This is a genomic window from Nonomuraea sp. NPDC050643, from assembly GCF_040654715.1.
GTDB lineage: Bacteria > Actinomycetota > Actinomycetes > Streptosporangiales > Streptosporangiaceae > Nonomuraea.
The window spans coordinates 1-53,455 of sequence record NZ_JBFAIM010000022.1 but is presented as its reverse complement, the minus strand read 5'-3'; the positions used below and the strand labels follow the sequence as shown (position 1 = coordinate 53,455).

63 protein-coding genes and 1 tRNA gene (1 of these 64 cut by a window edge) are annotated in these 53,455 nt (G+C 71.6%); 20 read left to right on the top strand and 44 right to left on the bottom strand.

What is annotated here, in order from left to right; genetic code table 11:
* The 10 genes from hypD to AB0I15_RS28730 all read right to left on the bottom strand — a co-directional run.
* Positions 1–516, bottom strand: the 5' portion of a protein-coding gene (hypD, locus tag AB0I15_RS28775; protein WP_358101928.1) for a hydrogenase formation protein HypD. Its footprint begins 612 nt before the window's first position; only the first 516 of its 1,128 coding nucleotides appear in the window; the start codon lies at positions 514–516; its stop codon lies beyond the left edge, outside the window.
* Positions 517–526: 10 nt separating this feature from the next.
* On the bottom strand, positions 527–799 hold the full coding sequence (locus AB0I15_RS28770) for a HypC/HybG/HupF family hydrogenase formation chaperone (RefSeq protein ID WP_358101926.1): 273 nt from the start codon (positions 797–799) through the stop codon (positions 527–529).
* 1 nt (position 800) lies between these two features.
* Positions 801–1,274, bottom strand: coding sequence for a hydrogenase maturation protease (locus AB0I15_RS28765; RefSeq protein WP_358101924.1), 474 nt, complete (start codon positions 1,272–1,274; stop codon positions 801–803).
* Positions 1,271–2,560, bottom strand: a complete 1,290-nt coding sequence (locus AB0I15_RS28760; protein WP_358101922.1) for a hypothetical protein — start codon at positions 2,558–2,560, stop codon at positions 1,271–1,273. Before AB0I15_RS28760 ends, AB0I15_RS28765 begins: the two co-directional genes overlap by 4 nt.
* Complete coding sequence (locus AB0I15_RS28755; RefSeq protein ID WP_358101920.1) at positions 2,557–3,180, bottom strand: SIS domain-containing protein; 624 nt, start codon at positions 3,178–3,180, stop codon at positions 2,557–2,559. Before AB0I15_RS28755 ends, AB0I15_RS28760 begins: the two co-directional genes overlap by 4 nt.
* Positions 3,180–3,389 carry a HypC/HybG/HupF family hydrogenase formation chaperone gene (locus tag AB0I15_RS28750; protein ID WP_358101918.1) on the bottom strand — a complete coding sequence of 70 codons (210 nt, stop codon included), beginning with the start codon at positions 3,387–3,389 and terminating at the stop codon, positions 3,180–3,182. The genes AB0I15_RS28755 and AB0I15_RS28750 overlap by 1 nt, the downstream gene beginning before the upstream one ends.
* On the bottom strand, positions 3,386–3,958 hold the full coding sequence (locus tag AB0I15_RS28745; protein ID WP_358101916.1) for an SIS domain-containing protein: 573 nt from the start codon (positions 3,956–3,958) through the stop codon (positions 3,386–3,388). The genes AB0I15_RS28750 and AB0I15_RS28745 overlap by 4 nt, the downstream gene beginning before the upstream one ends.
* 19 nt (positions 3,959–3,977) lie before the next feature.
* Positions 3,978–4,283 carry a helix-turn-helix transcriptional regulator gene (locus tag AB0I15_RS28740; RefSeq protein ID WP_358101914.1) on the bottom strand — a complete coding sequence of 102 codons (306 nt, stop codon included), beginning with the start codon at positions 4,281–4,283 and terminating at the stop codon, positions 3,978–3,980.
* Positions 4,284–4,370: 87 nt separating this feature from the next.
* The gene (locus AB0I15_RS28735; protein WP_358101912.1) at positions 4,371–4,880 is read right to left on the bottom strand and encodes a YceI family protein; all 510 of its coding nucleotides are present in this window, start codon (positions 4,878–4,880) and stop codon (positions 4,371–4,373) included.
* Between the two features lie 37 nt (positions 4,881–4,917).
* Entirely contained in the window at positions 4,918–5,397 is a 480-nt protein-coding gene (locus AB0I15_RS28730; RefSeq protein ID WP_358101909.1) for a helix-turn-helix transcriptional regulator, read from the bottom strand.
* Between the two features lie 138 nt (positions 5,398–5,535).
* Here AB0I15_RS28730 and AB0I15_RS28725 point away from each other — a divergent pair, with 138 nt between their 5' ends.
* The 7 genes from AB0I15_RS28725 (at position 5,536) to AB0I15_RS28695 (ending at position 12,558) form a co-directional block, all read left to right on the top strand.
* Positions 5,536–6,579, top strand: a complete 1,044-nt coding sequence (locus tag AB0I15_RS28725) for a hydrogenase expression protein HypE (RefSeq protein WP_358101906.1) — start codon at positions 5,536–5,538, stop codon at positions 6,577–6,579.
* A 3-nt stretch (positions 6,580–6,582) separates the two neighbouring features.
* Positions 6,583–8,337, top strand: a complete 1,755-nt coding sequence (locus tag AB0I15_RS28720; protein WP_358101904.1) for a nickel-dependent hydrogenase large subunit — start codon at positions 6,583–6,585, stop codon at positions 8,335–8,337.
* Positions 8,337–9,161, top strand: a complete 825-nt coding sequence (locus tag AB0I15_RS28715; protein WP_358101902.1) for a NifU family protein — start codon at positions 8,337–8,339, stop codon at positions 9,159–9,161. Before AB0I15_RS28720 ends, AB0I15_RS28715 begins: the two co-directional genes overlap by 1 nt.
* Positions 9,158–9,826 (top strand): DUF5947 family protein, encoded by a 669-nt coding sequence (locus tag AB0I15_RS28710; RefSeq protein WP_358101900.1) that lies wholly within the window; start codon positions 9,158–9,160, stop codon positions 9,824–9,826. The genes AB0I15_RS28715 and AB0I15_RS28710 overlap by 4 nt, the downstream gene beginning before the upstream one ends.
* 1 nt (position 9,827) lies before the next feature.
* Entirely contained in the window at positions 9,828–10,466 is a 639-nt protein-coding gene (locus AB0I15_RS28705) for a DUF6084 family protein (RefSeq protein WP_358101898.1), read from the top strand.
* Between the two features lie 170 nt (positions 10,467–10,636).
* Positions 10,637–11,746 (top strand): nucleotide pyrophosphatase/phosphodiesterase family protein, encoded by a 1,110-nt coding sequence (locus AB0I15_RS28700; RefSeq protein WP_358101897.1) that lies wholly within the window; start codon positions 10,637–10,639, stop codon positions 11,744–11,746.
* The gene (locus tag AB0I15_RS28695) at positions 11,743–12,558 is read left to right on the top strand and encodes a sulfurtransferase (RefSeq protein ID WP_358101895.1); all 816 of its coding nucleotides are present in this window, start codon (positions 11,743–11,745) and stop codon (positions 12,556–12,558) included. Before AB0I15_RS28700 ends, AB0I15_RS28695 begins: the two co-directional genes overlap by 4 nt.
* Positions 12,559–12,602: 44 nt before the next feature.
* Here AB0I15_RS28695 and AB0I15_RS28690 read toward each other — a convergent pair whose 3' ends face one another.
* The 4 genes from AB0I15_RS28690 to AB0I15_RS28675 all read right to left on the bottom strand — a co-directional run bounded on the left by AB0I15_RS28690 (position 12,603) and on the right by AB0I15_RS28675 (position 17,265).
* Positions 12,603–15,125 (bottom strand): CHAT domain-containing tetratricopeptide repeat protein, encoded by a 2,523-nt coding sequence (locus AB0I15_RS28690; RefSeq protein ID WP_358101893.1) that lies wholly within the window; start codon positions 15,123–15,125, stop codon positions 12,603–12,605.
* A gap of 73 nt (positions 15,126–15,198) precedes the next feature.
* Positions 15,199–15,645, bottom strand: a complete 447-nt coding sequence (locus tag AB0I15_RS28685) for a hypothetical protein (protein WP_358101891.1) — start codon at positions 15,643–15,645, stop codon at positions 15,199–15,201.
* Positions 15,642–16,178, bottom strand: coding sequence for a sigma-70 family RNA polymerase sigma factor (locus tag AB0I15_RS28680; RefSeq protein ID WP_358101889.1), 537 nt, complete (start codon positions 16,176–16,178; stop codon positions 15,642–15,644). The genes AB0I15_RS28685 and AB0I15_RS28680 overlap by 4 nt, the downstream gene beginning before the upstream one ends.
* 73 nt (positions 16,179–16,251) lie before the next feature.
* Positions 16,252–17,265, bottom strand: a complete 1,014-nt coding sequence (locus AB0I15_RS28675; protein ID WP_358101888.1) for a S8/S53 family peptidase — start codon at positions 17,263–17,265, stop codon at positions 16,252–16,254.
* A 175-nt stretch (positions 17,266–17,440) separates the two neighbouring features.
* Here AB0I15_RS28675 and AB0I15_RS28670 point away from each other — a divergent pair, with 175 nt between their 5' ends.
* Positions 17,441–17,935: a DUF3145 domain-containing protein gene (locus AB0I15_RS28670; protein ID WP_358101887.1), complete on the top strand. Its 495-nt coding sequence runs from the start codon at positions 17,441–17,443 to the stop codon at positions 17,933–17,935.
* An 88-nt stretch (positions 17,936–18,023) separates the two neighbouring features.
* On the opposite strand, the gene AB0I15_RS28665 is transcribed toward AB0I15_RS28670, so the two are convergent.
* The 9 genes from AB0I15_RS28665 to AB0I15_RS28625 all read right to left on the bottom strand — a co-directional run bounded on the left by AB0I15_RS28665 (position 18,024) and on the right by AB0I15_RS28625 (position 26,261).
* Positions 18,024–19,448 (bottom strand): carboxyl transferase domain-containing protein, encoded by a 1,425-nt coding sequence (locus tag AB0I15_RS28665; RefSeq protein WP_358101886.1) that lies wholly within the window; start codon positions 19,446–19,448, stop codon positions 18,024–18,026.
* Positions 19,449–20,681 carry a beta-ketoacyl-ACP synthase II gene (gene fabF / locus AB0I15_RS28660; RefSeq protein WP_358101885.1) on the bottom strand — a complete coding sequence of 411 codons (1,233 nt, stop codon included), beginning with the start codon at positions 20,679–20,681 and terminating at the stop codon, positions 19,449–19,451. It abuts the gene before it with no gap.
* A gap of 35 nt (positions 20,682–20,716) precedes the next feature.
* Entirely contained in the window at positions 20,717–20,956 is a 240-nt protein-coding gene (locus AB0I15_RS28655; RefSeq protein ID WP_103955538.1) for an acyl carrier protein, read from the bottom strand.
* A 76-nt stretch (positions 20,957–21,032) separates the two neighbouring features.
* Complete coding sequence (locus AB0I15_RS28650) at positions 21,033–21,989, bottom strand: beta-ketoacyl-ACP synthase III (protein ID WP_358101883.1); 957 nt, start codon at positions 21,987–21,989, stop codon at positions 21,033–21,035.
* Complete coding sequence (locus tag AB0I15_RS28645; RefSeq protein ID WP_358101881.1) at positions 21,986–22,882, bottom strand: ACP S-malonyltransferase; 897 nt, start codon at positions 22,880–22,882, stop codon at positions 21,986–21,988. Before AB0I15_RS28645 ends, AB0I15_RS28650 begins: the two co-directional genes overlap by 4 nt.
* A 103-nt stretch (positions 22,883–22,985) precedes the next feature.
* Positions 22,986–24,104 (bottom strand): helix-turn-helix domain-containing protein, encoded by a 1,119-nt coding sequence (locus AB0I15_RS28640; protein ID WP_358102118.1) that lies wholly within the window; start codon positions 24,102–24,104, stop codon positions 22,986–22,988.
* 163 nt (positions 24,105–24,267) lie between these two features.
* Entirely contained in the window at positions 24,268–24,699 is a 432-nt protein-coding gene (locus tag AB0I15_RS28635; RefSeq protein ID WP_358101879.1) for a DUF350 domain-containing protein, read from the bottom strand.
* 28 nt (positions 24,700–24,727) lie between these two features.
* Complete coding sequence (locus tag AB0I15_RS28630; protein ID WP_358101877.1) at positions 24,728–25,873, bottom strand: glutathionylspermidine synthase family protein; 1,146 nt, start codon at positions 25,871–25,873, stop codon at positions 24,728–24,730.
* 4 nt (positions 25,874–25,877) lie between these two features.
* Positions 25,878–26,261, bottom strand: a complete 384-nt coding sequence (locus tag AB0I15_RS28625) for a hypothetical protein (RefSeq protein ID WP_358101875.1) — start codon at positions 26,259–26,261, stop codon at positions 25,878–25,880.
* A gap of 102 nt (positions 26,262–26,363) precedes the next feature.
* Between AB0I15_RS28625 and AB0I15_RS28620 the strand changes: the two genes are divergently transcribed.
* Positions 26,364–27,386: a PHP domain-containing protein gene (locus AB0I15_RS28620; protein WP_358101873.1), complete on the top strand. Its 1,023-nt coding sequence runs from the start codon at positions 26,364–26,366 to the stop codon at positions 27,384–27,386.
* On the opposite strand, the gene AB0I15_RS28615 is transcribed toward AB0I15_RS28620, so the two are convergent.
* Genes AB0I15_RS28615 through AB0I15_RS28605 form a run of 3 tightly spaced genes read right to left on the bottom strand, consistent with a single transcriptional unit; the run spans position 27,290 to position 28,406 of the window.
* A complete protein-coding gene (locus AB0I15_RS28615; RefSeq protein ID WP_358101871.1) occupies positions 27,290–27,724 on the bottom strand; it encodes a hypothetical protein in 435 nt (144 codons plus the stop codon). The two genes, AB0I15_RS28620 and AB0I15_RS28615, sit on opposite strands and share 97 nt — an antisense overlap.
* On the bottom strand, positions 27,708–28,118 hold the full coding sequence (locus AB0I15_RS28610; RefSeq protein ID WP_358101869.1) for a hypothetical protein: 411 nt from the start codon (positions 28,116–28,118) through the stop codon (positions 27,708–27,710). Before AB0I15_RS28610 ends, AB0I15_RS28615 begins: the two co-directional genes overlap by 17 nt.
* A gap of 9 nt (positions 28,119–28,127) precedes the next feature.
* Positions 28,128–28,406 carry a hypothetical protein gene (locus AB0I15_RS28605; protein WP_358101867.1) on the bottom strand — a complete coding sequence of 93 codons (279 nt, stop codon included), beginning with the start codon at positions 28,404–28,406 and terminating at the stop codon, positions 28,128–28,130.
* A gap of 196 nt (positions 28,407–28,602) precedes the next feature.
* Here AB0I15_RS28605 and AB0I15_RS28600 point away from each other — a divergent pair, with 196 nt between their 5' ends.
* Both AB0I15_RS28600 and AB0I15_RS28595 read left to right on the top strand, forming a co-directional pair.
* Positions 28,603–29,331: a YafY family protein gene (locus AB0I15_RS28600; RefSeq protein ID WP_358101865.1), complete on the top strand. Its 729-nt coding sequence runs from the start codon at positions 28,603–28,605 to the stop codon at positions 29,329–29,331.
* Positions 29,332–29,405: 74 nt separating this feature from the next.
* Positions 29,406–29,765, top strand: coding sequence for a VOC family protein (locus AB0I15_RS28595; protein ID WP_358101863.1), 360 nt, complete (start codon positions 29,406–29,408; stop codon positions 29,763–29,765).
* 160 nt (positions 29,766–29,925) lie between these two features.
* Here the strand turns inward: AB0I15_RS28595 and AB0I15_RS28590 are convergent, their stop codons facing one another.
* The 5 genes from AB0I15_RS28590 to AB0I15_RS28570 form a co-directional block, all read right to left on the bottom strand.
* Complete coding sequence (locus tag AB0I15_RS28590; RefSeq protein WP_358101861.1) at positions 29,926–30,663, bottom strand: maleylpyruvate isomerase family mycothiol-dependent enzyme; 738 nt, start codon at positions 30,661–30,663, stop codon at positions 29,926–29,928.
* Between the two features lie 10 nt (positions 30,664–30,673).
* Positions 30,674–32,170, bottom strand: coding sequence for an alpha/beta hydrolase (locus AB0I15_RS28585; protein WP_358101859.1), 1,497 nt, complete (start codon positions 32,168–32,170; stop codon positions 30,674–30,676).
* A 186-nt stretch (positions 32,171–32,356) separates the two neighbouring features.
* Entirely contained in the window at positions 32,357–35,104 is a 2,748-nt protein-coding gene (aceE, locus tag AB0I15_RS28580; protein WP_358101857.1) for a pyruvate dehydrogenase (acetyl-transferring), homodimeric type, read from the bottom strand.
* 337 nt (positions 35,105–35,441) lie between these two features.
* A complete protein-coding gene (locus AB0I15_RS28575; RefSeq protein WP_358101855.1) occupies positions 35,442–36,161 on the bottom strand; it encodes a response regulator transcription factor in 720 nt (239 codons plus the stop codon).
* A gap of 14 nt (positions 36,162–36,175) precedes the next feature.
* Positions 36,176–37,594 carry an ATP-binding protein gene (locus AB0I15_RS28570; protein WP_358101853.1) on the bottom strand — a complete coding sequence of 473 codons (1,419 nt, stop codon included), beginning with the start codon at positions 37,592–37,594 and terminating at the stop codon, positions 36,176–36,178.
* Positions 37,595–37,700: 106 nt separating this feature from the next.
* On the opposite strand from AB0I15_RS28570, the gene AB0I15_RS28565 reads away from it, so the two are divergent.
* The 7 genes from AB0I15_RS28565 (at position 37,701) to AB0I15_RS28535 (ending at position 41,039) form a co-directional block, all read left to right on the top strand.
* Positions 37,701–37,883 (top strand): DUF1918 domain-containing protein, encoded by a 183-nt coding sequence (locus tag AB0I15_RS28565; RefSeq protein ID WP_358101851.1) that lies wholly within the window; start codon positions 37,701–37,703, stop codon positions 37,881–37,883.
* A gap of 9 nt (positions 37,884–37,892) precedes the next feature.
* Positions 37,893–38,300, top strand: coding sequence for a YjbQ family protein (locus AB0I15_RS28560; RefSeq protein WP_358101849.1), 408 nt, complete (start codon positions 37,893–37,895; stop codon positions 38,298–38,300).
* Positions 38,301–38,417: 117 nt separating this feature from the next.
* Positions 38,418–38,849 (top strand): DUF3052 domain-containing protein, encoded by a 432-nt coding sequence (locus AB0I15_RS28555; protein WP_103955523.1) that lies wholly within the window; start codon positions 38,418–38,420, stop codon positions 38,847–38,849.
* Positions 38,850–38,897: 48 nt separating this feature from the next.
* Positions 38,898–39,359: a peroxiredoxin gene (locus tag AB0I15_RS28550; RefSeq protein WP_358101846.1), complete on the top strand. Its 462-nt coding sequence runs from the start codon at positions 38,898–38,900 to the stop codon at positions 39,357–39,359.
* A 14-nt stretch (positions 39,360–39,373) separates the two neighbouring features.
* Complete coding sequence (locus tag AB0I15_RS28545; RefSeq protein WP_358101844.1) at positions 39,374–39,691, top strand: hypothetical protein; 318 nt, start codon at positions 39,374–39,376, stop codon at positions 39,689–39,691.
* Positions 39,692–40,008: 317 nt separating this feature from the next.
* Positions 40,009–40,950 (top strand): ROK family protein, encoded by a 942-nt coding sequence (locus AB0I15_RS28540; RefSeq protein ID WP_358101842.1) that lies wholly within the window; start codon positions 40,009–40,011, stop codon positions 40,948–40,950.
* Between the two features lie 17 nt (positions 40,951–40,967).
* Positions 40,968–41,039 (top strand) — tRNA-Val (locus tag AB0I15_RS28535).
* Positions 41,040–41,437: 398 nt separating this feature from the next.
* Here the strand turns inward: AB0I15_RS28535 and AB0I15_RS28530 are convergent.
* Entirely contained in the window at positions 41,438–42,163 is a 726-nt protein-coding gene (locus tag AB0I15_RS28530) for a LysR family substrate-binding domain-containing protein (RefSeq protein ID WP_358101840.1), read from the bottom strand.
* 54 nt (positions 42,164–42,217) lie between these two features.
* Here AB0I15_RS28530 and AB0I15_RS28525 point away from each other — a divergent pair, with 54 nt between their 5' ends.
* Positions 42,218–42,589: a DUF5997 family protein gene (locus AB0I15_RS28525; RefSeq protein WP_358101838.1), complete on the top strand. Its 372-nt coding sequence runs from the start codon at positions 42,218–42,220 to the stop codon at positions 42,587–42,589.
* A 48-nt stretch (positions 42,590–42,637) separates the two neighbouring features.
* On the opposite strand, the gene AB0I15_RS28520 is transcribed toward AB0I15_RS28525, so the two are convergent.
* From AB0I15_RS28520 to AB0I15_RS28500, 5 genes are all read right to left on the bottom strand, one after another.
* Positions 42,638–42,997 carry a hypothetical protein gene (locus AB0I15_RS28520; protein ID WP_358101836.1) on the bottom strand — a complete coding sequence of 120 codons (360 nt, stop codon included), beginning with the start codon at positions 42,995–42,997 and terminating at the stop codon, positions 42,638–42,640.
* Positions 42,994–43,302 (bottom strand): hypothetical protein, encoded by a 309-nt coding sequence (locus AB0I15_RS28515; RefSeq protein WP_358101834.1) that lies wholly within the window; start codon positions 43,300–43,302, stop codon positions 42,994–42,996. Before AB0I15_RS28515 ends, AB0I15_RS28520 begins: the two co-directional genes overlap by 4 nt.
* A gap of 39 nt (positions 43,303–43,341) precedes the next feature.
* Entirely contained in the window at positions 43,342–43,887 is a 546-nt protein-coding gene (locus tag AB0I15_RS28510) for a hypothetical protein (RefSeq protein WP_358101832.1), read from the bottom strand.
* A 68-nt stretch (positions 43,888–43,955) separates the two neighbouring features.
* Positions 43,956–45,386, bottom strand: coding sequence for a glycoside hydrolase family 28 protein (locus AB0I15_RS28505; protein WP_358101830.1), 1,431 nt, complete (start codon positions 45,384–45,386; stop codon positions 43,956–43,958).
* Between the two features lie 112 nt (positions 45,387–45,498).
* Entirely contained in the window at positions 45,499–47,034 is a 1,536-nt protein-coding gene (locus AB0I15_RS28500) for an SMI1/KNR4 family protein (protein WP_358101828.1), read from the bottom strand.
* 349 nt (positions 47,035–47,383) lie between these two features.
* On the opposite strand from AB0I15_RS28500, the gene AB0I15_RS28495 reads away from it, so the two are divergent.
* Entirely contained in the window at positions 47,384–47,548 is a 165-nt protein-coding gene (locus tag AB0I15_RS28495) for a hypothetical protein (protein ID WP_358101826.1), read from the top strand.
* 51 nt (positions 47,549–47,599) lie between these two features.
* Here AB0I15_RS28495 and AB0I15_RS28490 read toward each other — a convergent pair whose 3' ends face one another.
* The 7 genes from AB0I15_RS28490 to AB0I15_RS28460 form a co-directional block, all read right to left on the bottom strand.
* The gene (locus AB0I15_RS28490) at positions 47,600–47,977 is read right to left on the bottom strand and encodes a hypothetical protein (RefSeq protein WP_358101824.1); all 378 of its coding nucleotides are present in this window, start codon (positions 47,975–47,977) and stop codon (positions 47,600–47,602) included.
* 243 nt (positions 47,978–48,220) lie between these two features.
* Positions 48,221–48,526, bottom strand: a complete 306-nt coding sequence (locus AB0I15_RS28485) for a hypothetical protein (protein WP_358101822.1) — start codon at positions 48,524–48,526, stop codon at positions 48,221–48,223.
* 75 nt (positions 48,527–48,601) lie between these two features.
* Positions 48,602–49,579, bottom strand: a complete 978-nt coding sequence (locus AB0I15_RS28480) for an aldo/keto reductase (protein ID WP_358101820.1) — start codon at positions 49,577–49,579, stop codon at positions 48,602–48,604.
* Positions 49,580–49,689: 110 nt separating this feature from the next.
* Entirely contained in the window at positions 49,690–50,454 is a 765-nt protein-coding gene (locus tag AB0I15_RS28475) for a GNAT family N-acetyltransferase (RefSeq protein ID WP_358101818.1), read from the bottom strand.
* A gap of 210 nt (positions 50,455–50,664) precedes the next feature.
* The gene (locus tag AB0I15_RS28470; RefSeq protein ID WP_358101816.1) at positions 50,665–51,018 is read right to left on the bottom strand and encodes a hypothetical protein; all 354 of its coding nucleotides are present in this window, start codon (positions 51,016–51,018) and stop codon (positions 50,665–50,667) included.
* Between the two features lie 60 nt (positions 51,019–51,078).
* Positions 51,079–52,386: a vanadium-dependent haloperoxidase gene (locus AB0I15_RS28465; RefSeq protein ID WP_358101814.1), complete on the bottom strand. Its 1,308-nt coding sequence runs from the start codon at positions 52,384–52,386 to the stop codon at positions 51,079–51,081.
* 80 nt (positions 52,387–52,466) lie between these two features.
* Positions 52,467–53,455 (bottom strand): hypothetical protein (locus tag AB0I15_RS28460; protein ID WP_358101812.1); only part of this gene is annotated, 989 nt, incomplete at its 5' end.

Below are 53,455 nucleotides of genomic sequence, written 5' to 3'. Positions count from 1 at the left end.
CGTGATGTGGTTGCAGAAGATCGAGAAGTTCTCGACGCCGTCCTTGGCCGCGCGCAGCACGGTCATCGCCGTGGAGGGGGCGGTCGTCTCGAACCCGATGGCCATGAAGACGACGTGCCTGTCCGGGTTCTGCCTGGCGATCTTCAGTGAGTCCAGCGGCGAGTAGACCATGCGGATGCTGGTGCCCTCGGCGTTGGAGTCGAAGAAGTTCCCGTCGCTGCCCGGCACGCGCATCATGTCGCCGAAGGAGGTCATCAGCACGCGGGGGTCGCGGGCGATGTGGATCGCGTCGTCGATGCGTCCCATCGGGATCACGCACACCGGGCAGCCGGGGCCGTGGATCAGCGTGATGCTCTCCGGCAGGTAGTCCTCCAGCCCGTGCTTGTAGATCGTGTGCGTGTGCCCGCCGCAGACCTCCATGAACTTGTACGCGCGGCCGGGCTCGCACAGTGCGGCGATCTTCGCGGACAACGCCCTGGCCTTGTCCTTGTCGCGGAACTCGTCCACGTACCGCATGCGACACCTCCTAAATGATCCGCGACTCGCGCAGCGCCGCGATCTCGTCGTCGTAGGCCTTGCCGATGCTCTCCAGGAACTCCATCGCCGCCCGAGCCTCGGCCTCGTCGATCTTGGCCAGCGCGAAGCCGACGTGGATGAGCACCCAGTCGCCCGGCTCCACCCGCTCCTCCGACAGCAGGCCGATGTTGATGGCCCGCTTCACGCCGCTCACGTCGACCCGGGCCAGGTCGGGCCGGTCGGTCAGGATCTCGATCACCTCGCCGGGGATGCCCAGGCACATGTCAGTTCCCTTCGATCAGGTCGACGACCGCTTCCACGGCGGCGCCGACGGCGCGCTCGACGGCGGGGCTGAGGCCCATCCGGTGTTCGAGCGAGGCGGGCTCACAGCCCACGAGCAGCACCCGGCCCGGCAGCGCGCCTAGCCGCTCCACCAGGGTGAACACGGCCTCGGGCGGCATCCCGTGGGCGTCGAGCGCGCCGCCGCCCTTCGGCTCGAACGCGCCGCCGCCCTCCAGCTCGATCACCGAGACCGTGCCGGGCGGGTCCCCGAGGCTGACGGCGTCCACCATGATCATCATGTCGTACGCCCCCGCGGCCGTGTCGTACGCCAGGTGCAGGCCGCGGATGCCGTAGTCGGCGACCCGGACGCGACCGGGCAGGCCCATGACCGACAGGCGGCGGGCCACCTCCACGCCGAAGCCGTCGTCGCCGAGGAACACGTTCCCGACGCCGGCGACCAGCACCCGGCCGGTCACAGCGGTTCCACCTCGTCCGGCGCGAAGTAGCGGAACCGCTGGAAGGGGTCGTCGGGGCCGAGGGCGACGGCGAGGTGCACGTTGCCGTCCACGTCGTGGAGCACGGCCCGGACGAGCGCCTCGCGCCCGGCCAGGAACATGTCCTGCGCGTCCGCGCGACGGCCCGGGCGCAGCCGTACGCGCGAGCCCGCGGCCACCGGGACCCCGCCCACCAGCACACGGTCCGTCTCCGGCGACACCGACGCGTCGGCCCCGGGATCCCACCACGGGGTGGCGGGGCGGCCGGTGACGGTTGCCCCGGCGGAGTCCCCGGCCGGGCGCATGCCGCGGATCGCGCCGTGCAGCCGCTCCAGCAGCTCCGGCGGCAGATGGTCCACCCGGTCGATCAGCTCGGCCGCCCGCGGATCGGTGGAGCGCGCCTGCCGCTTCTCCTCCTCGGTCAGCGCCATCGTGCGCAACGTCAGGATCTCGTCGATCTCGGTGCCGTCGAACAGCTCGCCCGCGCTCTCGGCGGCCACGGCCGGATGGTCGTACAGGATGATCGGCGCGCACAGCACTGTGCCGGTGCTGCCCGGCTCACCGGCCAGCACCGGCCACAGCCCGTCGGCACGGCACTCCCTCGCCGCCACCGCGGCCCACTCCGGCGGATCCAGCAGGGAAAGGAAACCGCCGGGGGAGACCGACAGCAGCACGTGCGCGCCGATCAGGGCATGTTCGAGCGCCTCGTCCCGGGTACGAGGCGCCGCCGCGCAGGTGTTCGCCACGTCCAGCCGCAGGACCAGCCCGCCGTACGGCCCGGCCAGCGGCTCGGCCCGTAACGACAGCTCTCCTCGCAACGGCCGATGCGTACGCACCAGCCTGCCGCCGGGAATCTCCTCGGCCTCCTCGCCACCGTCCACCTCGAACGGGACCCGGCTCCCCGCGCCCAGCAGATCGGCCAGCCGCGGCGCCGCGTCCACCTCCCGCTCCACGGCCTCCTCGAACGCGGTGTACTCGACGCCGCCCGCGACCATCGACGGCACGACCGCGCCCGCCCCGTCCACGACCACCCGCGAGCGCAGGTGCAGAAACCGCAGCCGTACGTGCACGATCGCCGAGACGGGCGCGTCCACCAGCAGCTCGGTGCCCAGCCGGGCCGGCTCCCGCCCGTAGGAGGCGGGCATGACGACGCCCCACTGCCAGCGCACCCGGTTCTTGGCCGCCGACGCGCGGTAGGGGTACAGCAGGTACCCCTCGTACAGGACCGCGTCCGCGATCGCCCGCGCCCGCTCCATCCCGCCGCTCATTTGCGGCCGCCCAGGGTGAGCTCCCACAGGACGTGGTAGAGCGTGGTCTGCGCCTCCTGGATCCGGTGCACCGACGGCGACGGCACGGTGAACAGGAAGTCGAGCGTGTCCAGCTCGGCCATCCTGCCGCCGCCGCCACCCGCGAAGCCCACCGTCAGCAGCCCGCGCCTGGCCGCCTCGTCGAACGCGCGCAGCAGGTTGAGCGAGTCGCCGCTGGTGGACAGCCCCACCGCGATGTCGCCCACCCGGCCGAACGCGGCGACCTGCCGGGAGAACACGACGTCGAAGCCGACGTCGTTGCTCAGCGCGGTGACCGCGGCGATGTCGTTGGTCAGGCACAGCGCCCCGCGGCCCGAGGACAGGAAGAGCGAGGCCAGATCCTGGGCGTCGCTGGAGCTGCCGCCGTTGCCGAACGCGAGCAGGCGCCCGCCGGCGGCGAAGCGGACGGCCATCGCGCCGGCGCACTCCAGCAGCCGCCGCTCCTCGGTCTCCAGCACCCGCTCCCGCAGCCGCGCGATCTCGGCCACCTTGGCCCGGGTGGACTGGTGCACCTGCTCGAGGACGGCGGCGGAGTCGTCGCCGCCGGAGTACAGGAAGGGATAGAGCGAGTCGAGCGACATCACGGCTCACCCCGCACCACGGCGATCGCCTCGCCGGCGTGCACCAGGATCGTGTCGCCGGCCTCGGCCGCCACCAGGGCGACGCTCACCTCCTCCAGCCCGCCGCCGGTCTCGACCAGGGCGAGATCGTCGTCGAGCAGCCGCGCCACGACGACCGGCACCGCCAGGTCCGAGCAGGTGACGCAGACAGCGTCATGGCACTCGCTCATCGCGGCACCCCCGGACGCTCCAGGAAGACGTGCACGAGCTCCCACAACACGTGATAGATCGTCACGTGCACCTCCTTGACGACGCGCGGGTCCGCCGAGGCGACCGCCAGCACGTGCTCGGCGCTCACGCTCACGCGGGCGCCGGTCAGGGCGACCCGCAGCAGCCCCATCTCCCTGGCCTGGTCGAGGCCGCGCTGGACGTTCTCGCAGCCGCCGCCCGAGCACAGCCCGAGCGCGATGTCGTCCGGTTCGGCGAGGTGGCGGATCTGGTGGGCGAAGGCGCCGCCGAGGCCGACACCGGTGAGCGTGGCGACGTCGGCGGTCAGCGCGATCGCCGGCAGCGCGCGCTTGCCGACGATCACGGGGTGCACGAACTCGACCGCCACGTGGTGGGCGTCCGTGCTCGACAGGCCGTTGCCGAAGGCGAGCAGCTTGCCGCCGTGCTGGAAGCGTTCGGCCATCGCCCGGCAGGCCAGGGCCAGATCGAGGGCGTGCTCGGCCAGGTCGGCCAGCGGTGCGGCGCGCAGCTTCGCCAGCTCGGTGACGCCGGCTCGCGATACGGGTGACATCGGTGTCACCTTCCATTTCTCAGCGCGGGCGGGCCTCGCTCGACATCGAGGAGTCGGGCTGCCACGCCGAAGGGTCGAGAGTGAGTCCCAGGAGGTAGGTGACCGTGCAGTCGAGGGCGTCCGCGAGCTCGGGCAGCATCCCGAGGTCCAGGCCCTGGCAGTGCTCCATGGCGCTCAGCGTGCGGTTGGTGACCGGGCGGCCGCGCTGGCGCAGGCGCTCGGCGAGCTCGTGCTGCGTGAGCCCCAGCGCGAGCCGCCGCCCACGCAGCCGCTGGGCGCACAGCCACTGGCGATCACGTGCGGATTCAAGCCGGTGAGCACTCATACGGACACCTCTGTCCGTGGAAAGTCACAAGTGTCTGTCCGGCCGGGAGGGCCGTCAATCGCCCGGGACGAAAAGGTGTCCGCGGGGTCAGTGGGAGAGGTCGAGTACGGCCTCCACCTCGACGGGGTCGGCGACCTTGAGCGCGCCGAAGAACGCCGAGTACGGCTTGATGCCGTAGGCCGATTGCACGACGGTGCCGGTCGCGCGGTAGCGCTCCCCGTCCAGCCGGGTGACCTGGAGGCGGAGCGGGCGGGTGCGGCCCAGCAGGGTCAGATCGCCGATCAGGGCACTCTCCGTCGCGTCGTGAGCGGCGGTGTAGCGGGCCTCGGGGCGGCGGTCCGCGTCGAGCAGGCGGCGCGCGTTCTGGACGATCTCCCGCTTGTCGCGCTCGGTCAGCGGCATCGCGCCGCCGGTGCCCTCGACGACGCGCAGCGAGCCCAGGTCGGCGGTGACGCTCACGGCGCCGGTGCCCGGATCGACCTCTCCCGACCAGCGCGTCACCTCAAGGGTGAGATCGTGGCCCACCGTGGCGGCCAGCCCCTGCCTGGACGTGCGCAGGAGCAGCCTGCCGTGCTCGGGACCGACCGTCATCGCCATACGGGCACCGTATGGCCGGCCCCGTACGCGGACAAGCTCATCGCAGCGGCTGGTCGCCGAAGCGCTCCTTGATGCGGCGCAGGTCACGCAGCCGCGGCTCGGTCTCCCCGCCGAGCCAGCGGTTCACGGTCTTGACCGACACGCCGAGCTGCCGGGCCGCGGCCTCCTGGGTGAGGCCCTTCCTGCGCAGGACGTCGGCCATCCACTCGGCGAACGTGCGCGGTGCGGACGACGGCAGCTCGGGGGCGCTGGGCAGCCCCGAATCCGAGTGCAGCACGTCCACCTCGACCTGCCCGGGAAAAATCCGGATGGAGATCTGAATGACCCCCGCGGGCCCCGCCGCGTCGAGCAGCGCGCGAAACACCCGCTGGGTCAGCGCGCGATTGTCGGCATCGCCCAAAGACGCGTCCACGAGCCCACTCCGGACGAATTCCCGGATTTCCGGAATCGAGGACGGGCGGGCCGGAAATATCTTCGACAGCACGACGACGGGAAGCACCTCGACGGGGTTTTCCATCGACCCTTCTGGAGGCTCGGCCACCTGATCAGGGTACCGCCGGACCATAAATGCCGTCCTGGGACACTTCTGTCTTGCCGTGTCCACCCGACGGATTTACCGTGCATTCACCACTCGAATTCGGCGAGGAGGTCACCGATGACGGAAACCGATACCGATCCGGTGATCCATATTCTCTGGATGAACGGCGGGCTCGGCTGTGACGGAGATTCCGTGGCGCTCACCGCGGCCACTCAGCCGAGTATCGAGGAAATCGTCCTCGGCGCCCTTCCCGGCCTGCCCCAGGTGGCGGTCCACTGGCCGCTGATCGATTTCGAATGCGGGCCCGAGCAGGGCGCGGACACGTTCATCGACTGGTGGCACAAGGCCGACAGGGGTGAGCTGGAGCCGTTCGTGCTCGTGGTGGAGGGCTCGATCCCCAACGAGGCGATCAAGCCGGAGGGCTACTGGTGCGGGTTCGGCAACAACCCGGAGACCGGGCAGCCGATGACCACCAGCGAATGGCTGGACCGGCTGGCGCCCAAGGCCCTGGCGATCCTGGCGGTGGGCACCTGCGCCACGTACGGCGGCATCCACGCCATGGCCGGGAACCCGACGGGCGCCATGGGCGTGCCCGACTACCTCGGCTGGGACTGGCGCTCCAAGGCCGGCATCCCGATCGTGTGCGTGCCCGGCTGCCCGATCCACCCCGACAACCTGTCGGAGACGATCCTGTACCTGCTCTACCAGGCCGCCGGCCAGGCGCCGATGATCCCGCTGGACGAGGCGCTGCGCCCGCGCTGGCTGTTCGGCGCCACCGTCCACGAGGGCTGCGACCGCGCCGGCTACTACGAGCAGGGCGAGTTCGCCAACGAGTACGGCTCGCCCAAGTGCCTGGTCAAGCTGGGCTGCTGGGGGCCGGTGGTCAAGTGCAACGTGCCCAAGCGCGGCTGGATCAACGGCGTCGGCGGCTGCCCGAACGTGGGCGGCATCTGCATCGCCTGCACCATGCCCGGCTTCCCGGACAAGTTCATGCCCTTCATGGACGAGCCACCGGGCGCCCGGGTGTCGAGGGCGGCGAGCACCATGTACGGCACGGTCATCCGCGCCCTGCGCGGCGTCACCATGAAGACCGTGGACACCGAGCCCAAGTGGCGCCGGAAGGGCGATGAGCTCCTGTCCGGTTACGACAAGACGTGGTGAGCCATGACCACCGACCTCGTCGAGATGGCCTGGGACCCGATCACCAGGATCGTCGGCAGCCTCGGCATCTACACCAAGATCGACTTTGCCGCCAAGCGGGTCGTCGAGTGCCACAGCACCTCCTCGATCTTCCGCGGCTACAGCATCTTCATGAAGGGCAAGGACCCGCGCGACGCCCACTTCATCACCAGCCGCATCTGCGGCATCTGCGGCGACAACCACGCCACCTGCTCGGTGTACGCCCAGAACATGGCCTACGGCGTGCGCCCGCCGCACCTCGGTGAGTGGATCATCAACCTGGGCGAGGCCGCCGAGTACATGTTCGACCACAACATCTTCCAGGAGAACCTGGTCGGGGTGGACTACTGCGAGCGCATGGTCGCCGAGACCAACCCCGGCGTGCTCGAACAGGCCAACAGGACCGAGGCCCCGCACGCGGGCCTGCACGGCTACCGCACCATCGGCGACATCATGCGCTCGCTCAACCCCCTGGAGGGCGAGTTCTACCGCGAAGCGCTCCAGGTCAGCCGCTACACGCGCGAGATGTTCTGCCTGATGGAGGGCAGGCACGTGCACCCCTCCACGCTCTACCCCGGCGGCGTCGGCACCGTGGCCACGGTGCAGCTCTTCACCGACTACCTGACCCGCCTCATGCGGTACGTGGAGTTCATGAAGAAGGTCGTCCCCATGCACGACGACCTGTTCGACTTCTTCTACGAGGCGCTGCCCGGCTACGAGCGGGTCGGCCAGAGACGCGTCCTGCTGGGCTGCTGGGGCAGCCTCAACGACCCCGAGTTCTGCGACTTCACCTACGAGCACATGGCGGACTGGGGCCGCAAGATGTACGTCACCCCGGGCATCGTCGTCGACGGCGAACTGGTCACCACCAGCCTGGTCGACATCAACCTCGGCATCCGGATCCTCCTCGGCAGCTCCTTCTACGAGGACTGGGAGGACCAGCCGATGTTCGTCACCCGCGACCCGCTGGGCAACCCGGTCGACCGCAGGCACCCGTGGAACCAGCACACCATCCCGAGACCGGCCAAGCGCGACTTCGACGGCAAATACTCCTGGACCATGTCGCCCCGCTGGTTCGACGGCCAGGACCACCTGCCGCTCGACACGGGCGGCGGCCCCATCGCCCGCCTCTGGACGACCGCGCTGGCGGGCCTGGTCGAGACGGACTACATCAAGGCGACCGGCCACAGCGTGCGGATCACGCTGCCGCGCTCGGCGACCAAGCCGGAGAGGACGTTCGAGTGGCGGATCCCGCGGTGGAGCAACGCGATCGAGCGCAACCGGGCCCGCACGTACTTCCAGGCGTACGCGGCCGCGCTCGCCCTGACCTTCTGCCAGAAGGCCCTGACCGAGATCCGCGGCGGCCACACCAGGACCTGGGAGCCGTTCACGGTGCCCGAGGAGGCGGCGAGCTGCGGCTTCACCGAGGCGGTGCGCGGCGTGCTGTCGCACCACATGGTCATCAAGGGCGGGAAGATCGCCAACTACCACCCGTACCCGCCGACCCCGTGGAACGGCAGCGTACGCGACCACTACGGCACCCCCGGCCCCTACGAGGACGCCGTCCAGAACACCCCGATCTACGAGGAGAACCCGCCCGACCGCTTCAAGGGCATCGACATCATGCGCGCGGTCCGCAGCTTCGACCCCTGCCTGCCGTGCGGCGTGCACATGTCACTGGGCGCCGGCAAGGTGCTCCGCAAGGTGCACACCCCCCACGCCTTCAACGCCGAAACCTGATGACCGCCAACCCCCGCGACGTCGGCGACCGCATCGAACGCCTCCTGACCGGCCTGCGCGCGGGCCGCGACAGGGAGGCCGCGGAAGAGCTGGTCGGCCTGCTCGTCGGCATGTACGGCGAGGCCCTGGCCCGCGTCGTGACCCTGCTGCGCGAGCGGGCTCCCGCGCTGATCGGCGGGCTCACCGAGGACGACCTGCTGGAGAGCCTGCTCCTGCTGCACGACCTGCACCCGCTGGACACCGGCGCACGGATCCAGCGGGCGCTGGACCGCGTGCGGCCCTACCTGGGCTCGCACGCGGGCGGAGTCGAGTATCTCGGCGTGGACGAGCGCGGCGTCGTACGGCTGCGGCTGCGGGGCAGTTGCGACGGCTGCCCCTCCTCCGCGCTCACCGTCCAGGCGGCCATCGAGGGGGCCGTCATGGACGCCGCGCCGGAGGTCAACGGGATCGAGGTCGACGGCGTCACCGAGGCGCCGCTGCTGCAGATCGGCCCGCGCCCGCCCGCGGACTGGATCGCGCTGCCCGATCCGGGACCGCCGGCCGGCCGGCCCGTGCGGGTCACGGTCGGCGGCACCCCCATCCTGGTCTGCTCGGTGCGCGGCACGCTCTACGCCTACCGGGACGCCTGCACGGCCTGCGCACGCCCGCTGGCCGGCGGCGGGCTCGACGGGACCGTGCTGAGCTGTCCCGCCTGCGGGGCCCGCTACGACGTCCAGCACGCCGGCCGCGCCCTGGAGGATCCGGCCCGCCACCTCGACCCGGTGCCGCTGCTGTCGGACGGCGCCGGCGTGCGCGTGGCCGTGCCGCGAGAGGCGGTGTCATGACCGCGGGAGGGGGGCTGCGGCGGTTCGTCGGCCCCCGAACCGCCCGACCGCCGCAGCACACCGGCTCGCCGTCACCCCAGGCCGACCGGTCACCGCGGCCCGCCGGCTCGCCGTCACCCCAGGCGGCCCCTTCGGGTCGGCCCGGCGGCGAGACGTGCGACCTGTGCGCGAGCCCGGCGCCCGAACCGCACGGCCACATCGTCGACCTGGAGAACCGCTCGCTGATGTGCGCCTGCCGCCCCTGCTTCCTGCTGTTCGACCGCGACGGCGGCCGGTTCCGCGCCGTCCCCGACCGCTACCTGCGGGGCCAGGCCCTGACGGCCGGTGAGTGGCGGCGGCTCGGGATCCCGGTCGGCTCGGCCTTCTTCCTGCGCGGCGCGTCCGGGGTGGCCGCCTTCTACCCCAGCCCGGGGGGAGCCACGCAGTGCCTGCTCGACCTGGACGCCTGGGCCGAGCTGGCCACGGCCCACCCGCTGCTGGCGGACGTGGCACCGGATGTCGAGGCGATCCTCGTACGCGACCTGGAGTGCTTCCTCGTCCCCATCGACGCCTGTTACCGGCTCGTGGGCACGATCCGGGCGTACTGGAAGGGCTTCGACGGCGGGCAGGAGGCCCGGGAGCGCGTGGACGCGTTCTTCGCCGACCTCCGCGCCCGGGCGGTGTGACGTGGACCTGCACTTCGAATGCGCCGGCGCCCGCCCCGACCGCTACGCCGTCACCCCCGCCATGACGCTGGAGCTGCGCGTCACCGAGGGCTCCGGCGAGCGGATCGAGGCGATCGCCCTGCGCTGCCAGATCCGCATCGAGCCGCACCGGCGGCGCTACTCGGCGGCCGAGGCCGAACGCCTGCACGACCTGTTCGGCGACCCCGGCCGCTGGGCCGACACCCTCAAGCCGCTGCAGCTCGCCATGCTCTCCACGATGGTGCCCGGGTTCACCGGCGGCACGAGCGTCGAGCTGCCGCTGCCCGTCACCTACGACCTGGAGGTCGCCTCCGCCCGCTACTTCAGCGGCCTGGACGACGGCGTGATCCCGCTTCTGCTGCTGTTCAGCGGCACGGTGTTCGGCACCCACGACGGCCGCGTACAGGTGCGGCCGGTGCCCTGGAGCGAGGAGGCCGCCTACCCCCTGCCCGTACGAGTCTGGCGGGAGACGGTGGACCTGCACTTCCCCGGCAGCGCCTGGGTCCGCGTGAGCCGCGAGACCCTCGACGCCCTGCAGCGCTTCAAGTCCCGCAACGCGGAGCCCACCTGGGACGGCGCCATCGCCGCCCTGCTCGAACGAGAGGAGAAGGGGCCATGCTGATGCGCCTGGCGACGACCCTGCTGGCGGTCGCGGTGGTGATCGTGATCATCGACTCACTGCCGGACATCGAACGCTACCTGAAGATCCGCGCCATGTGATCATGCCGGACGGCGGTGTCGTTCCGACCGTGGTAAGCGAGGCGGAGATCGCGGAAGGCTAGACTGATCGGCATGCTGGTGCCGGGATACGGCGGCGGGTCGCTCACGGACCTGCCTGATTCGCTGCTGGCCGCCTTGGGCCTGCACACCCCCAACCCGCTCGGCCTCGAGCCCGCGGACCGCGTCTGCCTGTTCCTGGTCGACGGCCTGGGCGCCGATCTGCTGCGCGCCCACCCCGAGCGCGCCCCGTTCCTGTCCGGCCTGGCGGGCCGGACCCTCACCGCCGGCTTCCCCGCCACCACCGTCACCAGCCTCTGCTCCCTGGGCACCGGCCTGACCCCGGGCGAGCACGGCATGCTGGGCCTCATGCTCGCCGTCCCGGGCGCCGGCGAGCTGTTCAACTGCCTGCGCTGGACCCTGGCGGGCGGCCGGACCCTCGATCCCGACGAGTGGCAGCCCGCCTCGACCGTCTACCAGCGCGCCGCCCAGGCCGGCGTCGAGCCCGTCTACGTCGCCCCCGGCGAGTTCGAGGGCACCGGGCTGACCAGGGCGGTCTACCGTGGCGTCCGCTACGTGCCCGCCGACTCCGTCGACGACCGCGTCGCCCGTACACACGAGGCGATGCGCGAGCGGCCCGCCCACGTCACCGTCTACTACGGCGACCTCGACGCCACCGGCCACATGGTGGGCTGGGGCGGCGAAGAGTGGCTGCGCCAGCTCACCCTCGTCGACGACATGGCCCAGCGCCTGGCCGAAGGGCTCCCACCCGGGTCCGCCCTCTACGTCACCGCCGACCACGGCATGGTCAACGCCACCGAGAAGATCGACGCGGAGAGCGTCCCCGAGCTGACCGAAGGGGTGGCGCTGCTCGGTGGCGAGGCCAGGGCCCGGCACGTCTACGCCCGCCGGGGAGCCGCCGGGCAGGTGCTCGAGTCGTGGCGCGAGACGCTGCGCGGCAAGGCATGGGTCGTCTCCAGGGAGGAGGCGGTCGAGTCGGGCTGGTTCGGCCCCCGGGTGCGTGACGAGTGGCTCGAACGCATCGGCGACGTCGTGGCCGTGCCCCACGCCGACCTGGCCATCACCGCCCCGACCCACCACCCGATCGAGGCGCTCTTCACCGGATACCACGGTTCGATGACGCCGGCCGAGCAGAACGTCCCGCTCCTGGAGGTCCACACGTGACGAGCCCGCTGATCACCCCTGCCGGCCTCGCCGCGCTCGACGGCGCGACGGTGCTCGACGTGCGCTGGCGGCTGGGCGGCCCGCCCGGGGCCGAGTCCTACCGCGAGGGCCACATCGAGGGCGCCGTCTACTGCGACCTCGACCACGACCTCGCGGCTCCGCCCGGCGCGGCCGGGCGCCATCCGCTGCCGGGCACGCAGGCGTTCCAGAGCGCGATGCGCCGCCTCGGCGTGTCGGACGCCCGTCCGGTGGTGGTCTACGACGACGCGGGCTCGACGGTCGCGGCCAGGGCCTGGTGGGTGCTGCGCTACTTCGGCCACCAGGACGTACGCGTGCTCGACGGCGGCCTGCCCGCCTGGATCGCGGCGGGCCTCCCGGCCACGAAGGAGACCCCCGAGGTCGTCGAGGGCGACTTCACCGCGCGTCCGGGCGGCATGCCGACCCTGACGGCCGGCGAGGCGGCGTCCCTGGCCGGCCAGGGCGTGCTCCTCGACGCCAGGGCCGCCGAACGCTACCGGGGCGAGGTGGAGCCGGTGGACCCGGTGGCGGGCCACGTCCCCGGCGCGGTCAGCGCCCCCACCACGGACAACATCGGCCCCGACGGGAGGTTCCACGACCCCGCGGCCCTCCGCACCCGGTTCGCGGACCTCGGGGTGCGCGAGGACGTGCCGGCCGGGGCCTACTGCGGCTCGGGCGTGACGGCGGCGCACGAGGTGCTGGCGCTCGCGGTGGCGGGCATCCCGGCCGCGCTCTACGTCGGCTCCTGGTCGAACTGGGTCGCCGACCCCTCAAGGCCCGTCGCCACGGGCTGACCGACTTCCAAGGTCAGCCCGTCCGGGCCGTGCCGCCGCCCAGGTCACAGCGGCCGGTCGCCCGCGCCGAAACAGCAGAACCCGACCTCGCCCGTCTTGGCCGCCGCGCAGGCGAGCGCCGCGTCCGGGGCCTGCCCCGCCGCCACGAGCTCGTGGAACGTGCTCATCAGCGCCCGAGCCGACTCGTCCCGCACCGGCACCAGCCCCGCCACCACGCACGACGACCCCTTGGCCAGGAACGTCCCCGGCAGCCCCAGCGGCGCCCCCTCCATCGGCGTCCGCGACATCCCGGAATTGCACGCCGACAACACCACCAGCCCCGCGCACCGGGAGACGTCCAGCAGGTCGTACGCCATCAGCGACCCGTCCTCCAGCGTGATCCCCGACACCAGCGGGCTGCGCGCGTGGAACACCCCGTGCGCCGCCAGGTGCACCACGTCCGCCGTCCCCAGCGCCTCCAGCACGGCCGCGATGCGCCCGGGCACCTCCCGCCCGCCCCGATGGCAGGCCAGCACATGCGCCACCTCGGCCTGCGCGTGCACCAGGTCGGGCCCGGCCGCCGCCACCACCGAGGCGGGCCCGCCGGAGCGCGCGCCGCGCTGCTGCCGGGCGCGTACCCAGGCCGACGCGCCGGCCGCCACGCTCACCGGGCGCTCACGCAGGGACGGCAGCGCACCCCACGGCAGCGTGTGCAGCGCGCCCACCGGCACCACCACCAGCGGCCGGTCGCCCAGCTCGGGGGCGAGCGGCCGCAGCACCAGCCGTTCGAGCTCCGCCGCCGCCGTCTCGACGTCCTGGGCGTCGAACCCCCGGCGCAGCGCGTAACGCAGCCGGACGATCGCCTCCCCGACCTGCCGCACGCCGCCCAGCCGCCGCAGCACCATCCGCTCGTCGGTCACCAGCACGGCCAGCAGCGCGTCCTGGTCCGCCACGAACTCCACCAGGGCCGCCGCTCCCAGCTCCGCGCGGATCCGGCCCGGGTCGACCAGCGAGCACGCGTGCGCGGGAGCCGTCACCGCCCGCCACCGCTCGGCCCACTCGAGCACCTCCTCCGCGCACCCGTCACGCACCGCCAGCCCCAGCCCGAAGGCCGCCAGCCGCTCCCCGGCCCTGGCCGCGTGGGCGCGCAGCGACGGATCCTCGAACCGCTCCACCCGTTCGCTGACCTCCGCCAGCCCGCGCTCCACCGCGCGGAAGGCCCCGGTGACGTCCTCCTGCAGGGACGCCTGCAGCGCGAGCGCGTGCTGGCGCACCGGCACCGGGATCTGCGACGCCTGCGCGAGCTGCCTGGCCTGCGGCTCGGAGGCCAGCGAGGTCAGCCGGGTGCCGGCCGGCATCCACCGCTCACGCCGCTCGACGTGCCGGGTGAGCCGGACGAGCTGCGCCGAGGCCGTCGGATGGTCGTCGATGGCGAGCGCCGCCTCGGCCGCCGCCAGCCGCAGCGCCGCCGACCCGGCCCGGTGGGCGAACCCGTCCTCCATCTCGTCGGCGCACGCGATCAGCTCGGCGATCAGCTCGGCCGTGATCGGTTCGAGCGCCAGCCGCGAGCGCAGGACGACCTCCTGGGCCAGCGGCAGCCACGACACGCGCTCCTGCGCGGCCAGCTCGGACGCCGCCTGCTCGGCCACCTGCTTGGCCCGGCACGGATCTCCGGTCAGCAGCTCCACCTGCGCCAGCTTCAGCCGTGCCTCGGCCAGCGCCACGTGCGCGCCCGACGCCTCCAGATCGGGCACGGCCAGGCTCAGCATCGCCCTGGCCTCACCCGGCAGATGCGCGGCCAGCAGCGCCCCGGCGAAGTCGGCCCGCATCGTGGCCAGCCGCTCGGGAAAGCCGAACAGGGTGTCCTCGGCCTCGCGGTAGTGCTTGAACGCCCCGGCGATGTCGCCCCGCCGCACCGCGAGGAAGGGCAGGTTGGCGGCCGACAGCCGGGCCAGGTGGGACAGCCCGGAGTGGCGGGCGATCTGCAGGCAGGCGGTGAGGTCGCGCATGGCGGCGTCCCAGTCGCCCCGGTAGGAGTGGATGAGGCCGCGGTTGAGCAGCCCCCCGGCCAGGAACTTGCGGTCGTCGACGGTGCCCGGCGCGGTCACGAGCGCCCGCAGCGCCCGGTCGCACGAGGCGATGGCCTCCTGGTGGCGGCCGAGGTGGGCCAGGGCGACCGCGCGTTGGGTGTCGAGCTTGGCGCGGTCGAGCGGGGAGAGATAGGCCCAGGCCAGGGCCGCCACGCGCAGGGCCTGCAGGGGGTGGCCCCGCTCGGTGCGTACGGTGACGAGGGAGAGCCGCGCCTGGGCGAGCCGCTCAGGAGGCGCGCCCGGGGTGCCGATGGCCGCGCGCAGGTACGATTCGGCGCCCTCCAGGTCGCCCAGCTCGCGGGCGGCCAGCGCCATCGCCCTGAGCGCCATGACCTGGACCCCCGGGTCGCCGGCGCGCCTGGCGGCCTCCAGGATGGTCCGGCCCGCGTGCATCGCGTGGCCGGGGTCGATCAGGGAGCGCATCATGGCGGCCTCGGCCGCCGTGGCGAGCGGGCCGAGGTCGCAGGAGGGATCCTGATCGTCCGGTGGTGCGCTCATGCTGGCCTCGGTCGAGCTCGGGAAACGGCCGGGAGAGTGCGCCGTCCTCCCGGCCTGCTGGCTGGTGGAGCGGTCAGGGGCGGATGCGTACCCACGCGGTCTGCACGGGCGGGTGCCCGGGCCGGTGGCACACCACGCTGAGCCAGCCCGGAGGCAGGCCCGTGGCGGCGAACTGGCCGCTGTGGGCGACGCGGCGGGTCAGCGTCAGATGAGGGGTGCGCACATCGACGAGGGCGTCCTCTCCCGGGTGGGGGAAGATCTGCCCCGCGACGTCGATGAGCCCATCGCCCTCCGTCACCTCGAGCTCGAAGGTGAGCCCGGCCGCGACGAAGCGCACCAGGTGGGAGCCGTCGTCGTCACGCACGCCGCGGATCGCGGCGCACTCGGCGGGCGTGGCGGTCACCGCGCGGGGCACGCGGAGCCCGTAGAGGTCGCGGGTGGCGGCGGACACCTGACTCGGGATCGGGTCGTTGCCGGCGGCCAGCCGGAGAGCCGCGAGGAAATAGTCGTCGTTGATCATTGCGCCGTCTCCTGTGTTGAGATCAGAGTGCGCAGTTTTTCCAGGCAGCGGGCCTTGGTCGGGCCGATGCTGCCCACGGGCAGGCCGAGCCGTGATGCCACCTGCTGGTTCCCAAGATCGATCGCGACCAGCTGGAGAAGCGTGCGGCAGGGTTCGTGGAGGGTCGAGACCGTCTTCCAGAGCAGCCGCCGGCCGTCGGCCTCCAGGACGGCGGACGCCGGGTCGGGAGCCTCGGTCATCTCGGGAAAGGACACGCCCGGACGCTCCTTCCGCAGGATCAGGAGGGCCTCGCGGCGCACGGTCGTCGTGAGCCAGCCCCCCACTCCCGCTGGATCCCTGATGCTCTGGAGGTGCTGGAGCAGACGCAGCCAGGAGCCCTGGACGGCGTCCGCTGCGTCGGCGGGGCCGAGACCACACGCGCGGGCGACGGCCCACATGCGTGGCCCGAACCGCGATTCGAGCTCGTCCCAGGCCGCTCTATCGCCGTCGGCCGCGGCGTCGAGCAACTCCGCCGGATCGCGTGGATCTCGCATGCGGCCTCCTTTCGACCGGCCACGGAGAGGCGATCATGCCTCCTCGTGATTGTCCGGGGACTGAGCGTAAACTCTACAGATTCGCCGGGACGAGAACCCCCAGATCGGGAATTTGCCGGGTCTCCTCAGAGTCAAGGAGCCGCTCGGCCGCCTCCTTGGCGGTCGTGTCCCCGGCCGCGTCGGCGATCGCCCCGGCCACCAGCGCGGCCGCGAACGACGTCCCGCTCCACGCGGCGTAGCCGCCGAACTCGCCCGAGTCGAGATAACTGCTGGTCAGCCAGTCGCCACGGGCGCAGGCGTCGACCCAGGTGCCGTAGCCGGAGTAGGGCGCCCTCGCCTGCGACGAGACGTCCACGGCGGCCACGCCCACCACGAAGGGCAGCGCGGCCGGCCAGAACGGCCGGTCTGAGGAGGTGTTGCCGGCGCAGGAGACCGCCACCGTCTCGCCGAGCGCGCCGATGGCGTCGCCGAGCAGCGGAGGCGGCCGGTCGTCGAACGTGTGGCCGCCGAAGGACAGGTTGAGCACCTGCGGGGGAGCCTCGCGCATGCGGTGGAGCACGCGTACGACGGTCGCCTCGTCGGTGAGGCCGTCGCCGTCGAGCACGCGGTGGACCCGCAGCGACACGCCCGGGGCGCGCCGCGCCAGCAGACCGGCGATGAACGTGCCGTGCCCGGCCTGCGAGCCCTCGGTCGCGTCGGCGTCGCCGGGCCCGAGGCGGCCGTACCAGTCGGCGCCCGACCACCACGGGTGCTCGGCCACGCCGGTGTCGAGCAGGCCCACGACGACGCCGGAGCGGGACCGGCCCGGCTTGAAGCCGATGGGCGGGGCGGGGAACGGCCGGGACGCGGGACCGCCGAAGAACAGGGGCTGGCCGCGGAGCACGTGGTTGGGCGACGCCCGCAGGCCCTGATCGCGGAGCTCGGCGGTCACCTCGCAGGGATCGGCGCCGGAGGACAGGTGGATGACGCAGACGCCGTCCGCTTCCGAGACCGCCTGGGTCCAGCGCGACGCGGCGGACAGAGCCGCCCGGTCGGTCAGCACCTGACCTGGGCGGATGAACGACTCGCCGACAGATTGCATGTCCATGAGCGGGTATGTTTCCGCGCTCGGGTAGCTGTCACACGCCACTCCCGCACCAACTTGGTATGGCCCCCCTCTGGTGCCGGGTAGCGACCGACGGTAGTCTCTCCCTAGTCACTTGTGATCATCCCGATACGAGGCCGTTGGGGAAGGCGCACCTCGTACCGAAACGGGAGGTCCGGTGTCTGCTCGTGGCGTCCTTTACGTCCACTCGGCTCAGCCCGCGCTGTGCCCACACATCGAATGGGCAGTCGCGGGTGTCCTTGGCGTGCCCGTAGACCTGACGTGGACTCCGCAGCCCGCCGCGCCCAACGTCGTGCGCGCGCAGGCGGAATGGGAAGGCCGCGCGGGCATCGCGGCGGCCATCGCCTCCTCGCTCATGGGCTGGCAGCGCCTCAGGTTCGAGATCACCGAAGACGCCTCACCGGGCGTGGACGGCTCCCGGCATGCCTACACCCCGACCCTGGGCGCGTACACCGCGGTCATCGGCGCCGCGGGCGACATCATGATCCCCGAAGACCGCCTCCGCGCCGCCATGATGATGGCCGGCCAGGGGCGGTGCGTGCTGGAGGACGAGCTGGACAAGATGCTCGGCCGGCCGTGGGACGAGGAGCTCGAGCCGTTCAGGTACGCGGGCGACGGCGCCCCCGTCCGCTGGCTGCACGCGGCCGTCTGACCCCGGCCCCGCACTCCGGACCCGGAACAGCGCAAGGCCCCGCACCGAAGCCGGTGCGGGGCCTTGCCTGCTGGTGGAGAGGTGCTGCTTAGAGCGGGATGTTGCCGTGGGCGCCCCTGGCGGGGGTGGCCCGGGCGAGGACCCTGGCGATGGCGCCGCGTGTCTCCTCCGGCTTGATCACCTCGTCGATGACCCCCAGCTCCTGAGCCCTGCTCAGCCCGCCGGCGAGCTTCTCGTGCTCCTCGGCCAGCCGCTGCTCCAGCTCGGCCCGCTCCTCGTCGGGCACGGCCGCCAGCTCGCGCCGCTTGAGGATGCGCACCGCGGCCACCGCGCCCATGACCGCGACCTCGGTCGTCGGCCAGGCGAAGACCTTGGTGGCGCCGAGCGCGCGGGAGTTCATCGCGATGTACGCCCCGCCGTACGCCTTGCGCGTGACGAGCGTGACCCGCGGCACCGACGCCTCGGCGAAGGCGTGCAGCAGCTTGGCGCCACGCCGCACCACGCCGTCGTGCTCCTGGCCGACGCCCGGCAGGTAGCCCGGCACGTCCACGAGGACGACCAGGGGCACGCCGAAGGCATCGCACATGCGCACGAAGCGGGCGGCCTTCTCCGCCGAGGTGGAGTCGAGGCAGCCGCCGAGCCGCATCGGGTTGTTGGCGATCACGCCGACCGTCCGGCCCCCGAGACGGCCGAGCGTCGTGACGATGTTGGGGGCCCACTTGGGGTGCAACTCGATGCCCGGCTCGTCGAGCAGGCCGTTGACCAGCGGCTTGACGTCGTAGGCGCGGCGCGCGGATTCGGGGAGCAGGGTGGAGAAGTCGACCTCGCCGATCTCGCCGCTGCGGACGCGGCCCTGGTGGCCGAGGAGCGTGGCGAGCTGGCGGGCCTTGACGTAGGCGTCGGTCTCGGACTTGGTGACGACGTGCACGACGCCGCTGCGCTTGCTGTGCGGCTCGGGGCCGCCCAGGGCGGCGCTGTCGACGTTCTCGCCGGTCACGCTGCGGACCACGTCGGGGCCCGTGACGAAGATGCGGCCGGAGTCGGCCAGGATGACCAGGTCGGTGAGCGCGGGACCGTACGCGGCGCCGCCGGCGGCGGGGCCGACGACCACGGAGATCTGCGGCACCACGCCGGACGCCTTGGTCATGGCGGCGAAGACCCGGCCGACGGCGTGCAGCGACTCGACGCCTTCGGCGAGTCGCGCACCGCCGGAGTGCCAGATCCCGATGATCGGCACCCGTTCACGGACGGCCACGTCGTAGGCGTGCACGATGTGCTCGCAACCGTCGCTGCCCATCGCGCCGCCCTGGAAGCGGGCGTCACTGCAGAAGGCGACGACGGGCACGCCCTCCACGCGGCCCATGGCGACCAGGACGCCGCTCTTGTCCACAGGAGTGATGAACCGCGGCGAGCCCTCGTCGAGCAGCGCGGTCAGGCGGACGATGGGATCGCGGGGATCGGCGGGCTCCTGGTCGGAGCCGTCGCTCACCACCCGGTTGTCGAGCACCGTCATTCAGGCCCCCTTGAACACGACGGTCACGTTGTGGCCGCCGAATCCGAACGAGTTGTTGACCGCGGCGACGTCGCCTTCCGGTAGCGAGCGGTTCTCGCCGTGGACAATGTCCACTTCGATGCCGTCGTCGATGTTGTCGAGGTTGATGGTGGCGGGGACGATCCGCTCCTGCAGGGCCTTGATCGTGAAGACCGACTCGATGCCGCCCGCGCCGCCGAGCAGGTGCCCGGTCATGGACTTGGTCGAGGTCACCAGCGGGTGGGTGCCGATGGCCTTGGCCACCGCCTGCACCTCGCCGACGTCGCCCGCGGGCGTCGAGGTGGCGTGCGCGTTGACGTGCTTGACGTCGAGCCCGCTGATGCCGGCGTCGGTGAGCGCCTGCGTCATCGCCATGATGATGCCCCGGCCCTCGGGCTCGGGCTGGGTGATGTGGTGGGCGTCGGCGGAGTAGCCGACCCCGGCGCAGTAGGCGTAGATCCGCGCGCCGCGCGCCTTGGCGTGCTCCTCGGACTCGAGCACCACGATGCCCGCGCCCTCGCCGAGCACGAACCCGTCACGGTCGCGGTCCCACGGCCGGGACGCGCCCTCGGGGTCGTCGTTGCGCTGGGACATGGCCCGCGCGGCGGCGAAGGCGGCCATGTTGAGGCCGTGGATGGCGGCCTCGGTGCCACCGGCGACGACCATGTCGGCGCGGCCGACCCTGATCATGTCCATCGCGTAGCCGATGGCCTCGGCCCCGGAGGCGCAGGCCGACACGGTGGCGTGCACGCCGGCCTGGGCGCCCAGGTCGAGCCCGATCCAGGCGGCCGGGCCGTTGGGCATGAGCATCGGCACCGTGAAGGGCGACAGCCGGTTCCAGCCGCGCTCCTTCCAGGTGTCGTACGCGCTGAGCGTCGTCGAGATGCCGCCGATGCCGCTGGAGACCACGACGCCGAGCCGCTCTGGCGCCACCTCGGGGGCGCCGGCGTCCTGCCAGGCCTCTCTGGCGGCGACCAGCGCGAACTGCTCGCTGCGGTCGAGGCGGCGGGCCTCGGGCCGCGGCAGCACCCCGGCCGGATCGACCGCGGCCGTCCCCGCGAACTTCACGGGGACGGCGTCGATCCAGTCCGTGGTGAGGGTCTTGACACCCGACTGACCGGCGAGGAGCGCCGTCCAGGTCGAGGTGACGTCTCCACCGACGGGCGTCGTCGCGCCAAGCCCGGTGACGACGACACGTACCCGGTTCGCACTCACGTTTTCGCGCTCCTTACTGTTCAGTCGGGGTGTGCTCAGTGCTGGATGAAGGTGAGGACGTCCTTGACCGTCTTCAGGTTCTTGAGCTGGTCGTCGGGGATCTCGACGCCGAACTCGTCCTGGGCGGCCACGGCGATCTCGACCATGGACAGGGAGTCGATGTCGAGGTCGTCCACGAAGTTCTTCTCGGGGGTCACGTCGGAGGCCGGGATGCCGGTGATCTCGTTGATGATCTTGCCGAGACCTTCGAGGATTTCCTGCTCGGTGGCAGCCATGTCGCTAGTTCTCCTTGTTGGTTATCTGGGTTCTGTGCGGACGGGCCGCACAAGCTCGATGGAACAAGATCGGATTCTAGGGAATCTCGATCACTTGGCCCGCGTAGGTCAGACCCGCGCCGAAGCCGAGCACCAGCGCGAGACCGCCCGAGCGGACCTCGCCGCGCTCCAGCATGCGCGAGAGCGCAAGCGGGATGGACGCGGCCGAGGTGTTGCCCGCGGTGACGATATCGCGTGCGATGGCGGCCTGGTCGGCGCCCAGCTTGCGGGCGATGGCCTCGATGATGCGCAGGTTGGCCTGGTGGGGCACGAACGCCGACAGCTCGGACGGGTCCACGCCGGCGCGGGCGCAGGCTTCGAGGGCCACCGGGTGCAGCGCGGTGGTGGCCCAGCGGAAGACCGTCTGGCCCTCTTGGTAGAGGTAGTTGTCGCGGTCTTTGATGGAGATCGCCTCGGACTTGTCGCCGGAGCTCCCCCAGACCACGGGGCCGATGCCGGGCACCTCGGACGGGCCGACCACGGCCGCGCCGGCGCCGTCGGCGAAGATCACGGCCGTGGACCTGTCGGTCCAGTCGACCCACTGCGACAGCTTCTCGGCACCGATGACCAGCACGTTCCTGGCCGACCCGCCGCGTACGGCGGCGCTGGCGGTGGCGAGCGCGTAGCAGAACCCGGCGCAGGCGGCGTTGACGTCGAACGCGCCGGGGGCCTTGATGCCGAGACGGTGGCCCACCACCGCGGCGGCGTTGGGGATCTGGGTCTCGAGCGTGCAGGTGGCCACGATGACCAGGTCGACGTCGGCGGGGGACATGCCGCTCGCGGCCAGCGCCTTGCCGCCGGCGATGGTGGCCATGTCCTCGACCGACTCGCCCGCCGGGGCGACCCGCCGCTCCTTGATGCCGACGCGGGACTGGATCCACTCGTCGTTGGTGTCGATGGTCTTGGCGAGGTCGTCGTTGGTGACGACATTGGCGGGCTGGTAGTGGCCGAGTGCCAGCACCTTGGCACCGGGGGCTACGTCGGGGATCCTCATTTGATCAGCTCCCTGGCCGCGTCGAGGTCGTCGGGGGTCTTGAGCGCCACCGTCTGGACGCCGCGCAGGGCGCGCTTGGCCAGGCCGGTCAGTGTGCCGCCGGGCAGCAGCTCGATCATCTTCGTGACGCCGAGCCCGGCCATGGTCTCCATGCAGGTGTCCCACCTGACGGGGTTGCTGACCTGCTTGACCAGCCGCTCGAGGAACTCGGCGCCGGTGGCGACCACCTGCCCGTCGGCGTTGGACAGCAGCTTCACGCCGGGGTCGGCGGGGACGACGGCCGCGGCGGCCTCGCGCAGGCTCTCCACGGCCGGGGCCATGTGGCGGGTGTGGAAGGCGCCCGCGACGGAGAGCGAGATGAGGCGGGCACGGGCCGGCGCGTCCTCCTTGAACGCGGCGAGCTGCTCCATCGTGCCGCCGGCCACGAGCTGGCCCGCGCCGTTGATGTTGGCGGCGGTCAGCCCGTGCTTGTCGAGGGCGGCCAGCACCTCTTCCGCGACGCCGCCGAGCACGGCGGTCATGCCGGTGTCGGTGACGGCGGCGGCCTTGGCCATGGCCTGGGCGCGCTCGCGGACCAGGGTGAGCGCCTGCTCGGGGGTGAGCACCCCGGCCAGCGCCGCGGCGGCGAACTCGCCGACGCTGTGGCCCGCCAGCAGATCGGGGGCCGCGCCGAGCGCCTCGGCCGAGGCGAGGGCGGTGGCCACGAGCAGCGGCTGCGCGACGGCGGTGTCGCGGATCTCGTCGGCGTCGGCGGTCGTGCCATAGGCGACCAGGTCGAGCCCGACGACCTCCGACCAGGCGCCGAGTCTGTCGGCCAGACCGGGCAGCTCGAGCCAAGGAGTCAGGAAGCCTGGGGTTTGGGCACCTTGGCCCGGGGCGACGAGTACAAGCACAAAAACCACCATGCCCTGTAGAACTCCGACACGCGGATGGAGATCCGTACGAACTTTGTCCGGGGTGTTTTGTAGGAACCCTACAGTGGGGATTTCGGCATGGTTACGTTAGGGCGCGCCACATTACGGCACTTTCCGAGAGCCTGCCGAGGATGAGGCCGACCTGCAGCGTGAAGGCGGAGCGGCCCTCGGTGGGCTGGTAGCCGGTCAGTTCGGTGATTTTCTTGAGGCGGTAGCGGACCGTGTTGGGGTGGACGAACAGCAGCCGCGCCGTCGCCTCCAGCGAGGTGCCCTGCTCCAGGTACGTCGCCAGCGTGTCGAGCAGCGGCGTGCCCGCCAGCGGCAGGAAGACGTTCTCGATGAGCTGCTCCCTGGCGTCCACGTCGCCGTCGAGCGCCCGCTCGGCCAGCAGGTCCTCGGCGTGCACCGGCCGGGGCGCGTCCGGCCAGCCGGAGGAGGCCTTCAGCCCGGCCAGCGCCGCCCTGGCGGACCTGGCGGCGGCGTGCAGGTCGGGCACCTCGGGGCCGATGACGATGGGCCCGACGCCGAAGCGGGCCACGACCTGCCTGGCCGCGTCGTTGACGCTGCCGGCCCCGCCCACGATCACGATCAGCCGGTCGGCCTGCACCCCGGCCAGCAGGTCCATGCCGATGCGGCGGCCCTTCTCGCGCAGCCCGTCGATGACCGCCCGCGGGTCGTCCTCGGGGGCGTGGCCGGCGATGACGACCACGGGAGAGGAGGTCCAGCCGAGCGCGGCGGCCCAGGAGTGCAGCCCGTCGTCCACCTCGCCGCGGACGAGGGCGTCGACGATCAGGGCCTCGAGCCGGGCGTCCCACGAGCCCCTGGCCTCGGCCTCGCGGGCGTAGACGTGGGCGGCGGCGAAGGCGACGTCGCGCGTGTAGCGCAGCATGGCCTGCTGGAGCTGGTCCTCGCCGCCGGGGGCGGCCAGTTCGTGGGCCTGCGCCTCGACCACCTCGACCACGACCCTGACGATGTCGACCGTCTGCTGCAGCGAGATCGAGCGCTTGAGCTCGCGCGGGGCCGTGCCGAAGAACTCGATGCTGGGCGTGTCTCTGCCCGCCTGCTGGAACCACTCCACGAACGCGGCGATGCCGGCCTGGGCGACGAGCCCCACCCACGAGCGGTCCTCGGCGCTGAGCGCGCGGAACCACGGGAGCTGCTCGTCCATGCGCGCCATCGCCGCCGTGCCGAGCGAGCCCATGGCCCGCTCGAGCCTGCGTGTGGTGTCCTCCCGGGTCCGGTCTGTCACGTCTCCTAGAGTGCCAGGTCCCTCAGGATGACCGGAACGGCGGTTCGCGCCGGTCGAGATCACGGCTCCCGGTGACGGTCTGGATCGCGGTGTAGATCACGGTGTAGACCACGGTCTAGATCACGGCGACGGCCGTGATGAGGCCGATCGCGACGTGGGTCACCGCCAGCAGCCGCGCGCCCGGCTCCAGCTTGGGCTCCTTGATGAGGTCGCGTACGGAGATGCCGACGATCTTGTCGAACATCAGCATGGCGACCGTCTGCACCACGATGCCGACCAGGCCGAAGACCGCCGTGCTGGCGAGCCCTTCGGCCAGGCGGCCGCCGGAGGCCCAGATGGAGGCCGCCACGATCAGGCCGACCGCGGCCAGGGCCGAGGTGGTCAGCAGGGTGGCGTTGGGGTTGCGCTCGCTGCGGATGATCTCGCTGAGCTTGCCGGGCGTGGCCCAGTCGATCACGTAGAAGCCGATGATCATGAGGATCACGCCGACGGCGGCATATGAGGCGATGGCTCCCGCCCCGCGGGCGAGGGTCTCGAGAAGAGTCACGTGGTTCCAATCAGGCGAAGAAGGGGGTTCACACCGCGATGCGATGTGGCACGAAAGATGAGGTGTCGTCGGTGATGAGGCCGGTCGTCTCCCTGATGCCCAGCCCGGCGGCCTCGTCGGCGACCATCCAGGCGCCGAGCACCGGCCGCTGTCCCTCGAAGACGGGCAGCGCCTCGAAGCCCTGGTAGACGTAGCCCTCCCGGCCGTAGACGCCCGGCGTCTCCTGGGTGCCCTCGGGCGTGACGATGCGCATCGAGGCGCCCTCCCTGCCGAGCAGTGGCTTGGCGATGTAGGACGTCAGGTCGCGGGGGCCGTCGAGGTAGGCGGGCAGCAGGTTCGGATGGCCGGGGTTGAGCTCCCACAGCACGGCCAGCAGCGCCTTGTTGGACAGCAGCGTCTTCCACAGCGGCTCGATCCAGGTGGCATGCCGTACGGCGTGTCTGCCGAAGTCGTCGGCCAGCATCCACTCCCACGGGTAGAGCTTGAAGGCGGAGCGGATCATGCGCTCCTCGACGTCGACGAACTGGCGGTTGAGCGCGTCCCAGCCGATGTCCTCCATGGCGACGGCGACGGTCTGCAGGCCGGCCTGCTCGGCGGTGTCCTGGAGGTAGGCCACGGTCATGGCCTCCTCGCCGGTCTCGTCCGCGTTCGTGAACGCGAAGTGGGTGGGCCCCGGCGGCAGCCGCAGCCCGCGCCAGCGCTCGATCAGCCGCTCGTGGACCGAGTTCCACTGGTCGTCGCCGGGGAAGACGTCCTGCAGCCAGAACCACTGCACGACCGACGACTCCACCAGCGAGGTCGGCGTGTCGGCGTTGTACTCCAGCAGCTTGGCCGCCCCCGTGCCGTCGTAGCGCAGGTCGAAGCGGGCGTAGACGTAGGCGTCGCGCCGCTCCCACGAGCGGGCGACCTCCTCCCACGCCCATTCGGGGATGGCGAAGTCGGCGTAGCGCCCGGCCGAGACGACGTGCTCGACGGCCCGCAGGCACATGTCGTGCAGCTCCTCGACCTGTCTCTCCAGCTCCTCGACCTCGTCCATCGAGAAGACGTAGTGGGTGGACTCGTCCCAGTAAGGGCGGCTCAGCCCCGACGGGTGGGCGGCGCGGTGGTAGGCCAGCCCCTGGCTCTCGATCGTCTTCTCCCAGCCGGCCCTGGGAGCGGAATGTTCGCGGCGCACTCGGTCAGCTCCCGCCGCTCCAGCTACGGCCGAAGCCGCCCCGCTGGATCTCCTTGCCGTTACGGCTGCTGATGTTGGTGTCGGAGGGGCGCACCGTGGTGCCGCCCTCGACGCGATTGCCGACTCTTCGCCCGCCGTAGTACCACATGTACGCCCCGCGCGATCCCCCGTAGTAGACCGTGCTGCGGTTGTCGTCATCGCAGTAATCGTCGTCGACGACCTCGTAGGTGCCGTCGTCCAACTGGACGACGCAGTCCGCGGTGGTCTCCTCGTCGTCCGAGACGGCGGCGCAGTAACCGACCACCATCACGGACAGGACCCCGAGCACGACCAACGGGACGACCTTCGACGACTTGCGCGGCGGCTGTGTGTGCGCCGGATGTGCCATCAAACTCCTGCTTTCCTGGGCCGATCAGCCTAGCGGTGGCCCTCATCCCCGTTCAATGTGTAGATCCCTGTGGTTGTCGTTCACTTGGGTATGAATGAACGCATGGATCCGGTCGAGGCCCTGCGCGAGATCGCCTTTCTGCTCGAGCGCGCGGGCGAGCCCACATACCGCGTACGTGCCTTCCGCCGCGCCGCCGCGGTCGTGGACGATCTTCCCGAAGAGGAGCTCGTCCGGCTGGCCCGTGGCGGCGGGCTCGGCGACCTGCCCGGAATCGGGAAGGTCACCGCCCTTGTGGTAAACGAAAGCCTGAATGGAGAGGTTCCTACCTACCTGCGCCGAATGCGGGCCACCGCGGACGTCGAGCTCGACGAGCAGACCGCCGCGCTGCGGGCCGCGCTGAAGGGCGACCTGCACAGCCATTCCGACTGGTCCGACGGGGGTTCGCCGATCGAGGAGATGGCGGAGGCGGCCCTCGCGCTCGGGCACGAATACTGGGCGCTGACCGACCACTCGCCGCGCCTGACCGTGGCCAAGGGGCTGTCGGCCGAGCGGCTGGAGCGGCAGCTCGAGGTGGTGGCCAAGCTGAACGAGCGGCTGTCGCCGTTCCGGATCCTGACCGGGATCGAGGTGGACATCAACCTCGACGGCTCCCTCGACCAGGAGCCCGAGCTGCTCGGGCGGCTGGACGTCGTGGTGGCCAGCGTGCACTCCAAGCTGCGCATGGGCGGCGAGGACATGACGCGCCGGATGGTCACCGCCATCGCCGATCCGCTGGTCGACGTCCTGGGGCACTGCACGGGGCGGGTGGTGCAGGCCGGGGGAAAACGAGGGGTGAAGCGGCCGGAGTCGGAGTTCGAGGCGGAGCTGGTCTTCGAGGCGTGCCGGCGGTTCGGGGTGGCGGTCGAGATCAACTCCCGTCCCGACCGGCTGGACCCGCCGAAGCGGCTGATGCGGCTGGCGTACGAGATGGGGTGCGTGTTCTCGATCGACTCCGACGCGCACGCGCCCGGGCAGCTCGACTGGCAGCGTCACGGGTGTGAGCGCGCCGCCAGGTGCGGGATCGAGGCCGAGCGCGTCGTGAACACCTGGCCCCTGGACAGGCTCCTCGACTGGACCGCGGCCTGACCGGCGAACAGGCTGAGGATCTCGGCCGCCGCCCCGGCCACCGGCAGCACGGTCGCGGCCCGCTGCCCGACGCGGCCCAGCGCGGCCCGGATCCGGCTCTGGTCGGGATCGGGCTCGCGCAGCTCGGCCTGCACCTCCAGGGCGTCGCGCCGGACCTTCGCCGCGGTGGCGGGGTCGAGCTCCTCCAGGTGCTCCGACACCAGGCGCACCAGCGCGTCCGCCGCCGCCTGGGCCGGGTGCGCGGGGCCGCCGGTCTGCGTGACGGGCCCGGCGTTCCCGATGGCCACCTGATCGCCGAACGTGCTGCCCTCGATGCGGATCTCAGCTCGGCGTTCCATGGGGCCCTCGCCTGCCGTCCTTGAGGTCCGGCTCCGCGCCGACCGACCAGACCTGGGCGACGGAGCCGGCACCGAGGAAGGCCGGATCGTCGGAGAATGTCAGGAACGGGGAGCGCGCGGCGGCGTGCTGCGGGTCGTCGTCATCGTCGTCCGTCCTGTGGTCGCCGGAGTAGAGCGCGATGTCGCCGTGCTGGGCGGCGGCCAGGTAGGCCGTCCGACGGCGGGTCCACGGGCCGTACACGCGGGGCGGCCGGTGCCGGCCGCCGGCCCGCAGCCCGTGGACGAAGGTGCGCGTCACCACGGCACGGAACCCGGCGAGGATCAGGGCGAGGATCAGGGCGGCGAGCGCGACGAAGGCGACCGCGCCGGTGCCGACGGGCAGATCCTTCGTCATCGAGTGGAGTCAGGCCCGCCCGCCGGGGCCCAGCGCGTCGCGCGTCAGCGCCGCGGCCCAGCCGATGAGCAGGAACAGCGTCACGACCATCACGGCGTACAAGAACGACCGGTCCCTGCTCGGCCGCCGCCCGGCCTGCGCCTGGATGACCACCATGGGCACGAAGATCGCCGGCAGCACGGCCACGGACATCGGCTCCGCGATCCAGGCGGCGATCATGGCGAGGACGAGCAGGGCGTCCCTGGCCAGCGCCAGCCGCCGGGCCCGCAGGCAGTGGCGCAGGACCACCTCGACGTCCAGGCCGTCCCTGCGAAGGCTGAAGGATCGGATAATATTCGGGCATTTTTCGCCTCACGCCGCTTCAAGCACCTTGACGGAGGAACACCTCCGAGGCGTGAGATTTGTGTTGCCATGAGGTGAGGCGCCGGTGGCCAGACCGCCGGTCACACCGCGATTGTCGGTGGCTCGGCGTAGCGTCTCGGCTGTGAATCGTACCGACCGGCTCTACGCGCTCGTCGAGGACCTGCGCGCCATCGCGCCACGCTGCCGCTCGGCCCGAGAGCTCGCCAAGCGGTTCGAGGTGAGCGTGCGCACGATCGAGCGCGACATCACGGCGCTGCAGGAGTCGGGCGTGCCGATCTACGCCGAGACCGGCCGCAAGGGCGGCTACGCCATCGACAAGACGATGTCCCTGCCCCCGCTCAACTTCACCCCCGCCGAGGCCGTGGCCATCGCGGTGGCGCTCAGCCGGGCCGGCGACCAGCCGTTCGGCCGCCAGGCGCGCAGCGCGTTACGCAAGGTGGTGGCCGCGATGCCGGGCACCGAGGGCGAGCTGGCCCGAGAGCTGGCCCGCCGCGTGCAGATGGTCCACCTGCCGCCCGAGCAGGGCACCGAGATCCAGCCCCTCGGCGCCGAGGGCATCTCCCGGGCCATCGAGGAGGCGCTGCTGCGCCGCCGCGTGCTCCGGCTCGACTACGCCGACGCCAAGGGCGCGCTGACCTCCCGCGACGTCGAGCCGGGGGTGTTCCTGGGTGGGCGCGGCGGGTTCTGGTATCTCGTGGCGTGGTGCCGCCTGCGCGACGACGTACGCGTCTTCCGCCTCGACCGCATCGCCGCCGCCACCGTCACCGCCGAGCGCTGCCCCGATCGGCCGCTCGAAGGCTTCGCCACCGACGTCCCCGAGATGATCGTCCACGGGACTCTGCTCGATTAATCAATCGAAAACACCGACATAGGGTTGTCGCCGACACGTTAGATCGTTGTCTTGTTCGAGAAAGGGAGACGACGATGGACAACACGGTGACCTGGTTCGAGGTCGCGACCGATGACCCCGAAGGCGCCCAGCGCTTCTACGGCGGCCTGTTCGGCTGGACCTTCGCCGCCGGCGAGGCGGGGCCGATCGACTACCGGATGATCGGCTACCCGGGTGCCGAGCAGCCCGCGGGCGGGCTGTTCAACACCAAGGGCGAGTTCCCGAGCCACGCGGTCTTCCACGTGCAGGTGGCCGACGTCGAGGCGACCTGCGCCACGAGCGAGTCTCTCGGCGGCAAGGTGATCATGAAAGTGATCGACGACGGCGCCGGCACCGACTTCGCCTACCTGCGTGACACGTCGGGCAGTGTCTTCGGGGTCTTCCACCGCAGGTGATCATTCGTCCGCCGGCCGTGACTGCGCCTTCCCCGCGACACTCCGGCCGGTGAGCGGGCCGCTTTCTCGCGAAAGCGGTTCACCATCGCCCTGGACACGCCGCCGATCGCCGAGCGGCGGCGCGTCCAGGGCCACTCTCCTGCCCTGCCGGGGAGCGCGGCTAGAAGGCGGCGGCCGACAGCCAGCGGTCCAGCAGGGCGCGGTCGCCGTACACGGTCAGCGCGTCGGGGGAGCGGCGGCCGTACAACAGGAGCAGCAGATCGCCCACCGGGCCCCGGACGGCGGCGTCGCCCTTGGCGTGGCCGCGCGCCCATGTGATCTTCCCGGCGGCTTCCTGGGTGACGGTCCACTCGCCGTCGGCGTCGGTGGCGTGGAGGTGGATCGTGGCCCCCTCCACACCGAGCTCGGCCAGCGGCCGGGTGACCCACGCGGCGTGCGGCAGGTTGTGCAGGAACTCCTCGATGCCGTCGATCGCGGTCTCCGCCGGGACGGCCGGGTCGGCGCCCAGCGCGAGCTCCGCGTCGGCCCGGTGGACCACCAGCTCGAAGAGCATGCGGCGCGGCCACCAGGACGCCCGCCCGTCCGGCCCCCACGTCCACACCGTCATCGACGGGTCGGTGGCGCGCAGGGTCTCGAGCAGTTCGGCCGCCCCCGCCGTGAGCCAGGCCGCGTCGCCGCTCCGTCCCTCGGCCAGATCGCTGGGCACCTGCCGCGACCAGATCCGCTCCTGGACCCGGTTGCGCAGGACGTGCGTCGCCCAGCGGTGGGTCTGGCCGACATGGGTGATCAGCTCGGCGAGCGTCCATCCCGGGCACGTGGGCACCGGGACGGACAGGTCGCCGGCCAGGGCCGCCAGGCGCGCGGCCTCCGTCTGGATCTGTGAGTCGTAGTCCTTCACCCGGCCCAGACTAGGCCGCGGGGCACGTGGCGCCCTTACCGGGCATCTTCCCCTCGATCAGGTAGGCGTCCACCAGCCCCTGTACGCACTTGCTGCCCGATAGGTACGCCCCATGCCCCTCACCCTGGTACGTCACCAGCGTCGCGGTCTTGAGCTGGGCCGTCAGCTTGGGCGCCCACTCGTACGGCGTGGCCGGGTCGCCCTTGCCGCCCACCACCAGGATCGGCGCGGACCCGGTGGCGTCCACGTGCCGCGCCTCGTTGCTGCCCTTGACCGGCCAGACGCGGCACAGCCCGCCCGACCCCTCGCTGCCGAACAGCGGCGAGATCTTCAGCGCCGCCGCCTCGGTGCGCCGCAGCGCCGCCTCGTCGGGCCGCTCGGCGGTGTCGACGCAGGTGATGGCCGGGAAGCTGGTCATCTGCGTGGAGTAGGTGCCGTCCTCGTTGCGCCCGGTGTAGGAGTCGGCCAGGTACAGCAGCGCCTCGCCCTTGCCCTTGAGCGCCTCGCCGAGCGCCTGCTCCAGGAAGGGCCAGGTCAGCTCCGAGTAGAGCGCGGCGGCCACGCCGGTGGCGGCCAGGCCCTGGGTGAGCTGGCGGCCGTTGACCGTCAGGGGCTTGCCGGCGAGCTGGGTCATCAGCTTCTCGACGTTGTTGTCGGCGGTCGCCTGGTCCTTGCCGATCGGGCAGGCGCCCTTGACGCAGGCGCGCAGGAAGCTCTCGTACGCCTTCTGGAAGCCGCGCGTCTGGGCCAGCGTCCGCTGCTCGAACGTGACCGACGGGTCGAGCGGCGCGTCGAGGACCATGCGGCCCACGTTCTTCGGGAACTTGGTGGCGTACACGCCGCCGAGCTGGGTGCCGTAGGACATGCCGACGTAGTTGAGCTTGGCGTCGCCGACCGCGGCGCGGATGCGGTCCATGTCGCGGGCGGCGTTCACGGTGCCGACGTAGGGGAGGATCTTGCCGGAGTTCTGCTCGCAGAGGTCGGCGAACCGCTTGTTCGCCCCCTCGATCTGCCGGCGTGTCTCGTCGCCGGGCGGCAGCGTGTCCAGTGAGGTGAACTTGTCCATCTCGGCGCCGTCGCCGCAGCGTACGCCGGAGCTGCGCTCGACGCCGCGCGGGTCGAAGCTGATCAGGTCGTAGCGGGCGCGCAGCGGGGCGAGCACCTTGGCCGCCTGGTCGAGCGTGTCGACGCCGGAGGCGCCGGGGCCGCCGAAGTTGAACACCACCGAGCCCAGCGGCTTACCCTTGCCGGTGGCCGCCACCTTGATGAGCGCCAGATCGAGCTGCTCCCCGTCGGGCTTGGTGTAGTCGAGGGGCACTGCGAGTTTGCCGCACCGTACCGAGGGGTCCTGGCGGGCCGGTGGCTCGCCGTCGGGGCGCTTCAGATCGGTGCACGGCCCCCACGCGATCTTGGTGGGGTCCGCGGTGGACTCCGAGGCCGGTTCGGCGGGTGCGGTGGAGCAGCCGGCGGCCGTCACGATCAGGGCGGCGGCTAGGACGCGACGCATACGAAAGTTCCCCTCACAGAGCTCAGGGGGAAGTAGTGCCCACAATACGTGACCCTGCACCAAACCCGGGTGAGGCGGCACGTACCCCTCCTGCAACGTGCCGCCTCACAGGCCCTGCGGCGCGGACGGCCGGAGATGACGGCGCTCCCGCGAAAGGTATTCGCGGGAGCGCCGTGAACGGATGACTCAGACGCCCATCGATTGGGTGTCGTTGCTCTCCGCGCCACCGGCCTCGGTGACGCCGTTCTTGAGGTGGTAGCGGGCGATGGCCTCGCGCAGCACCTCGCCGTCGAGCTCGCCCCGCTTGACCAGGCTGGTCAGCACGGCCAGCGTGATCGAGGCGGCGTCCACGTGGAAGTGGCGGCGCAGCGCCGAGCGGGTGTCGGACAGGCCGAACCCGTCGGTGCCCAGCGAGGACCAGTCACCCGGCACCCACTGCGCGATCTGGTCCTGCACGGCCTTCATGTAGTCGCTGACGCCCACGAACGGCCCCTGCGCCTCGGACAGCGCCTGGGTGACGTAGGGGACGCGCTGCTCGGCGTCGGGGTTGAGCAGGTTGTGCTCCTCGGCCGCCAGCGCGTCGCGGCGCAGCTCGGACCACGACGTGGCCGACCACACGGTCGCCGACACGCCCCAGTCCTCGGCCAGCAGCCGCTGCGCCTCCATCGCCCACGGCCCGGCCACGCCGGAGGACAGGATGTTGGCCTTCGGGCCCTGCGTCTGCGGCCCGTCGGCGAACTTGTACAGGCCCTTGAGCAGGCCAGGTATGTCGATGTCCGCCGGTTGCGCCGGCTGCAGGTAGGGCTCGTTGTAGACGGTCAGGTAGTAGAAGACGTCCTCCTGCTGGTCGCCGTACATCCTGCGCAGGCCGTCCTTGACGATGTGCGCCACCTCGAACGCCCAGGACGGGTCGTAGCTGACCGCGGCCGGGTTGGTCGAGGCGATGAGCGGCGTGTGGCCGTCTTCGTGCTGCAGGCCCTCGCCGTTGAGCGTGGTGCGGCCCGCGGTGGCGCCGAGCAGGAAGCCGCGGGTCATCTGGTCGGCCATCTGCCACATCTGGTCGCCGGTCCGCTGCCACCCGAACATCGAGTAGAAGATGTAGATCGGGATCATGTGCTCGCCGTGCGTGGCGTAGGCCGTGCCGGCCGCGATGGCCGAGGCCATCGAGCCCGACTCGCTGATGCCCTCGTGCAGGATCTGCCCCTGCACCGACTCCTTGTACGACAGCAGCAGCTCCCTGTCGACGGCCTCGTAGGTCTGGCCGTGCGGGGAGTAGATCTTCGCCGTCGGGAACATGGCGTCGAGACCGAACGTACGGGCCTCGTCGGGGATGATCGGCACGAACCGGTGGCCGATCTCCTTGTCGCGCATGAGGTCCTTGAGCAGCCGTACGAACGCCATCGTGGTGGCGACCTGCTGCTTGCCCGAGCCCTTGCCGAACGAGCCGTAGACCTCGTCGCCGGGCAGCTTGACCGGCTTGGCGCGCATGACGCGCTTGGGCAGCACGCCGCCGAGCGCCGCGCGGCGCTCCTTCATGTACTGGATCTCGGGGTCGTTCTCGCCCGGGTGGAAGTAGGGCGGCAGGTCGCCCTCGAGCGCCGAGTCCGGGATCGGCAGGTAGAGCCGGTCGCGGAACTCCTTCAGCTCGGCCTTGGTGAGCTTCTTCATCTGGTGCGTGGCGTTGCGCGCCTCGAAGTCCTTGCCGAGCGTCCAGCCCTTGATGGTCTGGGCGAGGATCACCGTCGGCTGGCCGACGTGCTCGCGGGCCGACTTGAACGCCGCGTAGACCTTGCGGTAGTCGTGGCCGCCGCGCGACAGCTTGCGGATGTCGTCGTCGGTCAGGTGCTCGACCATCTTGCGCAGGCGCGGGTCGCCGCCGAAGAAGTTGTCGCGGATGTAGCCGCCGGACTCGACCGAGTAGGTCTGGAACTGGCCGTCGGGGGTCGTGTTCATCTGGTTGACCAGCACGCCGTCGACGTCGGCCGCCAGCAGCGGGTCCCAGTCGCGGCCCCACACGACCTTGATCACGTTCCAGCCGGCGCCGCGGAAGTACGACTCCAGCTCCTGAATGATCTTGCCGTTGCCGCGCACCGGGCCGTCGAGCCGCTGCAGGTTGCAGTTGATCACGAAGGTGAGGTTGTCGAGCTCCTCGCGCGCGGCCAGGCCGATCGCGCCGAGCGACTCGGGCTCGTCCATCTCGCCGTCGCCCAGGAACGCCCACACGTGGCTGCGGCTGGTGTCCTTGAGCTCGCGGTTGAGCAGATAGCGGTTGAACCGCGCCTGGTAGATCGCGCCGATCGGGCCCAGGCCCATGGAGACCGTCGGGAACTCCCAGAAGTCCGGCATGAGCCGCGGGTGCGGGTAGGAGGGCAGCCCGTGGAAACCGTGCGACAGCTCCTGGCGGAACGCGTCGAGCTGGGCCTCGTTGAGCCGGCCCTCGAGGAAGGCACGGGCGTAGATGCCCGGCGCGGCGTGGCCCTGGAAGAAGACCTGGTCGCCCGACTCGCCGTGATCCTTGCCGCGGAAGAAGTGGTTGAAGCCCACTTCGTAGAGCGAGGCGGCCGAGGCGTAGGTGGCGATGTGGCCGCCCACGTTGGTGCGGGCGTTGGCCCGGGACACCATGATGGCCGCGTTCCAGCGGATGTAGGCGCGGATGCGGCGCTCGACATGCTCGTCGCCCGGGAACCAGGGCTCGCGCTCCGGCGGGATCGTGTTGATGTAGTCGGTGCTGCGCAGGCCCGGCACGCCGACCTGGTGCTCGCGGGCCCGCTCCAGCATGCGGAGCATCAGGTAGCGGGCTCTGGTGCGGCCCTCGGTCTTGACGACGTTGTCGAGAGACTCGAGCCACTCGTTGGTCTCGCTGGGATCGACATCAGGCAGCTGGCTGGGTAGGCCGTCGCTGATGATCGAGAATCGCTGGCGTCCGGAAGCCACTGGGTCTCGCCTTCCGAGATGGACTGATGTCTGGTCTGGGTCGCCTTCCATCCTGGTCGCTAGCCGTAGAAAACGCATCTCTACTAGCCAGTAACCAGAGTGTCCCTGCTGGCAGGGCCATCTACGATGGCCTAGACCACCGATGGTAGGACGAATTGCCACCAAAGGTTACATCCCACGGACAATTTAACAAGACAGGAAAACGAACGAAATTTCGCTCGAATGTCTTGGCGCTCCTGGGATGTCTCCTCCGTAGGCTTGGCTCCCCGGCCGGGGAGTGTTCTCACTCGCGGCGGGCGAGTCTAGCCGTCCTGCCTCAAGCCTGCCCCGCGCGGGCCTAGAGTGCCTCGTCGAGCGGTACGAGACCCTGCTGCAGCGCGTAGATCGCCGCCTGGGTGCGGTCGGCCACGCCGAGCTTGGCCAGAACGCTGGAGACGTGCGACTTGACGGTCTCCCTCCCCATGCGCAGGTTCCTGGCGATCTCGGCGTTCGAGCGGCCCCTGGCCAGCGCGGCCAGCACCTCGCGCTCCCTCGGCGTCAGCGTGTCCAGCGGCCGGCGCGTCCGGCCGAGCAGCACCGCCGCGATCCCGGGCTCCAGCACGCTGCCGCCGCGCGCGGCGGCCCGTACCGCCTCGACGACGCGATCGACGGCCGAGGTCTTGGACAGGTACGACAGCGCGCCCAGCCGCACGGCCGCCACCACCCTGTCGTCCTCCTGGAACGAGCTCAGCACGATCACCGCCGGGCGCTCGTCCAGGTCGCGCAGCCGTTCGAGCACCGCCAGGCCGTCCGTCCCGGGCATCACGAGGTCGAGCAGCATCACGTCGGGCCGCAGGTGCGGCACGGCGCGCAGCGCGCCCTCGCCGTCGCCGCTCTCGCCCACGACCTCGACGCCCTCCTCCTGGTCCAGCACGAACCGCAGGCCCTGCCTGACCACCTCGTGGTCGTCCACGATGAGCACCCGGATCGCCCTGCCGCCCGCGGCCCCTTCCGTACGGTCATCGGCCGCTCCTGTGCCGGGTGCGGTCGCCTTCATGCCGTCATCCGCCGCCCTCATGCCGTCATCCGCTCTCATGGCAGCCTCGCCGTCACCGTGGTTCCGCCCGCGTCGCTGCGGACGTCCAGGTGGCCGCCGAGCTCCGTGACGCGCTCGCGCATCAGCTTCAGCCCCATGCCGTGCCGGGCCGCCACGTCCGCCGGGTCGAAGCCGGCGCCGTCGTCCGACACCGAGACCGTGACGGCGCCGTCGCGGGCGCCGAGGCGTACCTCGATCGTGCCGGGGTCCGCGTGCTTGACCGCGTTGCCGAGCGCCTCCTGCACCAGGCGCAGCACCGCGTGCTCGGCCGGGGGAGGCAGCGCGACCTCCTCCAGCACGGCCTCGACCCGGATGCCCAGGCGTTCCTCGTAGGCGTGGCAGAGCTCCTCGAGCGCGGGCAGCAGGCCCGCGTCCTCCAGCGCCACCGGGCGCAGCTCGAGCAGCAGCGCCTGCATCTCGCGCATCGCGCGGAAGGCCGTGCGCTCCATCGACTCGGCCTGTTCGCTCACGGCGTCAGGGGCGGCCCTGCGCATGCCGGCGGCCAGCAGGCTCAGCGAGAACAGGTCCTGGGAGATCGAGTCGTGCAGCTCCCTGGCGATCCTGCCGCGCTCGGCCTGGCGGGCCTCGGCGTGCGCGCCGGCCCTGGCCGCCTCCACCGCCACGCCGAGCCGGTCGGCCATGACGTTGACCGACTGCTCCAGCGTGCTGACCTCGTCGGCGCCGGTCACCGGGATCCGGCGGCCGAAGTCGCCCGCCGCCACGGCCGTCGTCGCATCGGCCAGCCGGCGCACCCTGCTCGTCAGCCTGCGCGTGCTGAGCAGGCCGAACACCAGCCCCACGGGCACCACCAGCCCCACCACCAGCAGCCCCGGCGCGATCATGGGCCACACGGCGGGGGTGGGGACGGCGTCGGTGGGCCCCTGTACGTAGACGTATCCGATCACGTCGAAACCCGTCGCGTCGTCCGGCGCCTTGATCAGCACCGGGCTGAAATGCCAGGTCGTCGGGCCCGTCCTGGTGCTGGTCACCCGGCTGCCCGCCTCGCGTCCCGGCAGGGGTACGTCCAGCGTGCCGCCCGGCGGGTAGATCGGGGGCGCCGAACTCGCGACGACCACGCCGGCCGTGTCCACGATCGCGGCCAGCATGGCCAGGCCGGACTCGTGCCTCGGCCGGGCGCCGCCCGCCACCGTACGGCCCTTCGTCACGTCGGCCACCTCGTCGAGCAGCTCGCGCGGCGTCCTGCCGGGCTCGGCGGTCGAGAGCCTGGCCAGCTCCAGGTTCAGCACCTTCGTGTCGCCGGACGCCTGGTCGCGCAGCACGGCCGCCAGGTCGGTCGCGCCCGCGAGCGGGAGCAGATAGAAGGCCGCGATCACGGCCTCGACCAGGAGCACCGCCGTGGCGGTGACCAGCACGTACGACGCCGCCATTTTCCCGCGCAGCCCCCAACGCACCATCCGCGCAGCGTAACGTCCGGATCAACTTTCTTCCTCCCCCTCTCGGGGGAGCAAAACTTGCGAATCAGTCTTTTCCTGCGGCTTTCCGCGTACCAATGTGGGAGGTATGAATGCGACGGTAGGGGACCGGCTCCTGGTGCACGCGAATACCGTTGGCGAAGGGGACCGGAGCGGAGTGATCACGGAGGTCCAAGGCTCAGAGGGCGGACCTCCCTACATGGTGAGGTTCGATGACGGGCACACCGGGCTGGTATTTCCCGGTCCTGATGCCGTCGTCGTGCCTAAGTAAGATTTGCACGTGAGATCAGAAATCATCTCTGTGGCCACCGGTTCACGAGAGACCGTGCACGACATCACGGGGGCGTGCGCCGACTTCGTGCGGGCGCGGGGCGAAGACGGGCTGCTGCACGTCTTCGTGCCGCATGCCACGGCGGGCGTCGTGCTGATCGAGCTGGGCTCGGGCAGCGACGACGATCTGCTGGCGGCTCTGCGCGACCTGTTGCCGGCCGACGACCGCTGGCGTCACGCGCACGGTTCGCGCGGTCACGGCAGGGCGCACGTCATGCCCGCGCTGATCCCGCCGTACGCCACGATCCCCGTGCTGGGCGGGCGTATGGCCCTCGGGATGTGGCAGTCTGTCGCACTCGTGGACCTGAACGTCGACAACGCGCAACGCCAGGTTCGCCTGTCGTTTTTGTCTGATTGATTCTGGCCGACTACGGCCGTACCCGTGGCGACCGTTGACGACTGAGGGTCACAGCGTGTGGACTGTGCCGAAGCGATAAACCGCATAAGCGGGGCCACTCAAGCAGGAGGGATAAACGTGAGCGCGACCGCGGGTCAGGCGCAGGGCGAGCGCGGCCTGGCCGAACGACTCGGCCTCAAGCCGGGTCAGGTGGTGCAGGAGATCGGTTGGGACGAGGACGTCGACGACGAGCTTCGCGACTCCATCGAAGACCTGACCGGCAACGAGCTGCTGGACGACGGGAGTGACGACGTCGTCGACGTGGTGCTGCTGTGGTGGCGCGACGGCGACGGAGACCTCTTCGACGCCCTGACCAGCGCCATGCGAGCACTCGCCGACGGCGGCCAGATCTGGTTGCTGACTCCCAAGGCCGGACGCGACGGCCACGTGGAGCCGAGCGACATAGGGGAGGATGCCGCGACCGCGGGTCTCTCGCAGACCAGCAGCATCTCCGCCGCACCCGACTGGTCCGGGACCAGACTCGTCCCGCCGAAGGGCAGCCGCCGGTAGGGCATCCGCCGGTGCAGGGAGCCCGAGCGCCTGCCGTACGGCAGGATGATGCCTGTGAACGCACATCCTCTCGGGGTCGGCGCCCTGGCTCCGGATTTCGGGCTGCAGGACCAGCACGGCACTCCGGTGAGCCTGGCTCAGTTCCGGGGCACGAAGGTCGTGCTGGTCTTCTACCCGCTCGCATTCAGCGGGATCTGCCATGGAGAGCTGTCGGCGCTGCGCGACCGTCCGATCGAGGGCGCGCAGTTGCTGACCGTCTCCGTGGACTCCATGTTCACGCACCGTGCGTGGGCGGATCGTGAGGGTTACACGTTCCCCCTGCTCTCCGACTTCTGGCCACACGGACAGGTCGCGCGGGCGTACGGTGTGTTCGATGAGTCGAAGGGGTTCGCTCAGCGGGGGACCTTCATCATCGACGGCGAGGGCGTGCTCCGGTGGTCGGTGGTCAATCCGATCTCCTCGGCTCGTGACGTCGCCGACTACGTGAAGGCGCTCGCCGACATTTCATGATTTCGGAGGGAAGGATGCCCTGCTATCGGTGCGGGGCCCGGCAGACCGACCCGGTGCGCGGCGCCAGCCCGTGGCAGCGCGGGGTGCGCAACGAGTCCCAGGTGTTGATCTGCCCGGACTGTCAACGACTGCACGACCTCGACCTCGACGCGTGCGCGACGTGCGGGTCCACGGCGCTGATCTGCCGTCTGGGCGAGGTGGAGTGCCGGTCCTGCGGGGACGTGCGCCTGGCGCGCTCGTCCGACCCGCTCAGCCCCGCCCCGGTGGCGCCGCCGCCCGGGCTGTCGGCTGAGGTGGAGGCCGCGCTGAACCGGGTGCTCGGACGGGCCTGAGCGGCTCTGGGGGGCTGGTTCGGGGTCGGGGGCGACCTGATGGGTGCCGTCGTGCCCGCGCGGCTTCGTAAGCCGCCTGGGGGCCTCCGCCGCTCCGGTCCATCTTCTATCGGCGGAGGAGGGCACCGGCTGTCGGTCGGGAGGACGCTGGCTTGTCAGCGGGGAGGACGCTGGCTTATGTGCCGGGAGGACGCTGGCTTATCGGCCGGAGGGGACCGGCTGAGGGTCGTGTTCGTCGGCCGGGAAGGCGTCCGCTGAGGGTCACGGCTTTTCGGGACATTTACTGAGCTGCGCTATCGTCTTCTTTCGTGTCCGCTATGAGTTCGTTCGTCGTCGCGCTCGACGTCGGTGGCACGTCCATGAAGGGCGGCCTGGTCAGCGAGTCCGGCGCGGTGCTGCTCAGCGAGCGGCGCCCGACCCCCCGGACGGAGGGACCGGACGCGGTGGTGGCCGCCATCTCCGCCTTCATCAGCCACCTGGCCTCCTCGGGCGACGGCATCCCGGCCGGCGTCGGCCTCGCGGTGCCGGGGCTCGTGTCGGCGGACTCCGCCATCTACGCGGCCAACCTCGGCTGGCGCGACGTACCGGCCACGGACTTCACCAGCCTGGACATCCCCGTCATGCTGGGGCACGACGTACGCACGGGCGGGCTGGCGGAGAGCATCCTCGGCGCCGGCCGCGGCCTCACCGACTTCCTCTTCCTGCCCATCGGCACCGGCATCGCGGGCACCTCGATCATCCGCGGCGAGCCGTACGGCGGCTCATCGGGCTGGGCGGGCGAGATCGGCCACACCCCGGTGTTCCCGGACGGGGAGCAGTGCGCGTGCGGGCAGTTCGGGTGCCTGGAGACGTACGCGTCGGCGGCCTCGGTGGGGCGCCGGTACAGCGAGCGGGCGGGCTTGGAGGGCGTCAAGGCGGAGCAGGTGGTCGCCTCGGACGATCCGATCGCCATCGAGGTCTGGGACGAGGCGGTGGAGGCGCTGTCGCTGGCGCTGGCGACGTACACGCTGCTGCTGGACCCGTCGGTGATCGTCCTCGGCGGCGGCCTGGCCGAAGCGGGCCCCGCCCTTTTCGACCCCGTACGGACCCGCCTGATCAAGCGCCTGGCCTTCCGCGAGGCGCCACCGCTGGTACCGGCGGCGCTGGGAGTGGACGCCGGGATGCTGGGCGCGGCGCTGCTGGGGTGGCGCGCGGCGGGCCGAGGCGAACTGGGGCCGGGGTGGGCGGTGGATGTGCGATCGGGGCCGTTGGTGTCGTAAGGTGTAGTGCCGATCAGGGGCGGTTAGCTCAGCGGTAGAGCACTCGCCTTACAAGCGAGGGGTCACTGGTTCGAACCCAGTACCGCCCACGTATTGAAGAAGGCCGTCATTGACGGCACGAGCCGGTGGCTTCATCAAGGCCGAGGATGATCGTTGCACCGCCCGGATGGTTCGCGAGCGCGCTCAGGGTGGAGGCGAGGGACTGCGGCAGCCCCTCCTGCCGCCGACTTGACCTCGATAACGTCGTTGTCGCCTTCGGCCGCGCGGAGACGCGCCACCAGCTCGTTCACGTGCTGGCTCATGGGCAAATGTAACCAAGAGCTGGTTACAGCTCATCCCCTGACCTGACGCTGCCGCATGGAGGGGCGGCATGGTCACGTGCTCTTGAACCGCCGGCGGTGTGCGTTCACACGGGTGGATCGCTCTGCAGCGAGGCCGGGTGTGCCATTAGCGGGTCATCGGCCGGTGCGTGACGTCCTGTTCGGGGTCAGCGGGGGCGGGGGCCCTTCTTCTTGCGGGCCGGTGTGGTCCGGCGGGGGGAGCCGTTCTGGGTGGGTTTGCGGGTCTGTCGCTGTGCCGGCTTCTCCGCGGGGGAGACAGGGGTGCGGCCTCGTGAGCTGTTCACCGTCCGGCCGCGGACGATGCCGATGAAGTCTTCCATCAGGTCGGTGGTCGCGTCCGTGGGCCAGGCCAGCGCCACCTGGGACTGCGGCGCGTCCAGAACCGGCCGGTACGTGAGATCCCTGCGGTGGTGCAGGCGGGCCAGCGACTGCGGGACCAGGAGCAGCCCGGAGCCGGCCGCCACCAGCTCGACCGCCTCCGCCGTCGTGGCCGGGCGGGTGAACGCGGGCAGGCCGGGCCGGGCCGTCCACTCGATGGTGTCGTCCAGAGGGTGGAACGTCTCGTCGTCGGCCAGGTCGGCGACGCCCACCTCGTCGGCGGCGGCCACCGCGTGGTCCTTGGGCACCACGACCACCGTGGTCTCCACGTAGAGGGGGATCACGCTGAGCCCCTCCCGGTCGATCGGGAGCCTGACGAACCCGGCGTCGGCGCGGCCGTCCCGCAGGAGCTCCACCACCTCGGCGGCCGGAACCGCGACCAGCTTGAGCGGCACATCGGGCACCCTCTCGGCCCAGACGTTGACCCATTTCGCGGGGGTCACCCCGGGTGCGTACGCCAGCCGGAACTCCCTGCCGGTCTCCCCATCAGTCATTCGCTCAGGGTACCGATGTCAGGAAACCCCTTCCGACTGACTACGCTCGACGCCATGACCTCGTCCAAATCGAAGACCATCCAGACGATGAAGCCCGAGACGGCGGCCAAGAAACTGGGTGTCCTCCTGTCAGCCACTCCCGCCGAGTTCCAGGCGGGCGTCGTCTCCAGGGACGAGCTGAACCAGTTGCAGGCGACGCCGCCCGCCTGGCTCGCCGACCTGCGCCGCAACGGCCCGCATCCCAAGCAGGTCGTCGCCGCGAAGCTCGGGGTCTCCATTTCCGGCCTGGCCAGGGGCGGGATCACCGAGCCGCTCACCACGGCCGAGATCGACGCGCTGAAGGCGGAGAACCCGGAGTGGCTGGAGCGCGAGCGGTCCATCCAGGCCGAGGCCCGCAAAGAGGCACTCCGCCTCAAGCAGCGCTAGAAGGCGGAAACGGGTGGCGAGCGTCCGGCGGTCGTGCCGGTCGGCCGGCTAGAGGTTGTCGAACGTGATGAGCGCCAGGTACGCGACCGACCCGACGAGCAGGCACGTGCTGCCGATGGCCACGCCCGCCGAGACGGCGAAGATGCGTTCGTCCTGAGGGCGTCCCGTCGTTATCGCTCTTCCCAGAACGGCGCCGCCGGCCGGAAGGAGCACGGCGGCGATTCCTCCTCCGACGACCAGCTCCGTGGTCAGCCCCAGCCACCGCCACACGCTCCAGGCGAGCAGCCCGTAACCGGCCGACGCCGCGACGGTGGCGACGGTGAAGCCGAGGCTGCCGTACAGGTAGGTGCGTTGGGCGGGGGTGGCGGTCAGGGAGGTGATGGTCGCGCGCAGGGTGGGCCGGCTCAAGGCGTTCTGCGAGGGGAGACGGCCGTGAAGAACAGCCACAAGCCGGTCGCCGAGCAGACGACCGCGACCAGGATCAGCGGCAGGAACAGGGCGGGCGGCAGTTGCGTCGTCCTGCTGGAGATCCCGACGAAGATGATGGCGAAACCCATGAGCACTTGGGACACGCCGTAACGGCGGGTGTCGTACTGCACGGCCTCGCGGTCGAGCAGGCGGGGGATGCGATCGGTGGCCGGCGTGTACGTGCCGAGCGCGGCCATGAGGCACGCCGATGCCAGGGCGATGGTCCGCACCACGGTTGAGGCCACTTCTGTCGGCTCCTGGGTCGGCGGGTGAAGCCCTCGGCGTTACGGTCTGCGGGGCTTCCTGGCGCGGGAGACATGACGGAAAGGCAGCCCGCCGGGGACGGCGAGGATCCCGTTCGTGTCGATGTCCCCGGCGAACCATACCGTGTCGCTGATGCCGGGACCTGGGACAGGGAAGGAGCACTGGCTCTGGCCGTCCGGTTTGAGCAGGACGAGGCGGCTGTCGGTGCTCCATCGGCGGCCGTTGGCCCGTTCGCCCCCTGCGGCGACCACGCGGACCCTTTCCAGGCGGCATGGCCAGACCTCCCACGGGCTGGTCCGGAGGATGCGCAGCTCCGTACGCCGGGCCCGTTGCCAGGCGGCGACGATGCCGAGCGTGATCACGGTCGTGACGGCGAGCAGCACGCCCATGAAGCCCGCCGGTCCGTCCTGGGGGATCAGCCAGGCCACGAGGCAGAGCTGGACCGCGAGCACGGGGATCCCTCGGCGAAGGCCCGCTCTCGCCTCCCTGCGCGCGAGGTCCAGCACCTCGGGGGTCTGCGCCGCGGTGCCGGGGAGGATGCGGTAGCCGTACTCGCGAGCAGTCATGTCCGTCTTCCCGGGGATCGCCGCAGTTTCCTGGAATCGCCACAGTGGCAAGAGCGACCGTACCGGGGTCAGGGGACGATCAGGGGCTCGCCGTTGGCGCGGACGTTCCTGAGGATCAGGTCCTCGACGTGTTCGACCACGACGGGGGTCGTGGTGGTGCCGAAGTCGACGTCGGTCAGGGTGAGGCCGCGGATGGGCGCGTCGGGGTAGCCGCGCAGGTTGAGGGCGCGTCTGGCCGTCCGTACGGTCACATCCCGTACGTCGATCCCGCCCACCCTGGGGTTGAAGCCGTGCCCGGGGCCCTCCTCGTAGGAGAAGTCGATGTCGATGACCGAGCCGCCGACCTGGCCGATCTCGATGTCCCTGGCGTAGAAGCCCTCCACGAACCCCCCGCGTACGGAGTTCGTCTTGAACCGCAGCGCGATGTCGAGGTTGGGGCTGGACATCGCGCACTCCCTGATGAAGACCTCGCGTACGCCGCCCGACATCTCGCTGCCGATCGTCATGCCGCCGTGCCCGTCGCGGAAGGTGCAGTTCTCGACCAGGATGTGCTCGCTGGGCACGTTCACCCGGCGGCCGTCGGCGTTGCGGCCCGACTTGATGGCGATGCAGTCGTCGCCCGTGTCGAACGTGCAGCCGCGGATCACCACCATCCGGCTCGACTCGGGGTTGCAGCCGTCGTTGTTCGGGCCGTGCGTGTTCACCGTGACGTTCCGGACGAGCACGTTCTCCGAGAGTGTGGGGTGGATCTCCCACATCGGGGAGTTGACGATGGTGACGCCCTCGATCAGCACGCTCCGGCAGCGGTAGGGCTGGATGAACGACGGGCGCAGGTAGCCGCCCTCGCCGTAGAGCCGCCGCTCGACCGGTACGCCCTGCTCGGCCTGGGCGAACAGGGCGGCCCTGGCCTCGGCCTGGCGCGGCTCGCCGGGCTCCCAGCCGTGGTCGCCCGAGCCCTTCCACGGCCACCAGTGGTCGTCGTCCGCCTGCCCGTCGAGCACGCCGGAGCCGGTCACCGCGATGTTGCGCCGGCCGTACGCGTAGATCAAGGGGGAGTAGTTGTAGAGCTCGACGCCCTCGAACCTGGTCAGCACCAGCGGCAGGTACGCCTTCGGGTCGGTGCTGAACAGGAGCGTGGCGCCCGCGGTGACGTGGAGGTCGACGTTGTCCAGGAGGTGGATGGCGCCGGTGAGGAAACGGCCCTCCGGGACGTCCACGTGGCCGCCGCCCGCCCGGTGGCAGGCCCGGATCGCGGAGCGGATGGCCGCCGTGGAGTCCGTCACCCCGTCCCCGGCGGCGCCGTAAGCCCTGATGTCGAAACGGCGCCGGGGGAATCTCGGGGCGCGCACCCGCGCGGCGATGTGGTCGGCGCGTGTCCACGGATCGGTGGCGGCCGGGGCGCCGGAGGCGGGGCTCGCGTCGAGGGGGGACACAGGGCCCGCGTTGAGGGCGAGGGCGGATACGGCCATGGCGCGCATGGCGTTGCGGCGGCTTAGCATCGGCGGCTCCCTACCAGGTCGGGGCACCCGGATCATAAGCCAACCAGTTGCAGTGATCTAGATATATCCGCCATATCGGGCCAGGAAAGCGGCTGCAACCCTTTGCAGAAGGTCAGTCGAACCGGCCCGCGTAATACTCATGACCACCGGGCTGATCGCCGAGCCGACCGCCGGGCGCGTCGCCGGGCTCGAAACGGGCGGCCCACTCGTTCACCTGCTCCGGCGTCGGGTCGCCGCCCAGGCCGGCCGCGGCGAGGGACGGCGCCTTGCCGAGTTCGCGCCACTGCTCGGGCGAGAGGGTGAGCGAGAGCAGGCCGTTCAGCTCGGAGATCGGGGTGAGGTCGCGGACGGCGGCGTCCGCGAGGTCGAGACCTTCCAGGCGCGGGAACGTGCGCAGCACGCCGAGATCGACGGGGTTCCCGGTGCCGAGCCGCACCACGCGCAAGGTCGGGTGCCCGGCCAGTTGGCCCAGGTCGACAGCACGCAGGTCGAGCCGCAGCGCTTCGAGCGGGGCGTCGAGCAGGGGGCGCAGGTCGACGGTGCCCTCGCCGCCGCCGCCGAACAGCACGACGGTGCGCAGGTGCGGCGCGCGGCGGACGGGCTCCAGGTCGACACCCCCGGCCCGGTCGACGACGAGGGACTGAACGGTGTGCGGGTTCTGGGGGATCGGGCCCTCGCCGCGCCAGAAGGCGTCGGTGGCGTCCAGGTAGCTCGGGAGGCGGGCATCCAGCTCCAGGTGGTCGTCGTCCTCCCAGTAGTCGCCCTGGTCGAGTGCCGTCACGAGGCCGCGCAGCATGGCCGTCACCGAGTCGGCGACGTAGACCGGCGCGCCGTCGTAGTGGATCCCGACGCGGATGACCTGGCCGGGACGGCCCTCCGGCCCCGGGTCCATGTCGACCGCCAGGTAGTCGCCGCCCGTGCTGGTCGCGAACGGGATCCAGCCCGGGCTGCTCCGCTGCCGCCGGATGAGGCCGGGCGGCTCCGCGTCGCCGGGCATCGCCCACAGCGGGTCGTCCGTCCACTTCCAGGCGGACCGGTGATGGACGACGGTCGTGGTCGACGCCAGGGTGAACCACAGGTGGCCGTGGAAGAGGCCGGTCTCGTCGTCGCCGTCGGCCTCGCCGTACAGGGCGACCAGGTCGGGAGGCAGTTCGCCGTGGAAGGCGGCCAGCAGGGCGGCGCGTTCGGCGGGAGGCAGCGGGGGCGGGAGGGGGTCCGCCTCGCCCAGGATGTCCGCGCGCTTGCGCACGTAGTCCCGGAACAGGCGGACGGCCTCGTCCGGATCGCCCGCGGGTGCCGGGTCGGAGGGCGGGGCCTGCTCGGCTCCGGGCTCGGCGGGCAGGAGGTCCGGGCGCAGGACGTACAGGAGCCGGTCCTGCTCGTCGCGCACGCGCGTGATCGCCTGGCTGAGCACCGCCTCGAACCGGCCGGAGGGCTCCACGAACAGCTCGATCGTCAGGTCCTCCGTGGTGGCGCTGAGCTCGTACAGCTCCCGCAGGCCGCCGAGGGAGACGCGCAGGTCGTGGACGTCGCCGCCGGGCATGTCGTAGCCCGTACCGTGGTGCCCGGAATGGGATGGGCCTCGGTAGGCGCGTACCCGTCCTCGGCGCCAGCCCTGCGGGGCGGATGACCCGACTTGTGCGGCCATGTCCCGTAGCACCTTGGTGATGGCGATTTTCCGCTGATCGTCCATGTCGGTCAGTTCTACACCCTGCCATCGGAGGGAGAAGGCTCCGTCTCCGGATCTCGCCCGCCGTCAGGTCCAGGTGGCACACGTGCTCGTCCAGGTGGTCGCGCAGCAGGAAGGGGCCGTGCCCTTCCCAGCCCAGGCCGGTGTCGAGCACGTCGCCGGCGGGGAACGGTGACATGGCCGATGATCGGGCCCCTGCGTGGTCTGCCATATCTGAGGACCTCGGTTTGAGTAGGGCCTACTCATGCCCCCTGGCCCGGCCGAGGTGACGATTACCGGGTGTAGGACACACCTGGGGGGAGACATCATGGCTGACACGACGAAACAGGACAACTGGCGGCACTGCAACAAGTGCTTCGGTCTCTGGTGGAACGGGGCTCCGACGAACGGGGTCTGCCCGGCTGGCGGCGCGCACCACGCCGGCGGGAGCTGGAACTTCTACGTGCCGGCCAATCCGGCCGAGCACCTGTAGTCCTGACGGGAAGCCGAAGGTCCCGTTCTCTAAAGGGAACGGGACCTTCGTTCATGCCGCGGCGACCGGGCAGGCGGTGCTGGTGCCCGTACCGATCGAATAGAGGAGGACCTGGCGGAAGGCCGCAGGAACGACGCCCCGGCCCGCGCAGAGCGTGAAGTCGCCGGTCGTGGCATGCAGGACCACCCGGCAACCGGGCAGCGGCCGGTTGTCGAAGGAGCCGACGCGCTGGCCGGGAACCCTGCCGATGAAGTTGTCGCAGCTCGTGTAGGTGACGTTGTTGGTCGGGCGGGTGAAGGCGGTGTCGGAGAAGAGGGTGAGGCCGCCGGTGGCCGACGTGGCGGTCGCGGGGGCGGCCGACAGGACGAGCGCCGCGGCGGCGGTGGCGGTCGCGCACACGGCGCGGGCTCGGTTCGTCGCGCGTGACATGCTGCTCCTCGGAGAAAGCCGGAAACTCAACAGTGGCGCGGGCATGCGACGACCGAATCGCCCGCGCGGACATCGTGCTGGAACCCCGTGGTGAACACGCGTCCAACTTCACCCCGGACGCGTGGCCTCATCATGAGCGACGGTTGTCCGTCTGTAAAGCTTTCCCGCATGCGCCGCCGGCGCCGAGGAGCAAGATCCCGCCGGGCGGTCGCCGCCGCGGCCACCCGGCGGGTGATCCGGGGGTCAGCCGCGGGTCTCCACCCACACGCTGACCGTCGTGTGCGGGGAGATGCCCGTGTACGACACCGTTCCGACGGGCTGCCATGGGCCTTCGATGGGGATCAGTCCCACCTCCGGCAGGAAGTGCCGTTGCAGGACCCTGATGCGGTGCTCGCCCGTGCCACCGGTGCACAGGCTCGTGGCCCATCGTTCCCCGGTGCTGATCTGGTAGCCGCAGCCGGTGGGCGCGGCCAGGGCGCTGGGAGCGGCCGCGATGAGCAGGACAGTGGTGAGCAGAGCGGCGCCGGCCGCCTTTGTTCTCGCGTGCATGGAGGACTCCCTTGGCGAGAATGCTTAGGAAAGTTTCCTAAAGGTAAAGGCGGGGGCGGCCGGCGTCAATGGCGTCTACCAGCGGTGGTGGATCTGCGGGCGGATGAGGTCGTCGTAGATGCCCTGGACCGCCGCCAGGGCCTGCGGCTCAAGGGGGGCCAAGGAGGCGGCGGCGGTGTTGGCGGTGGCCTGGGCCGGGTTGCGGGCGCCGGGGATGACGACCGAGACGCCCTCCTGGTCCAGGATCCAGCGCAGCGCGAACTGGGCCATGGTCACGCTCTCCGGGACCAGCGGGGCCAGCCGGCGCACCGCCTCCAGGCCGGTGGCGAAGTCCACGCCGGAGAAGGTCTCCCCGACGTCGAACGCCTCCCCGTGCCGGTTGTAGGTGCGGTGGTCGTCGGCGGCGAACGTCGTGTGCTCGTCGTACTTGCCCGACAGCAGGCCGCTGGCCAGCGGGACCCGGGCGATGATGCCCACCCCGGCGGCGCGGGCGGCCGGGAGGACCTGCTCCAGGGGCTTGAGCCGGAGCGCGTTGAGGATGATCTGGACGGTGGCCACGCCGGGGCGGGCGATGGCGGTGAGGGCCTCGTCGCAGGTCTCCACGCTGACGCCGTACGCGGCGATCTTCTTCTCGGACACCAGGGTGTCGAGGGCGTCGAAGACGGCGTCCGTCGCGTAGACGGGGGTCGGCGGGCAGTGGAGTTGCACCAGGTCGATGGTGTCCACGCCCAGGTTGCGGCGGGAACGCTCGTTCCAGGCGCGGAAGTTGGACATGACGTAGTTCGACGGGATCTGCTCCAGCCGCCGGCCCATCTTCGTGGCCACGGTGAGCTCGGGACGGTCCTTGGCGAAGCGGCCGACGATCTGCTCGCTGCGCCCGTCGCCGTAGACGTCGGCGGTGTCGATGAAGGTGACGCCCCCGTCCACGGCGGCCCGCAGCGTGGCGACGGCCTCGTCCTCCGTCACCTGGCCCCAGTCGGCGCCGAGCTGCCAGGCGCCGAGACCGACCACGCCGACCGCGCGGCCCGTACGTCCCAACAAGCGCTGTTCCATGGGTTGTCAACCTTTCGGCGTGCGGACTCCTGAGCAGCACCAACAATATTCGGATGCGACCGGGCACGGCCTTTCGGCCTGGTTCGAGGGGGCCTCCCGCACGGGCAGGGTCAAGGCTGCCAGACGTAGGGCGTCGTGGTGGTGACCGCTTCGAAGCCCAGGCGTTGCAGGATCGGGCGACTGTCCTCCGAGGCGTCCACCTGGAGATAGTCGACGCCCGACGCCACCGCCAGCCGTGCCCGGTGGGCCACGAGCGCGCGGTAGACGCCGCGTCCCCTGAACTCCTTCAGCGTCGAGCCGCCCCACAGCCCGGCGAAGCGGGTGCCCGGCTTGTGCACGAGCCAGGCGGCCGACACCACCCGGCCTCCCGACTCGGCCACCAGGACCTCCGTGGATCCGTCGGCCACCCGCCTGATCAGGTCGTCGGCGAGCCAGCTCCAGTCCTCGCCCCACACGACCGACTCCATCTCGGCGATGGCCCGCAGGTCGTGGTCGGCGGTGACCTGGCGGAGGGTCACGTCCTCCGGGAGCGGGGGCTCGGCCCGCAGCTCCTCGGCCACGCCGATCAGCACCGTCTCCGCGGGCTCCGGGACGAAGCCGGCGCGGGTGAGCCGGTCGGGCAGGTCGGCAGGCCGGTCGTGGCCGCGGGTCTTCCACTCGAAGGCCTCGCCGCGCGCCCCGAAGTACGCGCACTGCCGGGCGATCAGCTCGTCCAGGCCCTCGGGATCGAGCACGGGCGGCCCTTCCACGAAGCCCCGGTACAGGCCGCTCACCCGTAGCAGCGGCCCGTCCAACTCGTAGGTGAGCCCGGCGGGGATCGGGTCGGGGATCCACCGGCGGGTCCGGTCGTACGCCGCAAGGAGGGATTCGTTCACGAACGGGCACTTTAGCCGAGGAAGAGGACGAGGTGGCCGGCGTGCGTTCAGGACGTGCGCGGCGTCGGCGGGGCGGACGACCGCGCCCCGCCCCAAGGGTGGTCGTGGGGCGGGGCGCGGGCCGCGTCGGCGCGGCCACCCTCTTCACCATGCGACCGGCCGGGTGGCCCGGCCCAGGTCCAGAGAGCGCGCATTCCGCGCCCGGAGTGGTCAGGGGAGCGGTACGGCGGCGCTCACGGTGGTCCCCGAGCCGGGCACGCTGTTGATCTTCAGTGTGCCGGCGACCTCCGTGAGGCCGCTCCGCATGATCAGCCCCGCCGCCCCGGCCCCGTCGTCGCTGATCGTCAGCCGCAGCCCGCGCCGTCCGACGGTGACCGCGATGCAGGCGGTACGCGCCCGGCTGTGCCGCTCCACGTTGTCGAACGCCTCCCGTACGGTGGCCAGCACCGCCTCGGCCACCCGTGGCGGCACGTCGCCGTCCGGCAGCGCCCACACCTCCACCGCGATCCCCGTCCGTTCCTCCCACCGCTCCAGGTAGTTCTCCAGCGCCTGTGCGAACCTCATGTCGTTTCCCCGATTCCACCACCCTCACGGGGAAGGCGTTCCACGACGTTCCGGCCCGTGTCAGCGGGGGCAGGCCCCCGTGTGCGTGGGGCCGGACGTGAGCAGCAGCCGTCTGGCCAGGATCTCCGCGGCCACGTCCGCGCCCATCGCGAGCCCGTCGAAGTTGCTGAAGGAGAAGTGCAGCCCGCCGGCCACGCGCGAGCGGCCCGCGTCGGCGGCGGCGGCCGAGAAGCCGGGGAAGCTCCGCCGCCAGGGCTGCCCGGTGGCCGGATCGACCGGAGCGGAGTCGGTGACCAGCGTGAACGGGATGCGGTCGGCGCAGAAGAAGCCCGCCAGCGCGGCGGCGCCCGCGCCGCTGAAGGAGCTGTGGCCCGAGACGTACTCGGGCGAACTGCCCGCGCTGCCCGCCCGCGCCCGCCAGCCCGCCATCGGCTCGGTGTACGGGTTCCCGTCCGTGTCCGCCTGCTGGACGGCCGCCTGGGGCCGCCAGTGCCGGTGGGTGTACTTGGTCATGACCGTCGGGATCGAGGTGTCGGCCAGCGCCATGCCGAGCAGCGCGAACAGCCGCGCCTTGTCCGGCAGCGCCAGCGGCCGTGGCACGCCGAGCGCGATCTTGATCCACTCGCCGGGCGGCTGGGCGGTGCCCACGGGCAGCGACCAGTACTGGTAGACGGCCGACTTGTCCGCGTCCGGGATGCCGGTGTCGCCGAGCAGCCTGACCTCGGCGAACGCCGCCGCGTAGGCCAGGCTCGCGAGCGGCGGCGGCCCGTCCCCCAGGTACGGGCCCGCGTCGGCGATCCCGAACGGCCGCATGTTCCGGTACTGCACCCCGGACCACGCCTGCCCGAACACGCCGGGCCCCGTCCCCGCGGGCTGGGTCTCGACCGGCGACGAGCCGTCGCCCTGCCTGTCCGTGTGGACGTCCCCGCCCACGGTCTCGCCCCAGGCGCGGCCCGCGGCGACGCGCGGACCCGTCCCCAAACGGGCCAGGTCCGCCGTCAGCCGCTCGGTCAGCGGGCCGGCCTGGCCCGGGTAGAGACGGGTGAGCACCGCGTGGGCCGCCGCCAGCGCCGCGGCCTGCTGGTCGCCCCGCGCGGGCGCGCCCCTGGGGTCGCGCAGCGCGGGCGTCCTGACCCGATGGTCGCCACGGGCCGAGGCGATGCCGTTGACCGCGTCGTACATGCCGATGTTGACCATCGCGTACGTCCTGGCGGCGTCGGAGTCGGAGGCCCGCTCCGCCCGTACGACCGCCAGGGCCTGCTCGTTCCCGATCCGCACCGCGTCCACGTCCGGCGGCACGTCCGGTAACACGTTCGCCGGCAGGCCGGTCGGCGGCACGATGAGCAGCAGCGCGAGAACCCTGTTCATGAGACTCCCCTGGAGACGTCCGGCCCCCCGATCTCATGAAAGGTGCTCCCTCGCCGAGCTCTCGCCAATATCCGGCAGGGCTAGGCGGCCGTGCGGCGGCTCACGCGGTGGTCGTCCAAGGTGCGCGCCATCGCGTGCAGCGCCCGGCGCAGCGTGATCCCGTCCAGGTGGCCGTAGGAGAAGACGATCCCGTTGCCGGGCGTCCCGCGCGGATGGTGGTAGGAGGCCAGCTCGGCCACCTGGATCCGCCGCGTCCGCAGCCCCCTGACCACCGACTCGGCCCGGACGGACGGCGGGAGCAGCAGCGTGGCCGCCGCGCCGGTGTCCGCGCCGAGCAGCCGGAGGTCCGGGTAGGCGCCGAGGGCCTGGCGGACGAGGGCGCGCTTGGCGGCGTACAGGTGCGACAGCCGCTCCGCCCGCCTGGCCACGCAGCCCGACTCGAGCAGGTCGGCCACCGCGAGCTGGCACGTGTACGACGGCTGCCCGTGCCCGCCCGACATGCCCTCCTCGATCGCCCGCACCGGCCGCCCCGGCACCACCGCGAACGACAGCCGCAAGGTCGGCGTCAGCAGGTCGCCGAACGAGCCCACCATGGCAGTGGCGGCGGCGTCCCCGATGGCCAGCACGCTGGGACGCGGGCTGAGCGCGGTGTTGAACAGGCCGTCGAAGGCGGGCTCGAGCACCAGCCCGCCCCTCTGGCGCGCCCACCCGGCCAGGGCCCGGCGGCGCTCGACCGGCATGCGCGTGCCGAGCGGGGTGCCCCGCTCCGGCAGCACCACCACGACGTCGCAGGACGCGGGGATCAGGTCGGGACGCGCGCCCGAGCGGTCCGCGGGCAGCGGCAGCACCGTGCCGAGCCGGCCGAGCGCGGCCCTGAGAGCCGGCGGCGCGGGATCCTCCAGGGCGATGACCGGCGGCGGCCCGCCCCGCGCGCGCAGGATCAGCTCCAGCGCGTCGCCGAGCCCGGCCGTGACGACCACCTCGTGGCCGTCCAGCACCAGGCCGCGGCACTCGCGCAGGTACGCGCGGATCGCGGCCCGCAGCTCGGGCAGCCCCGCCGCGGGCGGCT

Coding starts and splice junctions, on each gene's coding strand:
- AB0I15_RS28770 (WP_358101926.1), bottom strand. CDS start 799: ATGTGCCTGGGCATCCCCGGCGAGGTGATCGAGATCCTGACCGACCGG.
- AB0I15_RS28760 (WP_358101922.1), bottom strand. CDS start 2,560: ATGAGCGGCGGGATGGAGCGGGCGCGGGCGATCGCGGACGCGGTCCTG.
- AB0I15_RS28755 (WP_358101920.1), bottom strand. CDS start 3,180: ATGTCGCTCGACTCGCTCTATCCCTTCCTGTACTCCGGCGGCGACGAC.
- AB0I15_RS28750 (WP_358101918.1), bottom strand. CDS start 3,389: ATGAGCGAGTGCCATGACGCTGTCTGCGTCACCTGCTCGGACCTGGCG.
- AB0I15_RS28745 (WP_358101916.1), bottom strand. CDS start 3,958: ATGTCACCCGTATCGCGAGCCGGCGTCACCGAGCTGGCGAAGCTGCGC.
- AB0I15_RS28740 (WP_358101914.1), bottom strand. CDS start 4,283: ATGAGTGCTCACCGGCTTGAATCCGCACGTGATCGCCAGTGGCTGTGC.
- AB0I15_RS28735 (WP_358101912.1), bottom strand. CDS start 4,880: ATGGCGATGACGGTCGGTCCCGAGCACGGCAGGCTGCTCCTGCGCACG.
- AB0I15_RS28730 (WP_358101909.1), bottom strand. CDS start 5,397: ATGGAAAACCCCGTCGAGGTGCTTCCCGTCGTCGTGCTGTCGAAGATA.
- AB0I15_RS28725 (WP_358101906.1), top strand. CDS start 5,536: ATGACGGAAACCGATACCGATCCGGTGATCCATATTCTCTGGATGAAC.
- AB0I15_RS28720 (WP_358101904.1), top strand. CDS start 6,583: ATGACCACCGACCTCGTCGAGATGGCCTGGGACCCGATCACCAGGATC.
- AB0I15_RS28715 (WP_358101902.1), top strand. CDS start 8,337: ATGACCGCCAACCCCCGCGACGTCGGCGACCGCATCGAACGCCTCCTG.
- AB0I15_RS28710 (WP_358101900.1), top strand. CDS start 9,158: ATGACCGCGGGAGGGGGGCTGCGGCGGTTCGTCGGCCCCCGAACCGCC.
- AB0I15_RS28700 (WP_358101897.1), top strand. CDS start 10,637: ATGCTGGTGCCGGGATACGGCGGCGGGTCGCTCACGGACCTGCCTGAT.
- AB0I15_RS28690 (WP_358101893.1), bottom strand. CDS start 15,125: ATGAGCGCACCACCGGACGATCAGGATCCCTCCTGCGACCTCGGCCCG.
- AB0I15_RS28685 (WP_358101891.1), bottom strand. CDS start 15,645: ATGATCAACGACGACTATTTCCTCGCGGCTCTCCGGCTGGCCGCCGGC.
- AB0I15_RS28680 (WP_358101889.1), bottom strand. CDS start 16,178: ATGCGAGATCCACGCGATCCGGCGGAGTTGCTCGACGCCGCGGCCGAC.
- AB0I15_RS28675 (WP_358101888.1), bottom strand. CDS start 17,265: ATGGACATGCAATCTGTCGGCGAGTCGTTCATCCGCCCAGGTCAGGTG.
- AB0I15_RS28665 (WP_358101886.1), bottom strand. CDS start 19,448: ATGACGGTGCTCGACAACCGGGTGGTGAGCGACGGCTCCGACCAGGAG.
- AB0I15_RS28655 (WP_103955538.1), bottom strand. CDS start 20,956: ATGGCTGCCACCGAGCAGGAAATCCTCGAAGGTCTCGGCAAGATCATC.
- AB0I15_RS28650 (WP_358101883.1), bottom strand. CDS start 21,989: ATGAGGATCCCCGACGTAGCCCCCGGTGCCAAGGTGCTGGCACTCGGC.
- AB0I15_RS28640 (WP_358102118.1), bottom strand. CDS start 24,104: ATGGGCTCGCTCGGCACGGCGGCGATGGCGCGCATGGACGAGCAGCTC.
- AB0I15_RS28625 (WP_358101875.1), bottom strand. CDS start 26,261: ATGGCACATCCGGCGCACACACAGCCGCCGCGCAAGTCGTCGAAGGTC.
- AB0I15_RS28620 (WP_358101873.1), top strand. CDS start 26,364: ATGGATCCGGTCGAGGCCCTGCGCGAGATCGCCTTTCTGCTCGAGCGC.
- AB0I15_RS28615 (WP_358101871.1), bottom strand. CDS start 27,724: ATGGAACGCCGAGCTGAGATCCGCATCGAGGGCAGCACGTTCGGCGAT.
- AB0I15_RS28610 (WP_358101869.1), bottom strand. CDS start 28,118: ATGACGAAGGATCTGCCCGTCGGCACCGGCGCGGTCGCCTTCGTCGCG.
- AB0I15_RS28595 (WP_358101863.1), top strand. CDS start 29,406: ATGGACAACACGGTGACCTGGTTCGAGGTCGCGACCGATGACCCCGAA.
- AB0I15_RS28585 (WP_358101859.1), bottom strand. CDS start 32,170: ATGCGTCGCGTCCTAGCCGCCGCCCTGATCGTGACGGCCGCCGGCTGC.
- AB0I15_RS28575 (WP_358101855.1), bottom strand. CDS start 36,161: ATGAGGGCGGCGGATGACGGCATGAAGGCGACCGCACCCGGCACAGGA.
- AB0I15_RS28570 (WP_358101853.1), bottom strand. CDS start 37,594: ATGGTGCGTTGGGGGCTGCGCGGGAAAATGGCGGCGTCGTACGTGCTG.
- AB0I15_RS28565 (WP_358101851.1), top strand. CDS start 37,701: ATGAATGCGACGGTAGGGGACCGGCTCCTGGTGCACGCGAATACCGTT.
- AB0I15_RS28550 (WP_358101846.1), top strand. CDS start 38,898: ATGCCTGTGAACGCACATCCTCTCGGGGTCGGCGCCCTGGCTCCGGAT.
- AB0I15_RS28545 (WP_358101844.1), top strand. CDS start 39,374: ATGCCCTGCTATCGGTGCGGGGCCCGGCAGACCGACCCGGTGCGCGGC.
- AB0I15_RS28540 (WP_358101842.1), top strand. CDS start 40,009: ATGAGTTCGTTCGTCGTCGCGCTCGACGTCGGTGGCACGTCCATGAAG.
- AB0I15_RS28530 (WP_358101840.1), bottom strand. CDS start 42,163: ATGACTGATGGGGAGACCGGCAGGGAGTTCCGGCTGGCGTACGCACCC.
- AB0I15_RS28525 (WP_358101838.1), top strand. CDS start 42,218: ATGACCTCGTCCAAATCGAAGACCATCCAGACGATGAAGCCCGAGACG.
- AB0I15_RS28510 (WP_358101832.1), bottom strand. CDS start 43,887: ATGACTGCTCGCGAGTACGGCTACCGCATCCTCCCCGGCACCGCGGCG.
- AB0I15_RS28505 (WP_358101830.1), bottom strand. CDS start 45,386: ATGCTAAGCCGCCGCAACGCCATGCGCGCCATGGCCGTATCCGCCCTC.
- AB0I15_RS28500 (WP_358101828.1), bottom strand. CDS start 47,034: ATGGCCGCACAAGTCGGGTCATCCGCCCCGCAGGGCTGGCGCCGAGGA.
- AB0I15_RS28495 (WP_358101826.1), top strand. CDS start 47,384: ATGGCTGACACGACGAAACAGGACAACTGGCGGCACTGCAACAAGTGC.
- AB0I15_RS28490 (WP_358101824.1), bottom strand. CDS start 47,977: ATGTCACGCGCGACGAACCGAGCCCGCGCCGTGTGCGCGACCGCCACC.
- AB0I15_RS28485 (WP_358101822.1), bottom strand. CDS start 48,526: ATGCACGCGAGAACAAAGGCGGCCGGCGCCGCTCTGCTCACCACTGTC.
- AB0I15_RS28480 (WP_358101820.1), bottom strand. CDS start 49,579: ATGGAACAGCGCTTGTTGGGACGTACGGGCCGCGCGGTCGGCGTGGTC.
- AB0I15_RS28470 (WP_358101816.1), bottom strand. CDS start 51,018: ATGAGGTTCGCACAGGCGCTGGAGAACTACCTGGAGCGGTGGGAGGAA.
- AB0I15_RS28465 (WP_358101814.1), bottom strand. CDS start 52,386: ATGAACAGGGTTCTCGCGCTGCTGCTCATCGTGCCGCCGACCGGCCTG.